General features: G+C 73.7%; 40 protein-coding genes (1 of these 40 running past the window's edge). 27 read left to right on the plus strand and 13 right to left on the minus strand.

Annotated elements, in window-relative coordinates; genetic code table 11:
• From ACIA6C_RS28920 to ACIA6C_RS28940, 5 genes are all read left to right on the plus strand, one after another.
• A partial coding sequence (locus ACIA6C_RS28920; RefSeq protein ID WP_399280244.1) for an SDR family NAD(P)-dependent oxidoreductase occupies positions 1-6,781 on the plus strand: 6,781 nt, incomplete at its 5' end.
• A 104-nt stretch (positions 6,782-6,885) separates the two neighbouring features.
• Positions 6,886-8,481 carry an AMP-binding protein gene (locus ACIA6C_RS28925; protein WP_399280246.1) on the plus strand — a complete coding sequence of 532 codons (1,596 nt, stop codon included), beginning with the start codon at positions 6,886-6,888 and terminating at the stop codon, positions 8,479-8,481.
• 140 nt (positions 8,482-8,621) lie between these two features.
• Complete coding sequence (locus tag ACIA6C_RS28930; RefSeq protein WP_399280248.1) at positions 8,622-10,229, plus strand: MFS transporter; 1,608 nt, start codon at positions 8,622-8,624, stop codon at positions 10,227-10,229.
• A 215-nt stretch (positions 10,230-10,444) separates the two neighbouring features.
• The gene (locus ACIA6C_RS28935; RefSeq protein ID WP_399280250.1) at positions 10,445-11,827 is read left to right on the plus strand and encodes a KamA family radical SAM protein; all 1,383 of its coding nucleotides are present in this window, start codon (positions 10,445-10,447) and stop codon (positions 11,825-11,827) included.
• On the plus strand, positions 11,824-13,077 hold the full coding sequence (locus ACIA6C_RS28940; protein ID WP_399280252.1) for a pyridoxal phosphate-dependent aminotransferase: 1,254 nt from the start codon (positions 11,824-11,826) through the stop codon (positions 13,075-13,077). The genes ACIA6C_RS28935 and ACIA6C_RS28940 overlap by 4 nt, the downstream gene beginning before the upstream one ends.
• A 129-nt stretch (positions 13,078-13,206) precedes the next feature.
• Here the strand turns inward: ACIA6C_RS28940 and ACIA6C_RS28945 are convergent, their stop codons facing one another.
• The gene (locus ACIA6C_RS28945; protein ID WP_361139394.1) at positions 13,207-13,476 is read right to left on the minus strand and encodes a phosphopantetheine-binding protein; all 270 of its coding nucleotides are present in this window, start codon (positions 13,474-13,476) and stop codon (positions 13,207-13,209) included.
• A 141-nt stretch (positions 13,477-13,617) separates the two neighbouring features.
• On the opposite strand from ACIA6C_RS28945, the gene ACIA6C_RS28950 reads away from it, so the two are divergent.
• Positions 13,618-15,222 (plus strand): AMP-binding protein, encoded by a 1,605-nt coding sequence (locus ACIA6C_RS28950; protein WP_399280254.1) that lies wholly within the window; start codon positions 13,618-13,620, stop codon positions 15,220-15,222.
• Positions 15,223-15,386: 164 nt separating this feature from the next.
• On the plus strand, positions 15,387-16,985 hold the full coding sequence (locus ACIA6C_RS28955) for a PQQ-binding-like beta-propeller repeat protein (protein WP_399280256.1): 1,599 nt from the start codon (positions 15,387-15,389) through the stop codon (positions 16,983-16,985).
• Positions 16,986-17,062: 77 nt separating this feature from the next.
• On the opposite strand, the gene ACIA6C_RS28960 is transcribed toward ACIA6C_RS28955, so the two are convergent.
• Entirely contained in the window at positions 17,063-18,049 is a 987-nt protein-coding gene (locus ACIA6C_RS28960; protein ID WP_399280258.1) for an ACP S-malonyltransferase, read from the minus strand.
• A 156-nt stretch (positions 18,050-18,205) separates the two neighbouring features.
• Here ACIA6C_RS28960 and ACIA6C_RS28965 point away from each other — a divergent pair, with 156 nt between their 5' ends.
• The 8 genes from ACIA6C_RS28965 (at position 18,206) to ACIA6C_RS29000 (ending at position 29,209) form a co-directional block, all read left to right on the plus strand.
• The gene (locus tag ACIA6C_RS28965; RefSeq protein WP_399280260.1) at positions 18,206-20,017 is read left to right on the plus strand and encodes a fatty acyl-AMP ligase; all 1,812 of its coding nucleotides are present in this window, start codon (positions 18,206-18,208) and stop codon (positions 20,015-20,017) included.
• Positions 20,014-21,777, plus strand: coding sequence for an acyl-CoA dehydrogenase (locus ACIA6C_RS28970; protein ID WP_399280262.1), 1,764 nt, complete (start codon positions 20,014-20,016; stop codon positions 21,775-21,777). The genes ACIA6C_RS28965 and ACIA6C_RS28970 overlap by 4 nt, the downstream gene beginning before the upstream one ends.
• Before the next feature lie 80 nt (positions 21,778-21,857).
• Entirely contained in the window at positions 21,858-22,202 is a 345-nt protein-coding gene (locus ACIA6C_RS28975; protein ID WP_399280264.1) for an acyl carrier protein, read from the plus strand.
• Positions 22,202-25,132, plus strand: a complete 2,931-nt coding sequence (locus ACIA6C_RS28980) for a type I polyketide synthase (protein WP_399280266.1) — start codon at positions 22,202-22,204, stop codon at positions 25,130-25,132. The genes ACIA6C_RS28975 and ACIA6C_RS28980 overlap by 1 nt, the downstream gene beginning before the upstream one ends.
• Entirely contained in the window at positions 25,129-26,163 is a 1,035-nt protein-coding gene (locus tag ACIA6C_RS28985) for a 3-oxoacyl-ACP synthase III family protein (protein ID WP_361139374.1), read from the plus strand. Before ACIA6C_RS28980 ends, ACIA6C_RS28985 begins: the two co-directional genes overlap by 4 nt.
• A 7-nt stretch (positions 26,164-26,170) precedes the next feature.
• On the plus strand, positions 26,171-28,132 hold the full coding sequence (locus ACIA6C_RS28990; RefSeq protein WP_399280268.1) for an HAD-IIIC family phosphatase: 1,962 nt from the start codon (positions 26,171-26,173) through the stop codon (positions 28,130-28,132).
• A complete protein-coding gene (locus tag ACIA6C_RS28995) occupies positions 28,119-28,358 on the plus strand; it encodes a phosphopantetheine-binding protein (protein WP_361139370.1) in 240 nt (79 codons plus the stop codon). Before ACIA6C_RS28990 ends, ACIA6C_RS28995 begins: the two co-directional genes overlap by 14 nt.
• A complete protein-coding gene (locus tag ACIA6C_RS29000) occupies positions 28,355-29,209 on the plus strand; it encodes a 4'-phosphopantetheinyl transferase superfamily protein (protein WP_366080216.1) in 855 nt (284 codons plus the stop codon). Before ACIA6C_RS28995 ends, ACIA6C_RS29000 begins: the two co-directional genes overlap by 4 nt.
• A 41-nt stretch (positions 29,210-29,250) precedes the next feature.
• Here the strand turns inward: ACIA6C_RS29000 and ACIA6C_RS29005 are convergent, their stop codons facing one another.
• Positions 29,251-30,288 carry a LuxR C-terminal-related transcriptional regulator gene (locus ACIA6C_RS29005; RefSeq protein ID WP_366080217.1) on the minus strand — a complete coding sequence of 346 codons (1,038 nt, stop codon included), beginning with the start codon at positions 30,286-30,288 and terminating at the stop codon, positions 29,251-29,253.
• Positions 30,289-30,490: 202 nt separating this feature from the next.
• On the opposite strand from ACIA6C_RS29005, the gene ACIA6C_RS29010 reads away from it, so the two are divergent.
• Positions 30,491-30,652: a hypothetical protein gene (locus ACIA6C_RS29010; RefSeq protein WP_399280271.1), complete on the plus strand. Its 162-nt coding sequence runs from the start codon at positions 30,491-30,493 to the stop codon at positions 30,650-30,652.
• Between the two features lie 25 nt (positions 30,653-30,677).
• Here the strand turns inward: ACIA6C_RS29010 and ACIA6C_RS29015 are convergent, their stop codons facing one another.
• Positions 30,678-31,448, minus strand: a complete 771-nt coding sequence (locus tag ACIA6C_RS29015) for a 4'-phosphopantetheinyl transferase (RefSeq protein ID WP_399280273.1) — start codon at positions 31,446-31,448, stop codon at positions 30,678-30,680.
• 303 nt (positions 31,449-31,751) lie between these two features.
• Here ACIA6C_RS29015 and ACIA6C_RS29020 point away from each other — a divergent pair, with 303 nt between their 5' ends.
• Positions 31,752-32,597, plus strand: a complete 846-nt coding sequence (locus tag ACIA6C_RS29020; protein ID WP_361139355.1) for a metallophosphoesterase — start codon at positions 31,752-31,754, stop codon at positions 32,595-32,597.
• 152 nt (positions 32,598-32,749) lie between these two features.
• Positions 32,750-35,446: an AAA family ATPase gene (locus ACIA6C_RS29025; protein WP_399280275.1), complete on the plus strand. Its 2,697-nt coding sequence runs from the start codon at positions 32,750-32,752 to the stop codon at positions 35,444-35,446.
• Positions 35,447-35,532: 86 nt separating this feature from the next.
• On the opposite strand, the gene ACIA6C_RS29030 is transcribed toward ACIA6C_RS29025, so the two are convergent.
• Positions 35,533-36,456 carry a hypothetical protein gene (locus ACIA6C_RS29030; RefSeq protein ID WP_399280277.1) on the minus strand — a complete coding sequence of 308 codons (924 nt, stop codon included), beginning with the start codon at positions 36,454-36,456 and terminating at the stop codon, positions 35,533-35,535.
• Positions 36,457-36,546: 90 nt separating this feature from the next.
• Positions 36,547-37,362, minus strand: coding sequence for a hypothetical protein (locus ACIA6C_RS29035; RefSeq protein ID WP_399280279.1), 816 nt, complete (start codon positions 37,360-37,362; stop codon positions 36,547-36,549).
• Between the two features lie 315 nt (positions 37,363-37,677).
• Here ACIA6C_RS29035 and ACIA6C_RS29040 point away from each other — a divergent pair, with 315 nt between their 5' ends.
• On the plus strand, positions 37,678-38,634 hold the full coding sequence (locus ACIA6C_RS29040) for a polyprenyl synthetase family protein (protein WP_399280281.1): 957 nt from the start codon (positions 37,678-37,680) through the stop codon (positions 38,632-38,634).
• A 4-nt stretch (positions 38,635-38,638) separates the two neighbouring features.
• Here the strand turns inward: ACIA6C_RS29040 and ACIA6C_RS29045 are convergent, their stop codons facing one another.
• From ACIA6C_RS29045 to ACIA6C_RS29060, 4 genes are all read right to left on the minus strand, one after another.
• The gene (locus ACIA6C_RS29045) at positions 38,639-40,363 is read right to left on the minus strand and encodes an AMP-binding protein (protein WP_399280283.1); all 1,725 of its coding nucleotides are present in this window, start codon (positions 40,361-40,363) and stop codon (positions 38,639-38,641) included.
• The gene (locus ACIA6C_RS29050; protein WP_399280285.1) at positions 40,360-42,603 is read right to left on the minus strand and encodes an ATP-binding protein; all 2,244 of its coding nucleotides are present in this window, start codon (positions 42,601-42,603) and stop codon (positions 40,360-40,362) included. The genes ACIA6C_RS29045 and ACIA6C_RS29050 overlap by 4 nt, the downstream gene beginning before the upstream one ends.
• A 68-nt stretch (positions 42,604-42,671) precedes the next feature.
• A complete protein-coding gene (locus ACIA6C_RS29055; protein ID WP_399280287.1) occupies positions 42,672-45,194 on the minus strand; it encodes a BTAD domain-containing putative transcriptional regulator in 2,523 nt (840 codons plus the stop codon).
• 5 nt (positions 45,195-45,199) lie between these two features.
• Positions 45,200-46,192, minus strand: a complete 993-nt coding sequence (locus tag ACIA6C_RS29060) for an AfsA-related hotdog domain-containing protein (protein ID WP_399280289.1) — start codon at positions 46,190-46,192, stop codon at positions 45,200-45,202.
• A 243-nt stretch (positions 46,193-46,435) separates the two neighbouring features.
• On the opposite strand from ACIA6C_RS29060, the gene ACIA6C_RS29065 reads away from it, so the two are divergent.
• From ACIA6C_RS29065 to ACIA6C_RS29080, 4 genes are all read left to right on the plus strand, one after another.
• Positions 46,436-47,980, plus strand: coding sequence for an MFS transporter (locus ACIA6C_RS29065; protein ID WP_399280291.1), 1,545 nt, complete (start codon positions 46,436-46,438; stop codon positions 47,978-47,980).
• A gap of 90 nt (positions 47,981-48,070) precedes the next feature.
• Positions 48,071-49,039: an AIR synthase-related protein gene (locus ACIA6C_RS29070; protein WP_399280293.1), complete on the plus strand. Its 969-nt coding sequence runs from the start codon at positions 48,071-48,073 to the stop codon at positions 49,037-49,039.
• Positions 49,040-49,217: 178 nt separating this feature from the next.
• The gene (locus tag ACIA6C_RS29075; protein ID WP_399280295.1) at positions 49,218-50,261 is read left to right on the plus strand and encodes an NAD(P)-dependent alcohol dehydrogenase; all 1,044 of its coding nucleotides are present in this window, start codon (positions 49,218-49,220) and stop codon (positions 50,259-50,261) included.
• Between the two features lie 78 nt (positions 50,262-50,339).
• Positions 50,340-50,747: a hypothetical protein gene (locus ACIA6C_RS29080; protein ID WP_361139325.1), complete on the plus strand. Its 408-nt coding sequence runs from the start codon at positions 50,340-50,342 to the stop codon at positions 50,745-50,747.
• Positions 50,748-50,801: 54 nt separating this feature from the next.
• On the opposite strand, the gene ACIA6C_RS29085 is transcribed toward ACIA6C_RS29080, so the two are convergent.
• Positions 50,802-51,482: a TetR family transcriptional regulator gene (locus ACIA6C_RS29085; RefSeq protein WP_399280297.1), complete on the minus strand. Its 681-nt coding sequence runs from the start codon at positions 51,480-51,482 to the stop codon at positions 50,802-50,804.
• Positions 51,483-51,578: 96 nt separating this feature from the next.
• On the opposite strand from ACIA6C_RS29085, the gene ACIA6C_RS29090 reads away from it, so the two are divergent.
• The 4 genes from ACIA6C_RS29090 (at position 51,579) to glpK (ending at position 54,796) form a co-directional block, all read left to right on the plus strand.
• Complete coding sequence (locus tag ACIA6C_RS29090; RefSeq protein ID WP_399280299.1) at positions 51,579-51,758, plus strand: hypothetical protein; 180 nt, start codon at positions 51,579-51,581, stop codon at positions 51,756-51,758.
• Positions 51,755-52,216, plus strand: coding sequence for a hypothetical protein (locus ACIA6C_RS29095; RefSeq protein ID WP_399280301.1), 462 nt, complete (start codon positions 51,755-51,757; stop codon positions 52,214-52,216). The genes ACIA6C_RS29090 and ACIA6C_RS29095 overlap by 4 nt, the downstream gene beginning before the upstream one ends.
• Before the next feature lie 157 nt (positions 52,217-52,373).
• A complete protein-coding gene (locus ACIA6C_RS29100) occupies positions 52,374-53,225 on the plus strand; it encodes an MIP/aquaporin family protein (RefSeq protein ID WP_399280303.1) in 852 nt (283 codons plus the stop codon).
• 53 nt (positions 53,226-53,278) lie between these two features.
• A complete protein-coding gene (gene glpK, locus ACIA6C_RS29105; protein WP_361139311.1) occupies positions 53,279-54,796 on the plus strand; it encodes a glycerol kinase GlpK in 1,518 nt (505 codons plus the stop codon).
• 141 nt (positions 54,797-54,937) lie between these two features.
• Here glpK and ACIA6C_RS29110 read toward each other — a convergent pair whose 3' ends face one another.
• Both ACIA6C_RS29110 and ACIA6C_RS29115 read right to left on the minus strand, forming a co-directional pair.
• Complete coding sequence (locus tag ACIA6C_RS29110) at positions 54,938-56,059, minus strand: agmatine/peptidylarginine deiminase (protein WP_399280305.1); 1,122 nt, start codon at positions 56,057-56,059, stop codon at positions 54,938-54,940.
• A 71-nt stretch (positions 56,060-56,130) separates the two neighbouring features.
• Positions 56,131-57,671: the 3' portion of an APC family permease gene (locus tag ACIA6C_RS29115; RefSeq protein ID WP_399280307.1), read on the minus strand. It continues 49 nt past the right edge of the window; the window shows 1,541 of its 1,590 coding nt (coding positions 50-1,590); the start codon falls outside the window, past its right edge; its stop codon occupies positions 56,131-56,133.

Below are 57,671 nucleotides of genomic sequence, written 5' to 3' on the forward strand. Positions count from 1 at the left end.
CAATTACGCGGCTGCGAACGTGTTCCTGGATGTGCTGGCTGCTCATCGGCATGCGCAGGGTCTGCCGGCCACCTCGATGGCCTTCGGCCTCTGGGGCGTCAACACCGGCATGACCACCATGCTGGACCTCGCCGAACAGCGCATGGCGGCCCAAGGTCTCCCCGCCCTCTCGCAGGACGAAGGGCTCGCACTGTTCACTCTCTCCCTGCGCTCCGGGTACCCCGCCGTTGTCCCCTTGCGCATCGACGCGAACGTCCTGCGCGGCCGGGCCGACGAGCTGCCCGCGCTCCTGCGCGGCCTCGTGCGCGTTCCCGTACGCCGGTCCGCCCGGTCCGCGGACGGCGCCGAGGGTTTCGCAGGCCGCCTCGCCGGGCTGGACGCCGCCGACCGCAGCGCCGCGCTGCTCGACCTCGTACGGACCCAGGTCGCCGGTGTACTCGGGCACGCCTCGGCCGACGCGATCGAGCCGGAGCGGGCGTTCAGCGAGCTGGGCTTCGACTCCCTGGCCGCCGTCGAGCTGCGCAACCGGCTCGGCTCGGCGACCGGGCTGCGGCTGCCCGCCACGCTGATCTTCGACTACCCCACGGCGCGGGCGGTCGCCGACCACATCGGGGCCGAAGTCGCCGGCTCTGCCCACTCCGCACCCGCTGCCGTGCGCACCCTGTCCTCCGTCGGCGGAGCGGACGCGGACGACCCGATCGTGATCGTCGGCATGGGCTGCCGCTACCCGGGCGGTGTCACGAGCCCCGAGGAGCTGTGGAAGCTCGTCGCGGACGGTGTCGACGCCATCGGCGCCTTCCCCGCCGACCGGGGCTGGGACCCGGAGGTCTACGACCCGGAGCCCGGCACGCCCGGCCGCACCTACGCGAAGGAGGGCGGGTTCCTCTACGACGCGGCCGAGTTCGACCCGGTCTTCTTCGGCATCAGCCCCAACGAGGCGCTGATGATGGATCCGCAGCAGCGGCTGCTGCTGGAGGTGTCCTGGGAGGCCATCGAGCGGGCCGGCATCGACCCCACCACCCTCAAGGGCGGGGCGACCGGGGTGTTCGCCGGCGTCATGTACCACGACTACGCCCTCGGGGTGGAGGCCGCGGCCAGCAGCGGCGGCAGCCTCGTCTCCGGCCGTACCTCGTACACCCTGGGCCTCGAAGGGCCCTCGGTGACCGTCGACACCGCCTGCTCGTCGTCCCTGGTGGCCCTGCACATGGCGGCCCAGGCGCTGCGCTCGGGGGAGTGCTCCCTCGCGCTCGCAGGCGGCGTGGCCGTCATGGGCACTCCCGGCATGTTCGTCGAGTTCAGCCGGCAGCGCGGGCTCGCCCCCGACGGCCGTTCGAAGTCCTTCGCCGCCTCGGCGGACGGAGTCGCCTGGGGTGAGGGCGCGGGCGTGCTGCTCCTGGAGCGGCTCTCCGACGCGCGCCGCAACGGACACCCCGTCGTCGCCGTCGTCCGTGGCTCCGCGCTCAACCAGGACGGCGCCAGCAACGGCCTGACCGCCCCCAACGGACCCTCGCAGCAGCGCGTCATCCGTCAGGCACTGGCGAACGCCGGGCTGACGGCGGCGGAGGTCGACGCGGTCGAGGCGCACGGCACGGGAACCACCCTCGGTGACCCCATCGAGGCGCAGGCACTGCTCGCGACCTACGGCCAGGACCGGCCGGCGGACAAGCCGCTGTGGCTGGGCTCCATCAAGTCCAACATGGGGCACACGCAGGCATCGGCGGGCGTCGCCGGAATCATCAAGATGGTCATGGCGATGCGGCACGGCCTCCTGCCCAAGACCCTGCACGTGGACGCCCCGTCCGACCAGGTGGACTGGGCGGCGGGCCGGGTGGAGCTGCTGACCGAGGCGCGCCCCTGGCAGGCCGGGGACCGGCCCCGCCGGGCCGCGGTCTCGTCGTTCGGCATCAGCGGGACCAACGCCCACGTGATCGTCGAGGAAGCCCCCGAGGCACCGGACGAGACCGCCCCCCGAACCGAATCGTCCGTCACGCCTTGGGTGTTGTCGGCGAAGACGCCGAAGGCGCTGGCCGCGCAGGCGGAGCGTCTGCTGGAGCGGGTCTCCGCCGGGCCGGACGCCGACGCGTCGGACATCGGGCTCTCCCTGGCCACCTCGCGCACCACCTTCGCCCACCGGGCCGTGGTCGTGGGCACGGAGCGCGCGGAACTGGTGCGGGGTCTGACCGCACTGGCCCAGGGCCGAAACGCGCCCGTGGTCGTACGGGACCAGGCCCGCCGGACCGGAAAGGCGGCGTTCCTGTTCACGGGGCAGGGGGCGCAGCGTCTCGGGATGGGGCGTGAGCTGTACGAGGCGTTCCCGGTGTTCGCAGAGGCCTTTGACGCGGTGTGTGGGGAGGTTGACCGGCACCTGGGGCGGTCGTTGCGTGAGGTGGTGTGGGGTGAGGATGCGGAGGCGTTGAACGCGACCGCGGTGACGCAGCCCGCGCTGTTCGCGCTGGAAGTCGCCCTGTTCCGGTTGGTGGAGGCGTGGGGTGTGAAGCCCGACGTCGTCGCCGGTCACTCCATCGGTGAGCTGGCCGCCGCGCACGTCGCGGGGGTGTTGTCGCTGGCTGATGCGGCCGAGTTGGTGGTGGCGCGTGGCCGGTTGATGCAGGCGCTGCCCACCGGTGGGGCGATGCTCGCCGTGCAGGCCACTGAGGAAGAGGTACTCCCGCTTCTCACCGAGGGTGTGGGGATCGCTGCGGTCAACGGACCGGACTCGGTCGTCGTGTCCGGGGTCGAGGCCGCCGTGCTGGCCGTGGGCGAGCACTTCACCGCCGAAGGCCGTAAGACCAGCCGGCTCGCTGTATCCCATGCCTTCCACTCGGCGTTGATGGATCCGATGCTGGACGAGTTTGGTGTAGTCGCTTCCCGGCTGACGTTCTCGGCGCCGCGCATCCCGGTCGTCTCCACCGTCTCGGGTGGACTGTCGCAGGACTGGCAGTCCCCGGAGTACTGGGTCGGCCAGGTCCGCGAGGCCGTCCGCTTCGCGGACGCCGTGCGGACCCTGGAGGAGCAGGGTGTCACCCGCTTCCTGGAGATCGGCCCCGGCGGGGTCCTCACCGGCCTCGCCCAACAATGCCTCACCACGGACCAGGCCCTCTCGGCCGCCGCTCTCCGCAAGGACCGCGGGGAGCCCGAGGCGCTGGTCACGGCCCTCGCGCAGCTGCACGTGGACGGCGTGCGCGTCGACTGGCAGGCGTTCTACGCCGGCACCGGCGCCCGGCGCGTCGACCTGCCGACCTATCCCTTCCAGCGCGACCGCTACTGGGTCGACGCCGCCAGGCCCGCCACCGACGCCGTCGCCGTCGGCCAGGGGGCGCTGGACCACCCGCTGCTGGCCGCCGTCCTGGCCGCACCCGATTCCGAAGCGGTGACCTTCACGGCCCGCATCTCACCGGACGCACAGCCCTGGGTGGCCGACCACGCCGTCCACGGCAGCGTCCTGCTCCCCGGAACCGGTTTCGTGGAGCTCGCGCTCCGGGCCGGTGACCACGTCGGATGCGCCCACCTGGAGGAACTCACCCTCCAGGCGCCGCTCGTACTCCCCGAACGCGGAGGCGTTGCCGTACAGGTCGTCGTCGGGGAACCCGACGACCGGGCCCGGCGGGCCGTGCAGGTCTACTCGCGCCCCGAGGGCCGGCCCGACGAGCCGTGGACCCGGCACGCCGACGGTGTCCTGGCGCCGGAAGTCCCCGGAAGCCCCGGAAGCGCCGCACCGGGCGACGGCGACGGCCTCACCGCGTGGCCGCCCGCCGGCGCGGAAGCGCTCGACACCGACCAGCTGTACGACCGGCTCGCGGAACGAGGCTTCGGCTACGGACCCGTGTTCCAGGGCCTGACGGCCGCCTGGCGGCTCGGCGAGGCCCTGTACGCCGAGATCGAGCTGCCCGAGCAGGCGCACGCCGACGCCGGACGGTTCGGGCTCCACCCGGCGCTGCTCGACGCGTCGATGCACGCGCTCGGCTTCGGCGGGCTCGGCGCCGAGGAGGACGGCGGGCAGGCGCTGCTCCCGTTCTCCTGGGCGGGCGTCACCCTGCACGCCGCGTCCGCGACCGCCGTACGGGTCCGGCTCGCCCCCGTCGAGGGGCAGCGCAACGCGGTGCGCCTCGACCTCGCCGACCCGGCGGGAGCGCCCGTGGCCTCCGTGGCCGCCCTGCTGCTGCGGCCGGTCGCCGCTCAGCAGTTGCCCGCCGCCGGAGGGTTCCGGGACGCGCTGCTCGCCCTCGACTGGGTGCCGGTGCGGGGCGGTTCCGGGCCGCGCGGGCCGTGGACGATCGCGGGCCCGGGTCTGGAGGTCGCCGGGGTCCCGGTGGTCGCGGGCCTGGACGCGTTCGGCGCGCCGGGCGTGGAGGTGCCGGACACCGTGCTGCTGCCGGTGCTCCCGGGCGGCCCCGCCGCCGGCGGGGAGGCGGAGGTCATCGCTGGGGTGCGTACCGCGGTGGACACCGCGCTCGCCGCCGTCCAGCGGTGGCTGGCGGAGCCGGCGTTCGCGCGCTCCAGGCTGGTCCTCGTCACGCGGGCCGCGTCGGCCGTCTCGGACGGCGACCCCGTCGACGTACGGCAGGCGCCGGTCTGGGGCCTGGTCCGCGCCGCGCAGGCGGAGAACCCGGGCCGGTTCGTCCTGCTGGACCTGGAGGAGGCCGAGGTGTCCCCGAAGGCGCTGGCCGCGGCCCTCGCCACCGACGAGCCGGAACTGGCCGTCCGCCGGAACACTGTGCTCGCCCCTCGCCTCGCCCGCTCCACCGCGGAGGGCGGCGAGAGCCCCTGGGACGCCGACGGCACGGTCCTGGTCACCGGTGGCACGGGAGGCCTCGGCGCCCTCGTCGCGCGGCACCTCGTCAGCGAGCACGGCGTGCGGCACCTGCTGCTCACCAGCAGGCGGGGCCCCGGAGCCCCCAACGCGGCCGGTCTGCGCGACGAACTCGCCGCGCTGGGAGCCGAGGTGGAGATCGTCGCCTGTGACGTCTCCGACCGCGAGGCGGTCGCCGGCCTGATCGGCTCCGTCGACCCCGAGCACCCCCTGCGCGGCGTCGTACACGCCGCCGGTGTCGCGCACAACGGCCTGATCGGCGCACTGACCCCCGAGCAGGTGGACCACGTACTGCGCGCCAAGGCGGACGCCGCCTGGCATCTGCACGAGCTGACGGACGATCACGACCTTTCGGTCTTCGCCCTGTTCTCCTCTGCCGGTGGCCTCGTCATGGCCGCCGGACAGGGCAACTACGCGGCGGCCAACGTGTTCCTCGACGCCCTCGCCCAGCACCGTCGCTCCCGCGGCCTGGCCGCCACCTCCATGGCGTTCGGCCTGTGGGACACCGAGACCGGCCTCAGCCAGTGGCTCGGCGAGGCCGACCTCCAGCGCATGCGCCGTACGGGAACCCCCGCGCTCTCCGAGGAGGAGGGGCTGTGGCTCTTCGACGCGGCGGTCGCGGCCGAGGCCCCGGCGCTGGTACCGCTCCGGGTCGATCTGGCGGCCCTGCGGGCCCGTACCGATGAGGTGCCGGCCCTGCTGCGGGGCCTGGCGCCCGCCGCCCGGCGCCGGGCCGGTGCGGCCGCCGCGGCCATCGACGCGGGGGCGCTGCGCGAGCGGCTGCGCGGTCTCGGCGACGGCGAACGCGAGCGGACCGTACTGGACGCCGTGCTCACCCACGCGGCCGAAGTGCTCGGACACGCCGACGCGAGCGCCGTCGACGCCGAAGCGGGCTTCCTGGAGGCCGGTTTCGACTCGCTGACCGCGGTCGAGCTGCGCAACCGGCTGAACGCGGCCTCCGGGCTGTCCCTGCCGGCGATGGTCGTCTTCGACAGCAAGAACCCCCTCGAACTGGCCCGGCTGCTCGCCGCCCGGCTGGCGGCGGCGCAAGGGGAACCGGGTCAGGGCGCCGTGTCGCAGGCGGCGCCGCAGAGCCCCCTCGACGACACGCTCTACGGGCTGTTCCTCGACGCGATCATGTCGGGCAACCTCCAGCCCGGTCTGGCGATGCTGCGGTCCGTGGCCGCGCTGCGGCCCTCTTTCGCCTCGGCGGCGGACCTCGCGGAGCTGCCCGCGGCGGTGACGTACGGCGCCCGCCACCAGCAGCCCGGCGAGGGACCGAAGGTGCCCCGGCTGATCTGCCTCAGCACACCGACCGTGGCGGGCGGCGTGCACCAGCACGCGCGGCTCGCGGCCCGGCTCTCGATGCCGGTGTCCGGCATCCCCACCCCCGGGTTCGGGCGTGGGGAGGCACTGCCGGAGTCCTTCGAGGCGGCGGTCGACGTCCTCGCCGAAGCCGTGCTGCGGGCCGCGGACGGTGAACCGTTCGCCCTGCTCGGCTTCTCCTCGGGCGGCTTGCTCGCCCACGCCACGGTGGCCCGCCTGGAGCGCGCCCACGGGGTGCGGCCGGCCGGACTCGTCCTGCTCGACACCTACTACATGGGCGAGACCAACGACGCGCTCTTCGACCAGATGGCGTTCGCCGTCCCCGACAAGGCGGCCACGCTCGGCTCGTTCAGCAGCGCCGAACTGTCCGCGATGGGCCGGTACGTGGAACTGCTGCCGCAGTTCCGCCAGGACCCGGTCGAGGCGCCGGTGCTGTTCGTCCGGGCCGGGGACCTGTTCGCGCAGGCCGAGGGCTCGGCGATCGCGCCCGACGCCCCCGAAGCCGACTGGCAGGCCGACTGGGAGGGCGCCGACACCGTGGCGACCGTCCCCGGCACCCACTTCACGATCGTCGAACAGCACGTCGACACGACGGCCCCCGTCATCGACCGGTGGCTGACGGAACTCAAGGAGCGGATCTCCTGATGCCCGCGACGAAGACCGAAGTCCCCCCGCTCGGGCCCGAGGCGGGACCCCCGACCGGAGCCCGGAGCGACCGCGATTCCACGACGAGCAGAGGTGACACGACGGTGACCCTGAGCACGGTGCGCCCGGCCGAGGTCCACGGACCGGCCGAGCGGATCCACGAGTTCATGCTGGCCGCGGCGAGCACCGCACCGGACAGCCCGGCCGTCTGGGAGGCCGGCGACGACGGCACCTCCCGGGTGCTGACCTACCGGCAGCTGGAGCGCCGCGCGCACGACTACGCCGTCGCCCTGGACGCGCTCGGCCTCGACATCGGGGACCGGGTCGTCCTGGAGTCGGACAACTCCGCCTCGGCCGTGGCGATGCTGCTGGCCTGCTCGATGCTCGGGCTCACCTTCATCCCCGTGAGCCCCGAAGTGCCCACCGCGCGGCTGCTGGCCATCACCTCCACCGCGGAGCCCGCGCTGCACCTCCAGACGACCGCCGGCTCCCGCGAGGGGGTCCCCGATTCCATCGGCACGGCCCGCTTCGGCCCGGACGGCGTGGTGGTGGAGCGCCCGCCCGCGCCGCGCGTGCGCCACCGGCGGGAGCCGGTCACCACCGACGCCGCCTACATGATCTTCACCTCGGGCACCACGGGACGCCCCAAGGGCGTCGTCATGAGCCACCGCGGGGTGCTGTCCTTCTACCGCGGGATGCTCCGGCACCACATCGTCACCGCCCAGGACCGGGTCGCGACCACCTCACCGCTCCAGTTCGACTTCGCCCTCCTGGACATCGGCCTCGCGCTCGGGACCGGCGCTCAGCTGATCCCCGTACCGCGCGAGCTGATGCACTGGCCGCGCCGGCTGCTGCGCTTCCTCACCGACACGGGTGCCACCCAGGTCGACGGCGTCCCCTCCGTGTGGCGGCCCGTCCTGCGCCACGAGGCCAAGGGCCTGGCCGCACTTGCGGACCAGATCCGCGGCGTCCTGTTCTCCGGCGAGGCGTTCCCCCTGCCGGAACTGCGCCAGCTGCAAGCGCTGCTGCCGCGGACCCGCGTCGTGAACTGCTTCGGACCCACCGAGGCGATGGCCTTCTCCCTGACGGACGTGCCGAACCCGCTGCCCGAGGGCGTCGACAAGCTCTCCATCGGCTTCGCCTACCCCGGCGCCGAGATGCTGCTGATCGACGAGGAGGGCCGGCCCGTGGAGGAGCCGGGCGCGGTCGGCGAGATCCACCTGCGCGGGCCCTCCCTCTTCACCGGCTACTGGGACGACCCCGAAGCCACCCGGGCCGCCCTGGTGCCCGACCCGCTCAACCCCCGGTCCGGCCAAGTGGTCTACAAATCAAACGACTTGGCATACCGGGGTGACAGTGGTGAGCTGTACTTCGTGGGCAGGTCCGACCTCCAGGTCAAGATCCGCGGCAACCGCGTGGAACTCGGCGAGATCGAACGCAGGATCCTGGAATTCCCCGGCGTCGAAGCGGCCGCGGCGGTCGTCCGGCCCCGTCCCGACGAAGACCCGGAACTGTACGCGTACGTCGTCCCCAGCCGCGGCTTCACCGCCGACCCCGTCGTGATCAGCGCGTTCTGCAAGCAGACCCTGCCCGAGTACATGGTGCCGCGGAAGGTCGCCCTGCTCCCCGGTCTGCCCCTGACCCCGAACGGGAAGACGGACCGCAGGGCCCTGGCGGCGCTCGCCACCGCGAACGGCTGAAAACCCACCACGACGACCCCTGTTCCGCGCCCGGTGTCACCCCTGTCTTCACCCCTGTTCCCGTCCCGGCCCGGGCGCGCCGGGCCCTCCGCTCCGTTCACTGGTACACGCCCCCGTCACGAAAGCATTGGACAGCCCCCATGACCAGCTCCCTGAGCGAGAACGACCACGCCGGACCGGAGGCCAAAGCGGGCCGCAAGGAATGGATCGCCCTCGGCGTCCTGCTCCTGCCCGTGCTGCTCGTTTCCATGGACCTGACGGTTCTCTACTTCGCCATCCCCTCGATCAGCGAGGACCTGCGCCCCTCCGGCAGCGAACAGCTGTGGATGATCGACATCTACGGTTTCGTCCTGTCGGGCGTCCTGCTCACCATGGGCGCGCTCGGCGACCGGATCGGCCGCCGCCGTCTCCTGCTCATCGGGGCCGTCGTGTTCGCGGCCGGCTCGCTGCTCGCGGCCTACGCCTCCAACCCCGAGATGGTGATCTCCGCGCGCGCCCTCCAGGGCATCGGCGGCGCCACCCTCATGCCCTCGACCCTCGCGCTGATCCGCAACCTGTTCCGCGACCAGACGCAGCGGCGCACCGCCGTCGCCGTGTGGTCCACCGGCATGGCCGCCGGCGCGGCCCTGGGCCCCGTGGTCAGCGGCGCCCTCCTCAACGGCTTCTGGTGGGGCTCCGTCTTCCTCATCAACGTCCCCGTGATGCTGCTCCTGCTGGTGTCGGCGCCGTTCCTGCTCCCCGAGTTCCGCGACGCCGCGGCCGGCAAGTTCGACCTGATCAGCGCCGCGCTGTCGCTGGCCGTCGTGCTTCCGGTCATCTACGGCTTCAAGCGGATCGCCGTCGACGGCTTCTCCGTCCCCTACATCGCCGCCATCGTGGTCGGCCTGGCCCTCGCACCGGTGTTCCTGCGCCGCCAGCGCACGAGCAGCGACCCGATGGTCGACATCGAGCTGTTCCGCAACCGCGCCTTCGGCGCCTCGGTGACCGTCAACATGCTGGCCTGCTTCACCCTCGTCGGGTACTCGCTGTTCAGCACCCAGTACATGCAGTCGGTCCTCGGCATGAGCGCCCTCAAGTCCGCGCTGTGGACCATCCCCGGCACGCTCGCGGTCGGCGCCGTCGTACCCGTCGCCACCGTCCTCGTCCGCACCGTCAAGCCCGCCTACATCATCGGCACCGGCTTCGCCCTCGCCACCGTCGCCCTGCTCATGCTCACCCAGGTCCCCGCCGAGGACGGCCTGGTCCTCATCCTGATCGGCATCATCGCGCTCGCCGTCGGTCTCACCCCGGTCCTCACCCTGGTCACCGAACTCGTCGTCGGCCAGGTACCGCCGGAGCGCGCCGGAACGGCCTCCGCGCTGCTCCAGACCGGCCAGGAACTCGGCGGCGCCCTCGGTGTCGCCGTCCTGGGCAGCATCGGCGCCGCCGTCTACCGCAACAGCTCCGCGCTGGACGCCCCCGCCGGGGTGCCCACCGACGCGCTCGGCCCGGCCCGCGAGACCATCGGCGGCGCCCTCGCGGCCGCCGGCAAGCTCTCGGGAGACGCCTCCGCCCACCTCGTCGACGCGGCCCGCGCCGCGTTCACCAGCGAGGTGCACGCCGCGTCCGTCGCCGGTGCCCTCGTGATGGCCGGCGCGGCGGTGTTCGCCGTCATCGGGCTGCGCGCCGTCCAGAACGACAACGCGCGCGCCGCCGAGCTCGCCTCCGCGACCGCCGAGGCCCACCAGGCGGGCACCGGCACGGCCTGACCCCGCGTCCCGCCCCGAGCAGCCGCCCAGGACCCCGCCCCCGCGGTCCTGGGCGGCTTTTTCCGTACCCCCGGGGCCCTGCCCCGCCCTTCGCGGGACGGGGCCGCTATTAGGGGTCCGGCTGGGGGTCCCGTGGCCGAATCGGCTTCCTAGCATCGAACCGCGTTCGAGCACACGCTCCGAACTGCCAGGCACCAGGCTGGAGGAATATCCGCATGTCCCTGCTGGCAACCGACTCTGTCGAGACGGCACGGTTCCGCGCGTACGGGCCGCGGCAGCTCGACGAGATCGCGGACCGTCACGGCCTGCCCGGCGACATCCGGGAGACCATCCGGCTCGTGTCGATGGTGCTGCCCTTCCGGGTCAACGAGTACGTCCTGACGCAGCTCATCGACTGGGACCGGATCCCGGACGACCCCATGTTCCAACTGGTCTTCCCGCAGAAGGGAATGCTCACCGAGCAGAACGAGCGCGATCTGGCGCTGCTCAGCGCGGACCCGGCCTCGAAGCCGGCCCTGCGGACCCTCGTCCAGCAGATCCGCGGCCGCCTCAACCCGCACCCCTCCGGGCAGAAGGAGCTGAACGTCCCCACCCGGGACGGCGCCGAGATCCCCGGCCTCCAACACAAGTACCGCGAGACGGTGCTCTACTTCCCGAGCCAGGGCCAGACCTGCCACTCGTACTGCACCTACTGCTTCCGCTGGGCCCAGTTCGTCGGCGACGCCGACCTCCGCTTCGCCGCACCCGACCCGAGCGGGCTGATCTCCTACCTCGGCACCCACCCCGACGCCGGCGACGTCCTGGTCACCGGCGGCGACCCCATGGTGATGTCCACCGAACGGCTGCGCTCGCACCTGGAGCCGCTGCTGGCGGTCGACACGGTACGGACCATCCGGATCGGCACCAAGTCGGTGGCCTACTGGCCGCAGCGCTTCGTCACCGACCCGGACGCCGACGACGTGCTGCGCCTGTTCGAACGGGTCGTCGCCTCCGGGCGGAACCTCGCCGTCATGGCGCATTTCAGCCACCCCCGCGAGCTCGCCACCGACCTCGCCCGGCGGGCCGTCGCCCGCATCAAGTCCACCGGCGCGCTCGTCTACTGCCAGGCACCGCTGATCGCCCGCGTCAACGACGACGCGGACGTCTGGAGCGAGATGTGGCGCGCCGAACTCGCCCTCGGCGCCGTCCCCTACTACATGTTCGTCGAGCGGGACACCGGCCCCTACGACTACTTCCGCGTCCCGCTCGCCCGGGCCGCCGAGATCTTCCGGGACGCCTACCGGACGCTGCCCGGCCTGGCCCGCACGGTCCGCGGCCCGGTGATGTCCGCGACGCCCGGCAAGGTGGCCGTGGACGGGGTGGTGGAGACCGCCGAAGGCCGCTTCCTCCAGCTGCACATGGTGCAGGCCCGCGAACCCGGTTTGGTCGGACGGCCGTTCCTCGCGCACTACGACCCCGAGGCCGCCTGGCTGGACGAGCTGCGCCTCGACCGCTCCGTCCCCGCCGACATCGCCCGAGCGATCGCCGGCCCCGCCTGGAAGGCAGAACCCGAACTCTTCGGGACGCGTACCGTCGCCCCGGTGGGGAGCCCCGCATGAACGACATGAGGATGTCGCCGAACCTGGCGCTGAACCAGCTCGTGGCCCAGCGCCGGGCGGCCGGTGAGTCACTGGTCCACCTCGGGTTCGGCGAGTCGCGGCTGCCGCCGTTCGCCCCGCTGATGGAACGCCTCGCGGCGGGCGCGACCCGCAACGCCTACGGCCCGGTGGCCGGTTCGCCCGAGGTCAGGGCCGCCGTCGCCGGCTACTTCGGCCGGCGGCGCATCCCCACCGGGCCCGACCAGATCGTGGTCGCGCCGGGCAGCAAGCCGCTGCTGATGGCCATCGGCCTCGTCGTCCCCGGGGACGTGATCCTGCCCCGCCCGGCCTGGAACACGTACGCCCCCCAGGCCCGGCTGGCCGGCAAGCACCCCATCGCCGTCGCGATCCCCGAGGAGTGCGGCGGGGTGCCCGATCCGGTCGCGCTGCGCGAGAGCATCACCGCGGCGCGCGTACTGGGTCGCGACCCCCGCATCCTCGTCCTGACCCTGCCGGACAACCCGACCGGAACCCTGGCCCCGCCCGCGCTGATCCGTGAACTGTGCGCGATCGCCGAGGAGGAGGGACTGCTGATCGTCTCGGACGAGATCTACCGGGACGTCGTGCACGACCCGGCCACCGAGTTCCTCAGCCCCGCGGAGGTGGCCCCTGCCAGCACGGTCGTCGTCACCGGGCTCAGCAAGAGCCTGGCCCTGGGCGGCTGGCGCATCGGCGCGGCCCGCTTCCCCCACGGGCCGTGGGGCGAATGGATCCGCGCCGGCGTGGTCTCGGTGGCGAGCGAGGTGTGGTCGACGCTGGCCGCGCCTATGCAGTCGGTGGCCGAGTACGCGTTCAGCGAGCCGGAGGACATCCGCGAGCGGCTGCGCGCCAGCGCCCGGCTGCACGGCGCCGTCGCGCGAGAGGTGCACCGCATCACCGTCGCGGCCGGGGCCCGCTGCCGTCCCCCCACCGGGGCGTTCTACGTCTACCCCGACTTCGAACCGGTCCGCGGGGAACTGGGCAAGTACGAGGTGACGGACTCGCCGACGCTGGCCCGCCGGATGCTGGACCTCGGCATCGTGGTGCTCGCCGGACACCTGCTCGGGGACGAGGGGGAGGCGCTGCGGTTCAAATGCGCCACCAGCATGCTGTACGGCGAGACCGTCGAAGAGCAGCAGCTCGCGCTGGACGCGCCCGATCCGCTGGCGCTGGCGCACATCGGATCACTCCTCGAAAGGATCGAGGAGGGTTTCATGCGGCTGGTCCCCTGAACCCGTCGCGTCCCGTCGCGTCCGGTGCAAAGAGACCCGCGCAAAGAGACCCGCGCACAGGGACCCGTGTAAAGAGAAGGGCCCGACTCGGAGGTGATCCGGGCCGGGCCTGGCGGGAAATCGAAAATGTCACGCGGCGGATTCTGTCTCGGTCATCAGGGTGCGCCACAGCACATCCGGGCTGGCGAAATTCTCCAGTTTCAGGGCGTCGTCCAGGAAGCGGACGTCATAAGCGCTTTCCAGTGCGGCGAGCAGTTCGACCGTGCCCATGGAGTCCAGGCCCAGGTCCCGGAGCCGGGCGTCACCGGTCAGCTTCTCGTTCGCCTGGAGATAGGGCAGGAACGGGCGGACGACGGCTTCGAAAGCGCCGTCCCAGGTGTGATTCGCGAGTTCTGGCATACGGGAAATAATGCGGCTGATACAGGTGCGTGTCAATGCGCCCGGGAAATGTGCCCGGCCAATGCGTACACAATGTCGCGGTGTATTCTCCGATTTTGTCCGACGAGAGCTTGCCGGTAATTCCGGCAAGGAGGAGCGGTAATGGAACCATTGGCGCGGACCGCGCTGCACGCTCGTTTCCTGCGCGGTCTGGAGAAATCGCCGCACGGCGTCGCGGTGCGGGTCGGGAAGGACAGCGTCGACTACACGACGGCCCACCGGCTGGCCCTGGCCTGGGCGGGCGCCCTGCTCGCCGCCCCGGGCGGCCCGCCGAAGGCCGTCGGCATCGTCGCCGGACGCAGCGTGACCTCGTACGTGGCCGTCGTGGCGAGCCTGTACGCGGGACTCCCCGCGGTGCCCCTCCTCGCCGACTTCCCGGCCGGGAAGATCGCCTCGATGCTCGCGGCCGCCGAGGTGTCCGCGCTGATCGTCGACGAGGAGGGCGCGGCCCTGCTCGGCGCGGCCTCCGGACGGCTGCCCGCCGAACTCGCGGGGCTGGCCGGACTCCCGGTCCTCGCGCCACACCTGGACCCGGCCGGCGCGGGGGACCTGTCGGCCCTCGGGCTGCGGCCGGTCGCCGCCGGCACGGACACGGCGCTGGCCGGCCCCAGGTCCGCCGCCGCGCACGACGTGGCCTACGTCCTGTTCACCTCGGGGTCCACCGGCCGTCCCAAGGGCGTCCGGCTGACCCACGGCAACATGGCGCACTACTTCGCGCTGATGGACACCTGGTACGACTTCACCGCCGACGACGTCTTCTCCCAGGCCGCCAACCTGAACTGGGACTCGGCCGTCTCCGACCTGTGGTGCGCCTGGGCGGTCGGCGCGCCGCTGGTCTCCGTGTCCCCGCACGCCTACCGCGACCTGCCCGGCTTCGTGGCCGAGCACGGCATCACCGTGTGGTTCTCCGCCCCCAGCGTGATCTCCCTGTCCCGGCGCACCGGACGCCTGGTGCCGGGCAGCATGCCCTCCCTGCGCTGGACGTTCTTCGGAGGCGAGGCGCTGCAGTTCCAGGACACGGACGCCTGGCAGCAGGCGGCGCCCCGTTCGGCGGTGGTCAACGTCTACGGACCCACCGAGATGACCATCACCACCCACCGCCACCGCTGGGACCCCGAGGAGTCCACCCGGCTCGGCGTCAACGGCGTGGTCCCGCTCGGCCTGCTCCACGACGGCCACGCGGAACTCCTGCTCGACGAGCACGGCGAGCCCGCCGCCGAAGAGGGCGAACTGTGGCTGTCCGGGCCGCAGTTGTCGGACGGGTACCTCGACCCGGAGGACGGCCGGGGCAAGTACCTCCAGCGCGACGGAGCCCGCTGGTACCGCACCGGAGACCGCGTACGCCGCCTGTCCGGCGGCGAACTGGTCTACCTGGGCCGTACGGACTCCCAGGTGCAGGTGCAGGGCTACCGCGTCGAACTGGCCGAGGTGGAGCACGCGCTGCGCGCCGGCACCCCGGTGACCGGCGCGGTGGTGGTCGGCGTACCCGTCGCCAACAGCACCGAACTCGTCACCTTCTACCTCGGCGAGGAGCGCTCCCCGCAGGAGTTCCACCGGGACCTGGCCGGGCTGCTGCCCTCCCAGCTGATCCCGCGCCACTACCACCGCCTCACCGAGTTCCCGCTCAACACCAACAAGAAGACCGACCGGCTGGAGCTCACCGCACGGGCCGCCGCACTGCACGGCAAGCCCGTACCGGTCGGCTGACCCCGGCCCCGGCCCCGACGGGGGCACGGTCGGCCGGGACACGGCCGGCCAGGACACCCGCCGGCCACCACCGGACCCGTCACCACCGGACCCGTCACCACTGGACCCGTCACCACCGAACCCGTCACCACTGGACCCGTCACCACCCGGAAGAAGAAGTCACCATGCGCACAAGACCCTGGTCACGGCAGGGAGCGGTCCGCAGGTTCGTCCTGCTCGCCATCGCGGCGCTGACCGCGACCCTCGTCACCACGCAGCCCACCAACGCCGCCTTCCTCGCGGAGACCTGGCCCACCGGCGGCCACGACATCCGCAACAGCCGGTCGAACCCGCAGGAAGACACCATCAACAAGTGGAACGTCGGCCGGCTCAAGGCCAAGTGGACGTTCACCACCCACGGCGACGTGTCCGCCACCCCCGCGGTGACCGGCGGCGCGGTCTACTTCCCCGACTGGGGCGGCTACCTGCACAAGGTGGACGCGAAGACCGGCAACGCCATCTGGTCGCGCAAGGTGTCCGACTACACGGGCAACCCGAACTCGGTCTCCCGCACCAGCCCCACCGTGGTCGGCGGCCGGGTGTACATCGCCGACTGGGACAAGGCCGTCCTGATGTCGGTCGACGCGGCCACCGGCAACCCGGTGTGGAGCAAGCAGATCGACTCGCAGTACAAGGCGGTCCTGACCCAGTCGCCCGTCGTCCACAACGGCGTGATCTACCAGGGCGTCTCCTCCCGCGAGTCCGAGGGCGCCCTCGACCCCGCCTACCCCTGCTGCACCTTCCGCGGCAGCGTCAACGCCCTCGACGCCGCCACCGGCAACCTGCTGTGGCGCCAGTACACGGTCCCCGACAACGGCGGCCAGACCGGCGGATACAGCGGCGTGGCCGTATGGGGCACCCCGGCCCTGGACCCGTCGACCAACACGGTGTACTTCACCACCGGCAACAACTACACGGTGCCCAAGACGGCCAGTGACTGCCAGAGCGCCGGCGGCACCCCCGCCCAGTGCCTTGCGCCCGACGACTACGTCGACTCGGTGCTCGCTCTGGACATGACCACCGGCCGGATCAAGTGGCACACCGGCTCCGGCCGCTTCGACGCCTGGAACACCGGCTGCATCCCCGGCTTCCCGCCCAACAACTGCCCGCCCAACCCGGGCAACGACTACGACTTCGGCGACGGCGCCCACCTGTTCACGATCAAGGCGGCCGACGGACGCGCCCGCAAGGTGATCGGCGCCGGGGAGAAGAGCGGCGAGTACTGGCTCCTCGACGCCACCACCGGAGACGTGGTCTGGAGCGCGGCGGCCGGCCCCGGCGGCCACATCGGCGGCATCGAGTGGGGCACCGCCAACGACGACCGCCGGATCTACATCGCCGAGGCCAACTTCTTCCGCATGCCGTACACCCTGGCCGGCGGCGCCTCGACCACCCGCAGCTCCTTCGCGGCACTCGACCCCCAGACCGGCCGCATCCTGTGGCAGGTCGCGGACAAGACCGACGGCTACGCCTGGGGCGCCCTGACCGCCGCGAACGGCGTCGTCTTCGGCGGCTCCACCAGCGGGGCGATGTACGCCCTGGACGCGGCGACCGGCAAGTACCTGTGGGAGTTCGACGCCCCGTACTCCTCCAACGCGGGTCCCGCCGTCGTCGACGGCACCGTCTACTGGGGCAACGGCTATGCCCGGTTCAGCCAGGGCGCCGGCACCACCGGCAACCTGACCACCGGCACCTTCTACGCCTTCACCGTGGACGGCAAGTAGCGGTCACGGCGCAGGGGAACGCCGAAGGGGCCGGTGTCGAAAGGCACCGGCCCCTTCGGGCATCCGCGCGTCGGTCGTCAGGCGGCCGCCGCCGCCACCGGCATCCGGCGCGGCGCCGGCCGCATCGCGGAACGGGGCGTCACGGGCACCACCTCGAAGGCGCGCGTGGTGCAGGCCACCCGGGTGAACAGCCCGTCCTGCCCGGACACGTACAGCCGGCCGACCCCCGCCCGCGACAGGGTGTCCACCACGTCGGGCCAGCGCACCGTCCGAACGAAACCGTCCAGGAGCATGCCGCGCACGCCCTCCCCGGTGGTCACCACCCGGCCGTCCTGGTCGGCGACCACCGGCAGCCGGGGCTCGGACCACGTCATGCCGTCGAAGACCTCGGCGTCCACCCGGTCCCGCAGCCCGCCGAAGAGGTACGAGTGCATGGGCGGCTTCATCGTGTACATCGGCATCCCGCCCAGCGACCGGATCCGCCGCTGGAGCCAGTCCAGTACGGACTCGTGGACGGTGAGCATCGTGAAGTCGTGGTCGACGACGCAGGAGACGTCGCTCCACTCGCCGCGCTCGTCGAGCTCCTGCCGCAGCAGCTCGACCTTCTCCTGCGGCACCCGCGCGATCGACTGGGTCACCAGGGCGGGGTGCTCTTGCCCGAAGTACTCGTCCATCACGGTCGCCAGGCGTGCCGTCATCCGTACCGCGTCGGGGAATTCGAGGACCCCGCAGTGCACGGCCGCGGCCCGCGCGCCGAAGCTGGGACCCGTGACGAAGGCAGGGGTGACGTCCAGCCGGTCCGCCGCCCAGCGCGCCAGCGCCAGGCAGTTCACGACGAACGAGATCTGCCCGTAGAGGGAGTAGTCGCCCTCCGTCTGCTGGTAGCGGTCGGCCAGCCGGTAGCCGAGCACCTCGTCCGCGATCGCGTACAGCTCGCGCGCGTACGGGTTGACCAGCATGAACTTCGCGACCTCGGAGAAGGCGGTCGGCTGCATCCCGGGGAAGACGAGCGCCGACGGCTGCGGGGCCCCGGTGTCGGCGACGGTGTCGGTGTTGGTGTCCATGCCACGAGCCTCCCGCCCGCCCCCCGGCTCGGCGCACCCCTGCCACCCCCTGAGTGCGACGCGCGCAAGCGCCCCTTAAGGACGTACGGGGACCATCGGCGCGAAGACGAGGTCCGCCACTCCACGGGGGCCCGCAGACGCGAGGGGATGCCGCGGATGTCAGAGTCACGCTTCGCCACCTTCACCGAACTGCTCCGCGTGCGGGCGGCGGAACTCGCCGACGAGGATGTGCACATCTTCCTCCGCGACACCGCCGGCGGAACGGTGGCCGAACACCTCACCTACGGAGAGCTGGACCGGGAGGCGAGACGGATCGCCGCCTGCCTCCAGGAGTACGGGGTGCGCGAGCAGCCCGTCCTGCTCGTCTACTCCTCGACCGTCGAGTTCCTCAAGGCCTTCGCCGGCTGCCTCTACGCGGGCGCCGTCGCCGTCCCCGTCCCACTGCCCGGCGAGGCCGGCCGTGACAAGCGGCTCAACCGCACCACCGCCGTCCTGCAGGACACCGGTGCGAAGGTCGTCCTCACCGAGACGGCCGCCGCCCCCGAGGTCGCCCTCTGGCTCGCCCGCAACTCCCGTCCGGACGCGGCCTGCGTGGTCAGCGACGTCCCCGGGATCGGCGACCCCGAGGCCTGGCGGCCCGTCACCGTACGCCAGGACGACTACGCCTTCCTCCAGTACACCTCCGGCTCGGTCTCCGAACCGCGCGGCGTGACCGTCACCCACCGCAACCTGCTCGCCAACCAGGCCGCCCTGCAGAAGCTGCTCCACACCACCCGCGAGGACCGCTTCGGCAGCTGGCTGCCGTACTTCCACGACATGGGCCTCGTCGCGCACCTCCTGCACCCCGTCTGGCTGGGCACGCACAGCGTGCAGGTGACCCCGCTGTCCTTCGTCAAGCGGCCGCTGCGCTGGCTCCAGGCGATCGACGAGTACGGCGTCACCGTCGGCGGCGGCCCCAACTTCTGCTACGACCTGTGCGTGCGCCGCGTCAAGGACGAGCAGATCGCCGCCCTCGACCTGTCCCGCTGGCGCCTCGCCCTCAACGGCGCCGAACCCGTCCGCCCCGAAAGCCTGGACGAGTTCGCCGCACGGTTCGCCCCCGCCGGCTTCCGGCCCGAGGCGCTGCGCCCCTGCTACGGACTGGCCGAGGCGACCCTCGTCGTCTCCGGAGGCACCCCCGGCACCCCGCACGTGCGCAAGGACTTCGACAAGAGCGCCCTGGAACGGGACCGGGCCGCCGGCGCGGGCGCCGAAGAGCGGGTGCAGACGCTGATCGGCTGCGGCAAGCCGGTCGACATCGAGGTGCGCATCGTGGACCCGTTGACCCACCACGAGCTGCCGCCCGGCGCCGTCGGCGAGATCTGGCTGCGCGGCTACAGCGTGGCCCGCGGCTACTGGAAGCGGCCCACCGAGACCATCCGGACCTTCCGCGCCAGCCTCAACGACGAGGAGAGCGGCTTCCTGCGCACCGGTGACCTCGGCATGTTCGACGACGGCGAGCTGTACGTCACCGGACGCCTCAAGGAAGTCATCATCATCAACGGCCGCAACGTCTACCCGCAGGACATCGAGTGGGCGGCCCGGACCGTCAGTCCCGCCCTGACCTTCGGCGTGGGCGCCGCGTTCTCCGTGGATGCCGGCCGCGAACACCTCGTCCTGATCCAGGAAGTGCGGGGCGCCGGCTCCGCCGAGCTGCGGACCGTCGCGCAGAAGATCCAGGCGCTGATCGGCAAGGAGTTCGAGATCCCGGCCGGAAACGTGCTGCTGGTCCGGCCCGGCGCCGTACGCCGCACCAGCAGCGGCAAGGTGCAGCGCACCCTGATGCGCACCCTCTTCCTCGACGGCGTGGTGCGCGGCGAGTACGAGGTCCTCACCCCGGACGTACGGGCCCTGGCCCGCGCCGACGACGTGCTGTTCGGCGAGGACCTGCTGCGGCCGGAAGGAGCCGACGGAGGCCGGCGTTGGTGACGTCGCTGCTCGGCGACCCGGCCGTGGCGCAGGGCCGCGAGGCCCACCGCCGGGAGAACGAGGTGCGCGAGCGCGTCTCCCGGCTGGAGACCCTGTTCGGCGACCCCTCCGACCCGGCCAACCCCGTCGGCTACACCGCGCTGCTGGAAGCGGACCGGGCCGCCGTGCCCTTCGCCGCCGGCGAGGCGCTGCTCGACGACTTCCGGATCACCGACGAGTACGTGCCGCGCGCCCTCGGCGGACGCCTCGACGGCATGGACACCCTGGTCAGGATCATGCGCCCGGTGCTCCGCCGGGACGTGGGCCTGGCCATGGGCCACGGCATGACCACCTTCATGGCCGCCTCCGACGTGTGGGCCGCCGGGAGCTCCCGCCAGCGCCACCGGCTCGCCGCACTGCTGCGCGGCGGCGGCAAGGCGGCCATCGCCCAGCACGAGACCGCCCACAGCAACGACTACGTCCGCAGCCAGGTCACCGCCCGCCGCGGTCCGCGCGGCTACCTGATCAGCGGCGGCAAGCCGCTGGTCAACAACCTGGAACGGGCCGGCGCGCTGGTCCTGTTCTGCCGTACCGACCCGGCCCCCGGCAGTCGCAGCCACTCGGTGCTGCTGCTGGACCCGGAGCAGTTGACCGACACCCGCACGGCCGTCGCCGCTCGCCGCACCAACGTGGGGCTGCGCGGCTGCCGCTGGGCGGGCGTCGAGTTCGACGACTGCCCGGTGCCCGAGTCCGCCCTGCTGGGGCCCGAGGGCAGCGGTATCGAGACCGCCCTGCGGTCCTTCCAGATCAGCCGCACGGTGATCTCCGCGACCGCCGTCGCGGCGCTCGACACCAGCCTGCGCACCGCCGTCCGCTTCGACCGGGAGAACTCCGGCGGCTGGCAGGGGCGCGGGATCGACGGCAGGACCGGCGCCGCGCTGACCAACGCCTTCGTCAACCTGCTGCTGTACGACAGCCTCGCCGTCGTCGCCACCCGGGCCCTGCACCTGCTGCCCGCCGAGACCAGCGTCTACTCGGCGGCGCTCAAGTACCTGCTGCCGCGGGTGCTCACCGAGACCATGTACGACCTGTCGATCGTCCTCGGCTCCGGGTTCTACACCCGCGAGGGCACCCTCGGGATCTTCCAGAAGCACGTACGGGACGTGCCCGTGCTCAGCCTCGGCCACGCCGGTACCGTCGCCTGCCAGGCCACCGTCATCCCGCAGATGCCGCGCCTGGCCCGCAGCTCGTGGTTCATCGAGGACGAGGCGCCGGTCGGGCTGTTCCGGCTGCGCGGCGACCTGCCGCCGCTGCGCACCGACCGGCTGAGCCTGGCCTGCGGCCGCGACTCCCTCACCGCGTCGATGCTGGTGGTCGCCGCGGGCGTCGAAGGCAGCGGTCCCGTCGAACGCGCCCTGCGCACCCTCGCCGGGCAGCTCGTGGAGGAACTGCGCGACGTGCGCCGGCGGGTCCTGCGGCTGGAGGAGGCCGGGTCCGCGTCTACGGCGCAGCCCGCGAGGTTCGCCCTCATGGACCGTTACGCGCTGCTCCTGGCGGCGGCCGCCGTGCTGGGGCTGTGGGACCAGGGCCGCTACGGGACCGACCCGTTCCTCGCCGATCCCTGCTGGGCCGCCGCGGCGCTGCACCGCATCGCCCGGCGGCTGGGGACCCGGGTCGCGGACCTGCCGCCGGAGTGCGAGACGCGCATCCGGCACGAGGTCCAGCTCCGTTTCAGCACCCAGATCAGCTACGACCTCTACTCCACCCCGATCCCCGGATGACGATCCCCGGTTGACCCCGGCCGCCGCCCCGGTCGACCCGGCGGCCGCCGCACGGCCCGTACGCACACAAGGAGACCACGATGACCGTTCCCAGCGCCCTGACCGGCATACAGCACACCACCGCGGACGGCGGCGTCCTGCCGCACGAGTGGCTGATGGACCGGCTCTCGCTCTACTTGCGCCGCGCACCCGAGAGCATCGACCCGGGCGTACCGCTCGCCGAGTACGGCATGGACTCCGTGGCGGCGCTCAGCCTCTGCGGCGACCTGGAGGACGAGTTCGGCCTGGAGGTCGAACCCACCCTGCTCTGGGACCACCCGACCGTGACCGCCCTGCTCCGGCACCTCCAACAGGTCCTCCCGGCCCCCGCCCCGGCCGCCGACGCCCTGTCCGCCGCCCTGGCGCCCGCGCGGGACCAGCGCTGATGGGGGACATCGCCATCGTCGGTATCGACTGCGCGTTCCCCGGGGCGGCGGGCGTGCAGGCGTACTGGGACCTGCTGATGCGCGGCGGGAGCGGCATCGGTCCGGTCCCCGCGCAGCGCTGGGAGGCCCGGGAGTTCCCCGCTGTCTGCGGCAGCGGCGGCTTCATCGACGACGCCGATGTCTTCGACAGCGACTTCTTCTCCGTCGCCCCGCGCGAAGCCGCCGCCATGGACCCCCACCACCGGCTGCTGCTGCCCTGCGCCTGGCGGGCGCTGGAGGACTCCGGCCGCGCCCCCGGCGAACTCTCCGGCACCGAGACCGGGGTGTTCGTCGGGGTGATGGGCGGCGAGTGGGGCCGGCTCACCATGAGCGACCTCGCGCGCGTGACCCCGCTGCTCGGCGCGGGCAGCAGCGCCGGGATGGCGGCCAACCGGATCTCGTACCACTTCAACTTCACCGGGCCGAGCCTCGCCGTCGACACCGCCTGCTCCTCCTCGCTCGTCGCCGTCCACCTCGCCGCCTCCTCCCTGCACACCGGGGAGTGCGACACCGCCCTCGCCGGCGGGGTGAACATCGTCCTGTCGCCCTCACTGGGCCTGGTGTACGAACAGCTGGGCCTCGCCGCCTCCGACGGACGCTGCAAGCCGTTCAGCGCGGACGCCGACGGCATCGGGCGCGGCGACGGCGTCGGCCTGGTGGTGCTGCGCAGGCTGGACGACGCGCTCGCCGACGGCCAGCGCGTCTACGCGGTGCTGCGCGGCAGCGCCGTCAACCAGGACGGCCGCAGCAACGGGGTCATCGCCCCCAACCGCTGGTCGCAGGAGCGGGTACTGCGCTCCGCGTACCGGCGGGCCGGCACCACCCCCGACCGCATCGCGTTCGTCGAGGCCCACGGCACCGGAACCGTACTGGGCGACGCCATCGAGTGCGCGGCGCTCGGCGCGGTGCACGGCACCGAGCGCGGGACGCCCTGCGCGATCGGCTCCGTCAAGGGCAACCTCGGCCACACCGAGGGCGCCGCCGGCATCGCCGGTCTGATCAAGACCGCGCTGGCCCTGCACCACCGCATCGTGCCCGCCGGCCTCCACGCCGGCCGGGAGAACCCGCGGCTGCGGCTCGGGGAACGCGGCCTGCGGCTGCTGGGGTCCCCGATGCGGCTGCCGCGCGGGGAGAGCCTCGCCGGAGTCAGCAGCTTCGGCATGGGCGGTACGAACGCCCACGCCGTCCTGGCCACCGCGCCCCGCGCCCCCCGCCCCGCCGCGCCCCGCACCTCCCGGCCCACCGGCGCCCTGGCGCCCCGGGGCGCCGTCGGGGTCTTCACCCTCAGCGCCGACACCCCCGAGGCGCTGCGCCGCAACCTCGCCGCGCAGGCCGAGGCGGTCGCCCGGCGCCCGCGCGGCGCGGCGGCGACCCTGTGCCGGAGCAGCAACAGGGTCAAGACCGGTCTGCCGTACCGCTTCGCCGCCACCGTGCGCGACACCGGCGAGCTGGTGGACGCGCTCCGCGAGGCGGCCGCGCGCCCCGACGCGGCCGGAGGCGCCGCCCGGCCCTGGGGCAGACCGGTGGTCGCCTTCCTCTTCACCGGGCAGGGCACCGAATACCCGGGGATGACCGCCGGGCTCCACCGCGAGTCCCCCGCCTACCGCCGCCACCTCGGGGAGGCCGACGAGGCCCTCGCGGGCCACCTGGGGACCTCGGTGCGCGAGCTGATCCTCAGCGGCGACACCCGCGTGCACCGCCCGGAGTTCGCCCAGCCCGCGCTGTTCGCCGTCGGCTACGCCCTCGCCCGTACCCTCACCTCGCTCGGCGTCACTCCCGCCGCCGTACTCGGGCACAGCCTGGGGGAGTACGCGGCGGCCGTGACCGCGGGCGCGCTCGAACTGGGCGAAGCCGCCCGACTGGTGGCCCGGCGCGGCGCGCTGATGAGCGAACTGCCCCGGGGCGGCGGCATGACCGCCGTCGCCGCCGGCCCCGGCGAACTGGCGGAAGTCCTCGCCCGGGAGCCCGAGGTGGTGGCCGCCGCGTTCAACGGCCCCGCGGACACGGTGCTCTCCGGCCCGGTCGACGCCCTGGGCCGCATCGCCAAGGAGCTGGACCTGCGCGGCACCAAGGCCAGACCGCTGCCCGTCGCCCACGCCTTCCACTCACCCCTGCTCGCCCCGGCCGCGGCGGACCTGCGGACGCTGCCGGTGCGCTGCGCGCCGCCCGCGCTGCCCCTGGCCTCCACCCGGTACGGCCGGATGCTGCGCCACGAACCCATGGACGCCGGCTACTGGGCGGACCAGATCGAGGAGCCCGTGCTCATGGACACCGCGCTGGGAGCGCTCGTCGCGGACATCGCCCCGACCCACCTGATCGAGATCGGGCCGCGCAGCGGGCTGCTGGAGATCGCCGCCCGGGGCGGACGCGCCGCCGGGGCGGAGTTCCTGCACCCCGCCCCCGGTGAAGCCGCGACCGGCCGCGAGCTCGCCGAGACCGTCGCCGCCCTCCACCGGTGCGGGCTGGACCCGCGGTGGGAGGAGCTGTACGAACCCGAGCACCGCGTCGTGGAAACCCTCGCCCCGTACGTGTTCTCCGCCGCCCACCGCTACTGGGACCGGCAGGCCCCGGCCCCGGCTCCTGCGCCGGTGCACGAGCCGGTGCCCGCGCCGGCCGCGGCCCGCGCCGGCGACGACGACCCGGTGCTCCTGGCCGTGGTCGAGGCCGTCAGCGAGGTGGGCGGCCACCCCAGGGAACGCGTCGTACGCGAAGCCCGCTTCCACGAGGACCTCGGCTTCGACTCGGTGATGATCATGCAGCTCAAGAACCGGGTCGAGGCCCGGCTGCCCCGCGCAGGCGAAGTGTCCGTACAGCAGATGCTGCCCGCGCTGCGCTCGGTCGGCTCGCTCGCCGCGTTCCTCGGCGACGTCATCATGGCGAGGTCGGCATGAGCGCGACGGCCGCCGAGCGCGGCACCGTCTACCTGGCCGCGACCGGCACCGCGCTGCCCGGCGCCCCCGTGGACAACGCCGCCCTGGCCGCCCTGCTGGGGCTCAGCGAGGAGTGGATCGACCTCTTCGTCGGCACCAGGACCCGCCACTTCGGCTGGGACCCGGCCACCGGCGAGGTTCGCGGCACCCTCGCCGACCTGTGCGCCGAAGCCGCCGCGCAGGCCGTCGACGGCAGCGGACTCGACCCCGCCGACATCGAGTTCCTGATCCTCGCGACCGCCACCCCCGACACCCTCCTGCCCACCACCGCCAGTGAGGTGGCCGACCGGCTGGGCCTTGGCCACCTGCCGGTCTTCCAGATCCAGGCGGGCTGCTCCGGTGCGATCCAGGCCGTCGACCTCGGCCGTACCCTCGTCCGCGGCGGACGCCGGGCCGGCCTGGTCGTCGGCGGGGACGTCACCCACCGGTTCCTGTCGGCCACCCCCGACGCCGCCCGGATGCCGCGCGAGGAGCTCGTCAACTACGTCCTGTTCGGGGACGGGGCGGGCGCCGCGGTCCTCACGGACGAACCCGAGGGCGAGCGCGTCGCCGTACGGGCGGTGCTCAACTCCTGGACGGGCCAGGGGCTCGCGCCGGGACAGCTGCTGGACTGGTACGGCACCACCGACCGCCGCTCCGGCCGGCGCATGCTCGCCGAGGACTACAAGGCGATCGAGGAACACGTGCCGAAGATCACCGCCGAGATCCTCTGGGAACTCCTCGGCGGCCTCGGCTGGGACCTCGATGACATCGGCTTCCTGCTGCCGCCCCAGCTGTCCGCGCGGATGACCGCGCGGATCGTGGAGCAGCTGCCGTCCTTCTCCGCACGGGAGGTCTCCTGCGTCTGCGAGACCGGCAACACGGGCAACGCCCTGCCGTTCCACCAACTGGACCGGCTCATGCCCGCGTTCACCCCGGGCTCGCGGGCGCTGGCGCTGTGCGTGGAATCCAGCCGGTGGTTCCGCGCCGGGCTCGCCCTGGAGAAGGTGTGAGGCACCGATGACCGACGCAATGGACCGCCTGCGCGCACTGCACGCGCGGGGACTGCTGGAGAAGGCCTACGACCAGGTGCCGGCGCTCCTCGCCGAGGACGCCGACCCGGGTGGCGCCGGCGGCCTCCACGGCGCCGGCGGCCTCCACGGCGCCGGCGGCCTCCACGGCGCCGGCGGCGCGGGCGACCTGGCGAAAGCCGGCCGCCTGCTCGCCCGGCTCGACCCCGACGCCGTACTGGCCCACCACCCGCACACCCCCGTCGTCACCGTCGCCGTCACCGGCCAGTCCACCGTCGGCCACGTCATCGACCCCCTCACGGGCGAGCTGGCCCGCCACGGACTGCTGCTGCGGCCCGTGCCCGGCGAGTACGGCACCTACCTGCGCGATCTCACCGACCCCGGCAGCCCCCTGCGCACCGCCGCCCCCGACCTCACCCTGTGCCTGCTCGACGCAGAGACCGTGTTCGCGCAGGTCCCGGCGGTGTGGCGGCCCGAGGACGTGGAGGCGGCCGGCGAGGAGGCCCTGTACCGGTGCGCCGCACTCGCCGAGGCGGTCCCCGGCACGCTCGTGCTCAACACGCTGCCGCTGCCCCTCTCCTACAGCCGGCAGCTGGTCGACCACCGCTCCCGGGCCCGGCTCGGGGCGATCTGGCGGGAGTTCAACGCCCGGCTCCTGCGACTGACGGAGTCCGCGGACCGGCTGGTGGTGATCGACCTCGAACCCCTCGTGGGCGAGGGCGGCCCCGTCACCGACCCCCGGCTGGAGCGCTACGGCAAGGTGCGGCTCGGGGCCGGACTCCTCGCCGCCTACGCCCGCGAAGTGGCCCACCTGGCGCGTGCCGTCCGAGGCCTCGTCCGCAAGTGCCTGGTGCTCGACCTCGACCACACCCTGTGGGACGGGGTGCTCGGCGAGGACGGACCCGACGGCATCGCCGCCGCCGGCACGCTGCGCGGCGAAGCCTTCGGGGCCTTCCAGAGGTGCGTGCGCCAACTGGCCTCCCAGGGCGTGCTGCTCGCCGTCAGCAGCAAGAACGACGAGGAACCGGTCCTGGAGACCCTGCGCACCCACCCGGACATGACGCTGCGCGAGCAGGACTTCGTGCGGATCAACGCCAACTGGAGTCCCAAGGACGGCAATCTGCTCGACATCGCACGCGCGCTGGACCTCGGCGCCGACGCGCTGGTCTTCGCCGACGACTCACCGGCCGAACGGGCCCGCGCACGCCACGGCGCGCCCGAGGTGGCCGTCGTGCCCCTCGACGACGAACCGGCGCTGCACGTGACGCGGCTGCTCGCCGACGGCTGGTTCGACACCCTGCACCTCACCGACGAGGACCGGGCCCGGACCGGCGAGTACCACCGCCGGCGCGAGCGCGGGGCGCTGCTGAACGCCGGCACCTCGCACGAGGAGTTCCTGCGGGCGCTGGAGGTCACCCTCGACCTCGGGCCGCCCCGCGCCCACGAGTTCGCGCGCCTGTCCCAGCTGAGCTTGCGCACCAACCAGTTCAACCTCACCGGCGGGGGCCACCAGGAGTCCGAGCTGGCGGCGCTGGCCGCAGACCCGGACAGGCTGCTGCTCGCCGCTCGCACCGCCGACCGGTTCGGCACGAACGGCCTGGTCGCGGCCGTACTCGGCACCTTCGAGGCGGGGGCGCTGCGCCTGGACGGCATGTGGCTCAGCTGCCGCGTGCTCGGCCGCGACATCGAACGGGCCGTCCTTGCGGTGCTGCTGGCCCACGCCCGCGATCTCGGGCTGTCCGCCGTGACCGCCCGCTACCTACCGACCGCGCGCAACCACCGCGTCCGTGGCTTCTACCCCTCCTGCGGGTTCACGGAGCGGGCTGCTCCAGCAGGAGGCGAGGACACGTGGGTGGAGTTCCACCATGATCTGACGCGGGCGCCGGACGTCCCCGGGCACGTGCGCGTCACCGCGACCCTGGGGAGAAGGACGGCGGATGAGTCTCGATAACGTCGACGTCTTCCTCCGGGCGGTCCGCGACGACCTCGGCCTGGACCTCCCCGGACCGGCGGGTGCCGACACCGCACTGGTGGACCTGCCCGGCTGGGATTCCCTCAACCTGCTCCGGCTGGTGGCGCTCCTCGAGGAGTCCGGCCACCGCGTCCCGGTGCACCGTCTGATGGAGGCGCGCAGCCTCCGCGACATCCACACCCTCGTGAAGGAGTACCGCCGATGACCGCCCCGGGCAGTCCCACGCTCGGCCCCCCGCTCGGCGAGCCCGTGGCGGTCGCTCCCGGGGGCACGTCATGGGACCGGGTCCGGGAGGACCTCGCCACCCACGGAACCGCGCTGGTCTACGCGTGGCTCAGGGACCTGGAGCCGGGCCTGCCGTCCGGCGACGGGCTCCGCGAACTGCTCGGCCGCGACTGGACGCGCTTCCTGGACCTGACCCACGCCGATGTCCGCAACCGCTACATCGCCTCCCGGATGCTGCTCAAGCACGCGGCGGGGGCGGTGCTCGCCAGTGATCCCGCCGACCTGGAACTGGCGTACGGGCCCACCGGCCGTCCGTACCTGCGGGGGTGCGACCAGATCGACATCAGCCTCAGCCACACCGAGGACCTGCTGCTCGTCGGCCTGACGACCTGTGGACTGATCGGCGTCGACGCGGAGCGGGCCGACCGGGAGATGTACGGCGGCGGCCTCGGCCGCCACATCTGCACGCCCTACGAGTCGGTGCTGCTGTCGGGCATGGCGGAAGCGGAACGCAACGGCGCGCTGGTGCGGCTGTGGACCCTCAAGGAGGCGTACAGCAAGGCCATCGGGCAGGGGATGCAGTTCCGGTTCACCGAGTTCGGCTTCGGCCCGGACGGCAGGCCGGTGCGCGTCCAGCGACCGGACGGCACGGCGGGCACCGGGGACGAGTGGATCTTCCGTACCTTCCCGCTCGACGGCGGCTACGTCGTCAGCGCCGCCGTGTACGACGCGGGCTTCGGCCGTCTCCAGGACGCCCACGTCACGACGATGCTCGACCAGGACTGCGTGGACGCCATCACGGAGGCGCTCGACGAGGACACGGGCTGGTGACCGGTCCGGCCGGGGCGCGATACGCCCCGGCGCACGCCGGATCAGCCGGGCGAGGGGGCCGAATCGCCGGAGAGCATCTCCTGCCGGGCCGCGTTGTAGCCGGCCTGGAAGCGGCTCGTCGCCTCCAGTTCCTCGGTGATGTCGGCGATGTGGCGCCGGCAGGTGCGGACCGACATGCCGAGCCGGCGGGCGACCATCTCGTCCTTGTACCCCTTCGCCATCAGCCGGATGATCGACCACCGCAGCTCGTCGGAGGAGGCGGTGGACCGCTGGGTCTCCACCACATAGGCGGACGCGCCGTCCCAGAGGTACTCGAAGACGGAGCACAGGAACGCCACGAGCGTCGGCTCGCGGACGATCGCCGCGCCCGGCGCGCAGTCCACGGAGGAACGTTCAGGCAGGAAGGCGACCTCACGGTCGTAGATGATCAGCCGGTCGATCACTTCGTCGGCGGTACGGATCTCGGCGCCGTGCCGGGTCACGTCGCGGACGTAGGAGCGCGTGGGCAGGTCGTTGCGGGCCGTGTGCTGGTAGATCGTGCGGATCTGCACTCCACGGGCGAGCGTGGAGAGGGCCGACTCACGGGCCTGGTCGAGGAGATCGGCCGGCCGCGCACCGCCGGGCTGCACGGTGAGCAGCTCGCTCTTGCAGTTCTGGCTCAGGTGGTCGAGCATCGCCTGGATCCGCGAGACGTCCGTGATGATGTCGAAGGCTTCGAGCCGGTTGCGCAGCCTGCGGCCCTCGAAATAGAGCGGGGTCAGGGACAGGAGCTTGGCGCGCACGTCGGTGACCGCCTGCTGGAGGTCGCGGATCTGGCGCTCGGCGGGCGCCACCAGGGAAGCGGCGGCCACGTCGGGGGTGACGGGGGTGAGTTCGGCGGGGTTGCCCGGCATCGACTGCAGCAGGCGCACGCCGCGGAGCACGCGCTCGACCCGGTCGATCTCCTCGGGTGTCAGGGACAGCTGCTCGGCGACCTGTTCGCGCACGAAGCGGCCGGTCTCGACGGCCAGCCCGTAGGCGGTGGCGCTGACGTCGTCCAGCTCTGCGAAGCCTGAATCCGGTCCCTCCCCTGTGAACATCTCAGCCCCCACTGATCGATGTAATTGCTGCCACGTAACTTTACGCCAGCGTGGGCCTCTTGGCGTGATTGATCGATGTCGAGCACTCTATTCGCATCACCCGGGGTCGCCAAAGCCGGAAAATTCGGACAGGTGCGGGTGCTCGGAACCTGATCTTCAACTGGGGGAAGGCGTGAGGGTAATTTCGGGCAAATTCTCTGCCATGTGCTTGACCGTACTCGCGGGTATAGTCCTGGCCGTCATGGGCGCGCAGTTCATGTCCGGGTCCGTCGTGGCGAACGCGTTAAACCTGTCGGTCACGATCGTGGGGAACAGCGGTATCACCGACGCCCCGCAGGTACCCGAGGACGACCGCTGGGGCTGACCCCGCGACACCGTCGGCGAACCGGTCAGCAAGCGCTCCCCGCAGGGCAGAGGCGGGGGGCGCTTCGCCGTTGCGGGGCACCCGCGGCGACGCGCGGGGCGTCCGCGCCGGCGGGCCGGGTGCCCGCGGCGACGGGCCGGGCGGCCGGGACGGCGATCGCGCTGAGCAGCACGCCGTCCGCCGCGGACCAGCGGCCGCTGAACGCGTGCGGCCCCGCCGTCGAGAGGGTCGCGGGGTCCGGCAGCAGCCGTGCCCGGAACGTCTCCTCGGCGGCGTCGATGCTCACCAGGGCGTCGGTGAAGTCCAGTTCCTGACCCGTCAGCGGGAACCACGTCTTGTAGACGGCCTCCTTGATGCTGAACAGCAGCCGGTCCCAGGAGACCTCCGGGACGGCCCGCGCCAGCTCCCGGGTCCAGCGCAGCTCCCGGGGCAGCGCGATCGACTCCAACACCCCGGCGGGCAGGGCCGTGTTCGTCTCCGCGTCGATGCCCACCGCCGCGAACTGGGCCGAACGGGCCAGGGCCACCCCGCGGAACCCCGCGCAGTGCGTCATGGACCCGACGACGGAGGGCGCCCACTGCGGGGCACCGCGCCGGCCCGGTACCACCGGAGCCGGCGGCAGCCCGAGGGAGTCCATCGCCCGGCGGGCGCACCAGCGGACGGTGCCGAATTCCAGCCGCCGCTTCGGTACGGCGTTGCGGATCAGGCTCTCCTCCTCCGGGTAGAGGAAGACCTCGGACGGGTCGGCGGTGGCCTCGGCGGTGGCGACGTCCGCCGGCAGGAGCTTCGTGAGCACGGCATTCCCTCGGGTCGCGGTATCGGTGCCGGCCGGGGTCGGCCTGACGACTCCACGCTCGCGCCACCGCGCCGCCGGGGCCAGGAACGTGAGCCGCGCCCGGACCGATCGGGCCCCGGAAGACCGCCCGGCCGCCAGTCCGCTGCCATCCGCGCACCCGTACGGGCGCCGCCTGCCCCGACGCTGGCACGCCCCGCACCGGCATTGCCATGCGCCTGCCATAGCCCTGACGGCGAAGCCGGGAGGCAATTCAGGGGCCCGGCAGGGGTGCCGGGCGCGCCGGAGCCCGTCCAAACTCACGGAATGCCGCACGGAAACCTCATGGGCATCAGCGACCTCCATGTCGCATTCCCGGAGAACCGCAGGATCGTCGAGGAGCTGTATCCCGAGAGCCCCGCCGATTGGCTCGTCATCGCAGGCGACGTCGGAGAGTCTCCCGAAGACCTGCGGTGGGTGCTCCAACTGCTCACCATGCGATACGCCACGGTGATCTGGGCGCCCGGGAATCACGATCTGTGGACGCTGCGCGACGATCCCGAGGGCCCCCGCGGCGAGGCGCGCTACCGGCTGCTCGTCGAAATCTGCCGCTCGTTCGGCGTGCACACGCCCGAGGACCCCTACCCCGTCTGGTCCGGCCCCGGCGGCCCCCTCGTCGTGGCGCCCCTGTTCCTGCTGTACGACTACTCCTTCCGCACCCCGTCGGCGGCCACCAAGGAGCAGGCCCTCGAAGAGGCCTACGCGGCAGGGGTGGTGTGCAGCGACGAGTTCCTGCTGCACCCGGACCCCTACCCGTCCCGCGAGGCCTGGTGCCGGGCCCGGGTCTCCCTCACCGAAGGGCGGCTCGCGGCGTGCGACCCCGAGCTGCGCACGGTCCTCGTCAACCACTTCCCCCTCGTCCGCAACCCCACCCGCGTGCTGCGCCACCCCGAGTTCGCCCAGTGGTGCGGCACGGAGCTGACCGCCGACTGGCACCGGCGCTTCCGGGCCGCCGCCGTGGTCTACGGCCACCTGCACATCCCGCGCACCACGTGGCACGACGGCGTGCGCTTCGAGGAGGTGTCCGTCGGATATCCGCGCGAGTGGCGAACCCCCGGCCACCCGCGGAACGTCCCCCGCCGCATCTTCCCCGCGGCCGGCCGCGGGGATTGATGCCTGGCAGCTTCCGGACACCGTGAGGAGTCTTCCCCCGGCCTACACTGAGGCCTGATTTATCGCTCAAGCATTGCTCGATCATTCCTGTATCCGCATTCGTTCATTTCACCGAACGCGCGGACCGGGGCCACTGGGGGACTCTTATGGTGTTGTTCCGCCGTGCCGAGGAACTATCCCTTGCCCATGCGCAGATCGAAGGCTGCGCGGAAGGGAACGCCGGATTACTTCTCATCGAAGCGGCCGTCGGCTGCGGTAAAAGCGAATTCCTCGAAGCCGTCGCCGCACACGCCCGTTCCCGCGGCTGCGTCGTACTGCGCGGTATGGGAACGGCCGCCGAAAAGGGCGATCCGCTCGGCGTACTGCGGCAGCTGACCGCCGACGCCCCGGCCGGAGCACTGGCCCACCCGCCGCAGGCGGCCGACGCGGGCCGCATCGAGGTCATGCAGGCCTTCGCCCTGTCCGTCCGCGAACTCAGCGCCACCGCGCCCGTGGTGATCTGTGTCGACGACCTCCACCACGTCGACGAACTCTCCACCCGCCATCTGCTGCACCTCGCGCGCGCCGGCCGGCAGGCCCGGATCCTCCTGGTGTTCACCGAGTCCCTCCACGAACGCGGCGCCGACCCGCTGCTGCGCACCGAACTGCTCCGGCTGCCCCACTTCGTACGGCTGCGGCTCGAACGCCTGCGCCCCGAGGCGGTGCGCGCGATGTTCCCCGACCGCACGGAGGCGGAGACCGGCCGGCTCCACCAGGCCAGCGGCGGCAACCCGCTGCTGCTGCGCGCCCTGCTCCAGGACCCGTTGATCCGGCTCGGCGACGCCTACGCCCAGGCGGTACTGGCGTGCCTCCACCGCTGCGGGGCCGTCACCACCGAACTGGCCGAGGCGATCGCGGCACTGGACGTGCTGGCGGGCCCCGCGCACGTCGCCCGGCTGAGCGGAACCACCGAGACCGCCGCCGCCCGGGCGGTCGCGGCACTCGACGCCGCCGGCCTGCTCGACGGCCCGGGGCTGCGTCACCCGGCCGCACGCGCCGCCGTACTGGACCGGATGGACCCCGCCGCGCGCAGCGACCTGCACCGCAGGTCGGCCCTGCTGGCCCGTGCCGCCGGCGCACCCGACACCGAAGTCGCCCGCCACCTCCTCGCCGCCCGGCACACCACCGAGGACTGGGCCCTGCCCGTACTGCGCTCCGCCGCCGACCAGTACCTCGCCGACGGTGCCCCCGACCGGGCCGCCGCCCTCCTGCGGCTCGCCCACGAAGCCTGCCCGGACGACGCCCGGCGCGCCGACATCGGCATCAGGCTCGCCGCCGTCGCCGCACGCACCGACCCGGCCGCCGCCGAACGCCACCTCCTGGAACCCCTGGCCGCCCTCGCAGAAGGCCGCCTCGAACAGCGCGCCTTCGGCCCCCTCGCCCGAATCCTGGCCGCCCAGGGCCGCATCGACGAGTCGGCCGCCGTACTGGAGCGGATGGCCTCGCCCGACGGGCGGCCCCCCGCCGCGGTCCGCCGGCCCGGCGAAGTCCCCGGCGACGATCCGCTGGACGGCCTCTCCGCGTTCCCCCGGTGGTCCGCGCCCGACCGCGCCACCGCCATCACCGACCGGGGCGCCCCCCTGGCGGGCCGCCCCGCCCGCACCGCCACGCACCCGGCGGCCCTGTGGGCCCTGCCCGCAGAGCCGGAAGAGGCCGCGGCCGCCCAAGCCGCCGAACTGTTCCTGCGCGGCGCGACCCTCGCCGAAGGCACCGTCGAACCCGTAGCACAGGCCCTGCGCACCCTCCTGCACCTGCACGGAGCCGCCCGCGCCCTGCCGTGGTGCGAGGGGTTCGTCCGCCAGGCCCGCCAGCGCGGCGCCACCGGCTGGCAGGCCGAGTTCGCCGGCCTGCTCGCCGAGGCACGGCTACGCCTGGGCGACCTCACCGGCGCCGCGGAAACCGCCGAAGGTGCGCTGCGCGCCGTTCCCGAGCGCGGCGGCAGCGCCCTGCTCAGCGGCGTCGCCGGCACCCTGGTGCGGGCGTACACGGCCATGGGCCGTCCCGAGGCGGCCGCGGCCGTCCTCAGCCGGCCCGTCCCCGACAAGCCGGCCGGCAGCGTCCACGGCCTGAACTACCTGCGCGCCCGCGGCCAGCACGCCCTGGCCACCAGCCGCTTCCACGCCGCGCTCGGCGACTTCCTCGACATCGGCCGCCACATGAAGCGCTGGGGCCTGGACCGGCCCCGGGTACTGCCGTGGCGGACGGACGCGGCGGAGGCCCTGATCCGGCTCGGCGAGGCCCACCAGGCCGAACGGTTCCTCGCGGACCAGCTCACCACCCGCGACGCCGACGACCCCTGGGTGCGCGGCATCTCCCTGCGGCTGCGGGCCTCGCTGCGCGAACCGAAGGAGCGGCAGGCGCTGCTGGCCAAGGCGGTCGACGAACTGCACCGTTCCGGCGACCAGTACGAACTGGCCCGCGCCATGACCGACTTCGGGCAGGTCCTGCGGGAGCTGGGCGAACCGGCGCGCGCCGCCATGGTCGACCGGCGGGCCTGGCACGTCGCCAGGGAGTGCGGAGCCGAAGCCCTGTGCGTGAAGATCCTGCCGGGCCACACCGGCGACAGCCCCGGCCCCGGAGAGGGCGCCGACGGCCCGGACGCCGACCTCGTGGCGAGCCTCAGCGACTCGGAGAAGCGGGTCGCCCTGCTCGCCGTACACGGCCACACCAACCGGGAGATCGCGCAGAAGCTGTACATCACCGTCAGCACGGTGGAACAGCACCTGACCCGCGTCTACCGCAAACTGGACATCCCCGGCCGCCAGGCCCTGCCCGTCGACTTCCACCTGGGGGTCGCGGAACTGGTCTGAGCCGCGGGCGGTTCGCGACGGCGGCCGAAGCAGCCCGGCCCGGGGCGGGGAAACCCTCGCCCCGGGCCGGGGACCGGACGTCCGGTCTACTGCTGGTTGTCGCCGGTCTTGAAGTCGATGAGGACCTCGCCGGTGGCCTTGTGGAGCACCAGGGTGGAGTCGTTGGCCCCGTAGGAGAGGTAGGCGCCGTTCTGGCCCCACGTCTTGGTGTCCCAGACGGCGCCGCCCTTGCCTTCGCCGCCGTCCTTCTTGTACGTGACGAGGTTGCCGTCGTTCTGCATCCGGGTGTAGGCGCCGGGGCTGTAGTTCCAGAAGCCCCGACCGTAGTCCTTGCCGCGGTAGAACACCGCGAAGTAGCCGCGGTTGTCCTGGGCCAGGATGGAGTTGGCGGCCGACATCCAGGTGCCGCGCTCCAGGTTCTGGCCGCCGGAGAGGGTGTTGTTCCCCACCTTCCACGTCTTGGTCGCCCAGCCGGCGGAGTTGTCCGCGCGGTAGACGACGAGGTTCGCGTCGTCCTGGAAGTCCAGGTGGCCGCCCGTGTTGCCCCAGGTGCCGGAGTTCCACAGCGCCCCGCCCTTGCCCGGGCCGCCGTCCTTCTTGTAGATCACGAAGTTGCCGTCGGTCTGGAAGACCGCGTAGGCGCCCGTGTTGCCGTACGTGCCCGAGGCCCACAGTTCGGCCCCGGCCTTGTGGTCGAGGACCAGGTTGCCGTCCGGCTGCATGAACAGGTAGCCGTTCTCGGTCTCGATGTACTCGTTCGAGGCGAGCACGTCGCCCGGGCGCAGGGAGACGGCGCCGGCCGTCGCGGTGAGGGCCGTCGCGCGCTGCCGGTTCTTGGCAGCGGCCTTGGCCGGGACGCCCTGGGGCTTCTTGGCCGGGACCTTGACGGTGGTCGTGTTGCCGGTCTTGCCGTCGGCGGCCTGGGCCATCGGGGCGACGAGCACGCCGGCCGAGACGGCGGCGGCGATGAGCGCGCCGGTCCAGGCGGCACGCTTGCGGTCGAGAGTCATTCCTACCCCCCATGAGGAAGACAAAGAGTTGAACGCGTTCGATTCAACGGAGATCAGTTTGTACGGGCCCCGCTCGAATGGCAAGCCGATTCAGGCCGGGTCGGCGGTGCCGCTCTGCCACAGGACGGCGTCGGGGTCCTTCGCCAGGAGCACGAGGTTCCCGTCGGCCTGGAACACCAGGTGGGCACCGGGGGCGTTCCAGGTGCCGGTGGACCACAGGGCGCCGCCCTGGCCCTCGCCGCCGTCCTTCCCGTAGACGACGAAGTTGCCGTCCGACTGCATCCGGGCGTAGGCGCCCGGCCCCCAGGTGTTGGTGGACCAGCGCTCGGCCAGGGTGTGGCGGTCGCGGATGCTGAGCTTGCCGGTCCGTTCCATGGCGAGGATCGCGTTGGGGCTCCAGGTCCAGTTCCCGGAGCCGATCTGCCAGGTCGCGTAGACCGCGGTGTCGACCATCCACGTCCCGGTGCTCCAGGCCCCGGAGCCGTCCTGCCGGTAGACGACGAGGTTGCCGTCGGACTGCAGGTCCAGACGGGCGCCCGGGTTGCCGTAGGAGCCGGCGGCCCACAGGGCCTTGCCGGCGGCGGAGTAGACGACCAGGTTGCCGTCCTGCTGGAACGCCACGGTCGCGCCCGGGTTGCCGTACGTGCCGGTGGCCCACAGGACCCCGCCGGACACGTGCGCCAGCACCAGGTTGCCGTCGGACTGGAGCGTCAGCACTGCGTTCTTGCTGCGTGCGACCTCGCCGGCGCCGTGCGAGGTGCCGGGCTCGAAGGCCTGCGCCGCCGCCGACGGCTTCGGAGCCGCCGGAGCCGCCTGGGCCGCGGCCGGGGCCGCGAGCACCCCTGCCGCCAGAGCGGCGGCGACGAGGCCCGAGCGCAGCACCGTGCGCTTGCGTATGACTGCCATGTTTCCCCCCACATCAGTGGTGTCCTGCTGATGGGCCGTTGGGCCCGGTGAACCACCGAGACTGCCATGGACCTCTGACAGCCCCACGCGGAGGGTCACCGGTGGTGCGAAGGTGACGGGGGGAGGACGCGGGGCGGGAGGGGCATGGCAAGCTCATGGCAAGGTCGGCTCCCGGGGCGCCGCCGGGTGGCAGACAACTGGCGGACCGGGCCCCCACATCCCCCCGGGCGGCCCTCTGTAGCGTTCCTCGATGGTCCCCTCGAGCGGTGTCGGGGAAAGTCGGTCATGAGGCCGTAGCCCACCAGGGAGGGCACCATGACGACACCGACCGACCACCAGCCGTGGCGCACGCAGACACCCGCACGGGTACGCGACGCCATGCTCGACCGGGTCGAGGAACGACTCGCCCGGCTGCTCGCCGAAGAGCACCGGGCCCGTCGCACCTGCGATCCGCGGAGCGCCGTACTGGTGGCGGGCGTCGCCGAACTGGTGCAGGCCGGCGCCGAGCGGGCGCACCCCGTCATCTGCCTCACCGGCTACCTCGCCGCGGGCGGTGACCCGGACGGTGAGGACGCCGTCGCCGCGGCCGCTGCGCTGGAACTCCTCGACACCTGCCTGATGATCCGTGAGGACGTACGGGACAACGCGCCGCTGCGGCGAGGCATCCCCACCCTGCACATCAGCCACGCCGCCGAGCACGAACGCAACGGCTGGCGCGGCGAATCCCGCCGGTTCGGGGAGGGCACCGCCGTACTCGCCGGGGACCTCGCCCTCGCCTACGGCGACCGGCTCGCGGTCCGGCTCCCGTACGAGGCCTGGCGGTGGTGGGACGAGCTGCGCACGGAACGGGCCATCGGCGCGCACGTGGAGGCCGCGGCGGCGACCGAGTACCTCGACGACGCCTGGCCCGGCCAGTGCGTCTCCGGCTGCGGCAGCGGCTGCGGCGCGGGCTGGTACGGCCTGCGCCACGCCCTGCTCATCGGCGCGGCGCTCGCGGGCCGCGAGGACCTGCGCGAGACCTACGAGGAGTACGCCCGCGCCCTGCACGGTGCCTGGCGCATCCGCGGCTTCCTGCGCGGCGGCCCCGGCTTCGGCGGCGACGCCCAGTTCCTGCGGGAGGTGTTCTTCGACGAGCGGGCCCGCGCCGGCGCCGAGGAGACCATCGCCGCACTCCTGGAGCGTGCCGACGCGGCGGTGGCCGCCGCCCCCCTCGCCCCGCACTGGCGCGGCGAACTGGCGGCGTTCGCCCGTCGCGTGGCCGGCTGCGAGTAGCGCTTCACGCCGTGTCCGGCGCCGGCCGGGGCTCGCCGGGGCGCAGGCGCGCCAGCCAGCCGCGGAGCGCGTCGCGCCGGACCTGGCCGTGGTCGTCGCGGGGCAGTGCCCCGACGATCTCCAGCCGGGTCGGGAGGAAGGCCTCCGCGACGCCCAGCCCGCCGAGGTGCTCGCGCAGCTCCGCCGGCCCCGGCGGCCGGTCCTGCGCGGCCGGGACCACCACCGCGCACGGCAGCTCCCCGTGCTCCGGATCGGTGTAGGCGACGACCGCGGCCTCCCGCACCCGGGGATGCGTCAGCAGCCGCTCCTCCACCTCGGCGACGGGCACCATGAAGATGGCCCCGGTCCGCTCGCCGGCCCGGGCCACGACCCGCACCCCGCCGTGCCGTCCGGCGGTGGCCCGGTCCCCGGTGTCGAGGCGGCCGTCGTCGTGCTCCCACGTGGGCCGCGGGGCCGCCGTGCCGTGCGGCCAGGTGGCCAGGCACACCGAGGGCCCCCGTACCGTCAGCGTCTGCGTGCCCGGGGTGGCCGAGAACTCAAGGCCCGTCAGCGCGCTGACGCCGTCCCGTCCGTGCGCGACGTCCCCGGACAGGGTCCCCATGCCCAGCTCGGGCGCTCCCCATACGGAGAGCACCGGCACCCCGAACACCTCCCGCAGCTCGGCGGCCAGCGGCTCCGGGGTACTGGTGCGCCCGCCGGACAGCACCAGCCGCAGCCGGTCCGTCCGCCGGGGCCGCCGGCGCTGCACGGTGAGCAGCTCCGACAGGTACGCGGGCTCGGCGTTGACCTGGTCGACCCCGGCCGCCGCCATCAGGTCCAGGCACCGGCCCGGCTCCCAGACGTCCTGGTAGACGCCGGTGCCGCCGACCGCCAGCGGCCAGTACACCGTGTAGATCAGCGAGGCCAGCGAGGTGAGCGGGAGCGTACTGAGGAAGACCTCGCCCGGCCTGCGTCCGGGCCCCTGCGGCTCGTTCTGCGTACTGATGTTGGCGTACAGGGTGTCGGGGGAGTGCACCACCGAGGTGTAGGCGTCCCTCAGCCCCATCACGCTGATCAGCAGCGCGGGCCGGTCGGCGCGGCCCGGGCGCGGTCCGGCCGTGCGGCCCGCTTCGGTGCGCTCGTGCGCGGTGCGCCGGAAGTACGCCTCGAAGTCGACCGCCCCGGTCGCCGCGGCGTCCCCCAGGACGATCCGGTGCCGCAGCCACGGCAGCCGCGGGGCCAGGTCCGCGAGCGCCTGCGCGTGCGGGAAGCCCTCCCACACGTCGGGCACCACGCACACCCGGGCCCGGGTGCTGTCCAGGATCCGCCGCAGCCCGTGCGCCCGTATGGTCGGCAGCACCGGCACCGCGACGGCCCCGGCCCGCAGGCAGGCCAGGGTCAGCGCCGCCGTCTCCCACCAGTTGGGCAACTGGTAGGCCACCGGGTCGCCCGGTGCGACCCCGAGCGAATGCAGCGCGGCGGCGAACCGGTCGACGTACGCGGCGAGCCGCCCGTAGCCGATCGTGACCCGGCGCCGGTCCGCGGGCCGGTGGGCGCGCTCCGAGACGATCGCCGGGCGCTGCGGCGCGACGGCCGCCGTGCGGTACAGGTCGTCCAGGAACGTCTGCGGCCGCCACCAGCCGGCCGCGCGGAACCGGGCGGTGACCTCGTCGGGCGGGCTGATGTCCATGGGGCGGGCCGGGGTGGGGCCCCGGCGGTCCACGGCGCCGTACACGGTGGGACCGGTCATGCCCATCGGCCCACCGCCCCGGCGACCTGCACCCGCGACGTGCAGCCCAGGCGCCGCATCACCTGACGGACGTGGTTGACGACGGTCCACTCCGAGATGTCCAGCCGGGCCGCGATGTGCCGGTTCGTCAGACCCTCCGCGACCAGCAGCGCCACCTGCACCTGGCGGGGGGTGAGGGACTGCGCCTCCGCGGCGGCCGACACCACCGGGCGCCGCGAGGGCCCGGGCGCCGAAAGCGCCTCCGCCACGGCCGTCGGCGCGGTCATCCGCACCCCCTCCGCCCAGGCCACGGCGAAGTCCGTCCAATCCAGCCGGGAGCTGAGCTCCGTACGGGCCCGCTCAGCCTCGGAGCGCCACTCGTCGGGCACCCGCGCCCCCGTCCGGGCGCGCAGGGTGTCCGCCGCCGCGAGCAGCCGTACGCACCGGGGCCGCTGCGCGGGCGCAGTGCGCAGCAACAGCAGTGCGAACTCCTCCAGCAGGCCCGGCAGTTCACTGTGCTCCCCGACATCCCCGTACAGGCGGAGGGCCTCCCGCAGGGCCCGGTCCGCGCGCTCCGGCTCCTCTCCCTCCAGGGCCAGCGCCGCCGAGATCCGCAGCACACCGGCCAGGCCCCGCCCGTCCCGGATCCGGCGGAACGCCTCCTCGGCCCGCTCCAGCAGTTCCAGCGCCTTGCGCCGGTCCCCGTCGGCCCGCAGCACGGCGGCGAGGGAGGCGGCGGCCGCGGCCGCGCCCCGGGTGACGCCCATCGATTCGAGCGCGCTCAGCGAGGCCACCAGCACCGCCCGTGCGCCCGGAACGTCACCCGCTCCCAGCAGGGCCGCCCCCAGGTGGGCGGAGGCCAGCGCGTTCTGCCGCCGGTCGCCGACCCCCTTGCCCAGGGCGAGGGCGCGCCGGTGGTGGCGCACCGCCTCCTGCGGATCGCCCAGCGCCAGGGCGAAGACGCCGGACAGGTCGGCCAACCGGGCCCGCAGGGCGTCCGCGAGCGCCGGCCCGGCCGGTTCGGCGGCCGCGTCGCACCACTCCAGGCCCTCCCGCAGCCGCCCCTGCGCCAGCCAGGGCAGCCGGCAGCCCAGCACCACCGCGGCGACGGCCTCGGCGTCACCCCGCTCCCGCAGCCGCCGCAGCGCGGCCGACACGTTCTCCGCCTCTGCGGCCAACTCACGCAGCCGGGACGCTTGTTCGGTTCCGGCGAGCGCGGCCTGCGCGGAGCCCACCAGCGACCGGTAGTGCTCCGCGTGCGCGTCCAGTGCGGCGGCCTCGCCGCCCGACTCCACCAGGGCGTCCCGGCAGTACGAACGCACCGGCTCGGGAACGGCCAGGCGCAGCTCCCCCCGCTCCTCGCCCACCACCGACACCACGCCGCGCTCCAGCAGCGCCTCGACGGCCTCCTCCGCCGCCACCGCGGCCGTCGGCATGCCGAACCCCGGCTCGTACACGCTCAGTCGTCGCAGCGCGCCGACGGCCGCCGGGTCCAGTCCGCGGCAGCTCCACTCCGCGAGGGCGGCGAGCGAACGGTGCCGCTCGGGCGCCTGTTGCGGTCCTCCGCCCAGCGCCGTCGTACGCCCGCGCAGGCGGGAGAGCAGCAGACGGGGCGGGAACAGCCGCAGCCGGCGCGCCGCGAGCTCCACCGCCAGCGGCAGCCCGCCGAGCAGGGCGCACAGCTCGGCGACGGCCCCCGCGTTCTCCAGGGTCAGCGCGAAGGACGGATCCGCGTCCCGGGCGCGCCGCACGAACAGCGCCACCCCGGGCGCCTCTTGCAGTTCCTCCGGGTCCGCCGCCCCGCCCGGACCGGGCGCCGCGACGGCCAGCGGGGCGAGCGGCAGCAGCTGTTCCCCGTACACGCCGAGCGGCTCCAGCGCGGTGGCCAGCACCACCACCCGCGGGTCGGCCAGGAGCGTGGCCGCAGCCCCGGCCGCAGCCGGGCGCGCCGCGTGGTCGCAGCCGTCCAGGACGACGAGCAGCCGCCCCGCTCCGTCCGGCAGCGGCCCGGCGGCTTCGACCAACGCCGCCTCGCCGTCCGGGACCGCCTCCACCACGGCCACCGCGTCCGACACGCCGACCACGGTGAACTCGGCGCCGACCTCTCGCACGGCCTCGGCCGCCAGCACGGTCTTGCCCACGCCGGCCCGCCCGGTGAGCGTCACCAGCCGCACCGCCGGATCCCGCAACCGCGCGCACAGCACGGCGCATTCGAGTTCCCGGCCGACCAGCTCCGTGACCGGGCCCAGCGATACCGACATGGTTCTCCGAACGTCAGGGGCGGGCGCCCCGGTTGGGCGCGTGACCGGTGGACGGGCAGGGCGGCCGCTCATGTGCCGACCGGGGACGGGTGCGGCCGCGGGTGCAGCCGCCACAGTCCCGGCCGGACCTCCACGGCGCCCCGGGAGCCCACCGCGGGACCGGTGCCGAGGGCCCGCAGCGAGCGCCGCGCGTACACCTCCAGCCGGTGGTCGCGCAGGGCGCCCGCCAGCTCCAGGCACTCCCCGAACCACACCCGGGCCGTCTCCGGCTCCTCCTGCGCCAGGGCCAGCAGCGCCCGTGTACGGCTGGCCTCGTACCGCCCCCGGGCCCGGCCGGGCCCCGTCAGGGCCGCCAGCGCGGGCTCCAGCAGGGCGGCGGCGTCCGTCGCCGACCCGGCGTCCAGCAGCAGTTCCGCGAGCCCCACCAGGGCGCGGCCGGCCTCCTCCCCGTCACCGGCCCCGCGGGCCAGGTCCAGGGCCCGGCCGTACAGTTCGCGGGCCCGCTCCAAGCGCCGGTGCTGCCAGGCGAGGTCCCCCAGCGAACGCAGCATCCGCGCCTGGGCCGCCCGGTCCGAGCACCGCACGGCGGCGTCCAGCGCAAGGCCGTAGGCGGCCTCCATGTCCTCCCGTACCCAGCCGCCCAGGGCGTCCGTCAGCCGTACGGTCAACTCCCACAGCCCCGCTTCGTGGGCGGTGCGCGCCAGGTGTACGAGCCCGCACGCCGCGGCGTCCGGCGCGCGGCCCCGCTCCGCCGCGGCGTCGGCGTACGCCCCGCACACGCGTTCCGCAGCCGCCCGCGCCACCTCGGGCGGCTCCTCCCGCGCCAGCAGCTCCGCCGCCAGCAGCCGCAGCAGCTCCGGCAGCCGGCAGCCGTCCCGCTCCAGCGCCACGAGCCGCTCGTCGGCCAGGACCTCCAGGGCCGCCGCCGCCTCCCGCTCGTCCACGTCCAGGGCGGCGGCCGCCTCCCGGGGGCCGAACCGGCCGGGCGGCAGCGCGCCCAGCAGCCGGAAGGCCCGCCGCGCGGGTTCGGGGCAGGCCGCGTACGCCGCGTACAGGCGGGCCCGTACGTCGACATCGCCGGTCCGCAGCGCGTCCAGCCGTCCGCGCTCTTCGCGCAGCCGGTCCGCCAGGGCGGCGACCGTCCAGTGCGGGCGGGCCGCCAGCTGCGCCGCCGAGGCCCGCACGGCGAGGGGCAGCCGCCCGCACAGCTCGGCCGTCTCCGCGACGGCGTCCGGATCGGCGCAGTCCGCCCCGCCGGGCCCGCCGCGGACGGCGAACAGCCCCGCCAGGCGCGGGACCTCGTCCCGGCTCCACGGCCCGAGCACCACCGACCGCAGGCCCGGCAGCCCGGCGGGTACCCGGCCCGCGGTCAGCAGGACCACCGCGTCGGGCGCGGCGGCCAGCAGCGGCCGCACCTGCGCCTCGGAGGCGACGTGGTCCAGCAGCAGCAACCTCCGCGGCCCGCCCGTCCGGCCGTCGCCCGCCGTCCTTCGCGGACCGGCGTCCGGCAGCCGGTCCACCGCCCGGGGCGGCTGTCCGTCGGCGCCGGCGCGCAGGTCCAGGTAGAGGAGGCCGTCGGGGAAGGCGTCCGCCGCGCGGTGCGCGGCCTCGACGGCGAGGGCCGACTTGCCCGTGCCGGGCAGCCCCGTCACGGCGACCCGGGCGCCGGCCGGCGCGGCGCGCAGCAGCCGCTCCAGCTCGGCCAGTTCCTCCGACCGGCCGGTGAAGTAGGGATCGCTCCCGGGCAGGTCCGTGCCGGGCGCGGCGGACCACGCGGCCGGGCCGGAGCCGGTGGCAGCCGCCGTCTCGCGCGTCCCCGGCCGTGACAGGGCAGGATCGCCCTCCAGGATCCGCCGCTGGAGCTCGCGGGAGGCCGGGCCGGGCTCGATGCCCAGTTCCTCCACCAGGGTCTGCCGCAGCAGCGTGAACACCCGCAGCGCCTCCGCCTGGCGGCCGCACCGGTACAGCGCCACCATCAGATACGCGTGGAACTCCTCGTGCAGCCGGTGCTCCGCCACCAACTCGTGCAACTCCGCCAGTACTTCGCGGTGGCGCCCCAGGTTGAGCTCGGCGCGGATCCGCTCGTCCAGCGCCGTCACGCGGGCCTCGTTCAGCCGGACGGCCGCGCCGTCCAGCACCGCCCCGTGCGGGGTGTCCGACAGCACGGGCCCCCGCCACAGCGCGAGGGCCTGCCGGTGGGACTCCGCGGCGGCCGCGAAGTCACCGGCTTGCAGGGCCCGGTGGCCGCACCGGCTCAGCTCCGCGAAGGCCATGGTGTCCAGCGCCCCCGCCCCCACCCGCAGCACGTAGCCCGGGCGACGGGTGACGAGCGCCGACCCGCCGTGGTCCGGGTCGGCGCCGCGAAGCACTTTGCGCAGGTGGGACACGTACACCTGGAGGGTCGTCGTCGCGGTGCGCGGCGGCGCGTCCGGCCAGAGCTCGTCGATGAGGGTGCCGACCGACACCACCTCGTTCGCCCGCACCAGCAGGGTCCCGAGCACCACCCGCAACTTCGCGGCCTGCGGGGAGTGCGACGTCCCTGGATCGGCGTCGGCGCAGACCTCCAGCGGTCCCAGTATCCGGAAGCGCATGCCGCTCAGTAGTCCTGCACCACGGAGGTGCGGGCCTCGGCCACCGCTCGGCGCCGCTGGGTGAGGGTCAGCGTGACGGGTACGGCCGGCCGGCCGTCGACGCCCTGCGCGAGCGGTCCGGCCACCGCCACGCAGCGCAGCGGCACGCCGTGCTCCGCCTGCCCGCGGAAGTGCACCTGCAGGCCGCCGAGTGTGCTGCGCCGTGCGTCCAGGCCGTGCGCGCGCCCCGCGGACAGCAGTGAGGCCTGGCGCAGCGCCTCCAGTACGTGGAGGCCGGACAGCCGGCCGTCCTCACCGCCGAAGACGGGGCTCACGCCCGCGCCGAGCAGCCAGGTGCTGATCCGCCCGCGCGAGGCGTCGGCCGGTTCGCTGACGACGACGTTCTCGCCGGCGTAGCGGCCCACCTCCCGGGCACCGGCCGGGCGCAGCGGTCCGTCCGGGGCGTCGTCGAGCTCGGGCACAGCCCGCAGGGCCTGCCGGGAGTGTTCGACGTGCCGCCGGTAGAGCCTCGGCATCAGGAACACGAGGCCGGCCGACCCGGTGGCGCAGGGACGGTCGTCGAGGGAGACCTCGATGTGGAAGTCGAGCCCGCGCGGCACTTCGGCGACCACGTTCGCGGGCCTCGCCCTGATCCGGGTCGCCATGGGCACCGGGCCCGCGCCGGAGCCCTCGGAGCGCCAGGCGGCGAGGTCCGTGAGGTTGAGGGTGAACCGGTAGAAGAGGCCCGGCCGGTCCTCGGGCACGCCGTAGTACCGCTGCCCGACGAACGCGCCGATCTCGCCCATCGTCTCCGTGGCGATCTGCATGTCGTGGAAGTGGGCCGGGCCGTCGTTGAAGAGCGGGTGGGCGACGGGAGTGGCGCCGACCAGGGTGAAGTTCTCCTCGCCCAGGCTGGGGACGTCGAGGCCGTAGTGGGCCCGCGAGGGCGGACGGTGGATCAGGTGCCGGGTGCCCGAGAGCACCCGCCCGTCAATGGTCGTCCCGTTGTCGACTGTCATGTCCCTCTCCATTCTCTGGAGCCATGCTGGAGCGCCGGTCGAAGGGGGAGCCAGGCGGTCACGGTGGCAGCAAGGTGCATGGCAGGAACTCATGCCCCCGGGTCGGCGCCGCCCGGGCCGTCCCGGCTTTAGCGGAGTCCATGACGGGAGCCGCACCCTGTTCCGAGCCCCGTCCCCGAGGACCCCCCAGCCCGGTGGGCGGGGCCGTCAGCCCCGCTCCACGTGTCGGAAGGAAACCCCCCGATGGCCACCACAGGGTCCGAGCGCACCCGGGTCGCCCCTTCCCCCGCTCCGGCCGCGTCCAGGGCACAGGCTGCGCCCGCCGCTCCGGCTGCGTCCAGGGCACCGGCTGCGCCCGCCGCGGCGGCCGTCGGCCTGTCCGCCCGGCTCCGGCTCGGGTACGCGTCGGGATCCCTGGTCACCGGGACGTTCACCACCCTCCCCGGGCTGCTCCTGCTCCCTTACCTCACGGACACGCTGGGCGTGGGGGCCGCGCTGGCCGGCACGGTCGTCTTCGTCCCCAAGGCCTGGGACGCCTTCCTCAACCCGCTCGTCGGCCGGGCCAGCGACCGCACCCGTACCCGCTGGGGCGCGCGACGCCCCTACGTGCTCGCCGGGGGCCTCGTGATGGCCCTGGCCTTCGCGCTCACCTTCGCCGGCCCGGCGGCGGGCACCGCCGGTGCCTGGTTCACCGCGGCGGGCTATCTGCTCACCGCGACCGCGTTCGCCTTCTTCCTGGTGCCGTACGTCGCCATGCCTGCCGAGCTCACCGCCGTGCACCGCGAGCGCATGCGGCTGGCCGGCGGCCGGGTCGCCGTCATCGGCGTGGCCGCCCTGGTCACCGGCGCCGCCGGGCCCGCCCTCGTCGACGCCGGCGGGGGCGGCCTCGCCGGCCACCGCTGGGTCGGGGTGTTCGGCGGCGCGGTCATCGCGCTCGGCACCCTGTGCGTCTTCATCGGCACGTCCGGCACGTCCGGCACTCGCGTCGCAGCCCCGGAGGCACCCCCGGTGGCAGTTCCGGCGGGAGTCGCCGAGGCACCCCCGGCGGCAGTTCCGGCGGGAGTCGCCGAGGCACCCCCGGCGGCAGGGCGGGACGCAGCCGGGTCGCTCCGCGAGAGCGAGCCGGGGCTGCGCCGCCGGTTCGCCGCGGCGCGCGGCAACCCCGCCTTCACGGCCCTGCTGCGGTGCGTGGTCGTCCAGTCCGTGGCCACCGGCGTACTGCTCGCGGGCGCCCCCTACTTCGCCGGGCACGTCCTGCACGACACCACCGGAGTCGGCGCCCTCGTCGCGGCGTTCGTCGCGCCCAACCTGCTGACCGTGCCGCTCTGGTCGCGGCTGCGCGGCCGCCGCGGGCACGCGCTCGCCTCCGCGCTCTTCGCCACCGGATGCCTGCTCTTCCTCGCGGCCCCCGCACTGCCCGAAGGGGCGGTGCTCCTCACCATGGCCCTGGCCGGCACCGGCCACGCGGGCCAGCTGCTCTTCCTCTACGCCATGCTCCCGGACTGCATCGCCCGGGACCCCGAAGGGCCGACGTCCCGCCAGGCGGGCGTGCTGTCAGGACTGTTCAGCACCGGAGAGGGCTTGGGCGTCGCCGTCGGCCCCCTCCTCTACGGCCTGGTCCTCCAGCTCTCCGGCTACGTCTCCTCCGGCACCGGCCGCGCCGCCCCCCAGACCACCACCGCCGAACTCGGCATGCTGGCCGGGTTCGCGGTCCTCCCGGCCCTGGCCACCGCACTGGCCGTCGTCCTGCTGCGCGGCTACGACAGCCGTTCCCCGCGCCCCTACTGACCCCTCATCAGCAGCGTCGCCCGGACACGGGTATGCCGCACGCCTCCCGCGCCGCATGATGGGCTCATCAGGGCTCGCGGGCATCGGGGGATGGCTTTCGTGACGTACACACACGACTGGGACGCGGCCCAGGCCGGGTTCGGCCCGCACGCGCCGACGCTGGTCGAAGAGGCCCTCGCGCCGCGCCCCGCGGACACCGGGCCCGCCCCGCGGACCGTCACCAGGACGTACGTGGTCGACCCGCCGTTCTTCGGCAACGGGGACATCGGCCGCGTCGCCGTGTGCGGCGCCGTCAACGAACTGGCCGCCACCGGAGCCGAACCCCGGCACATCGCCCTCGCCCTCGTGCTGGAGGCCGGCCTGCCCATGGACCTCGTCCGCCGCCTGACCGCATCCGTACGCGGCGCTGCTGCCGAGGCCGGGATCACCATCGCCGCCGTCGACACCCAAGTCGTCCGCGCCGGCGAAGTCGACCGGGTCTTCGTCACCGCCACCGCCTTCGGCGTCCCCGACGGGCCGCCCCTGGGCGCCGGTCTCGTCCGGCCCGGCGACCGCATCCTGGTGACCGGACCGCTCGGCAGCCATGCCGCGCACCTCGTCTCGCTGCGCGACGGCCTCGGCTACGAGCACCACGTGCCGAGTGACTGCGCGCCCCTGGCCGGCCTGCTGCGGTCGGCGCGGCCCGGCGTCCACCACGCCCGGACCGTAACGGCGGGCGGCCTGGCGGAGGTGCTGCGCCGGACCGCCGCCGGGCGCGGGCTGACGCTCCGGGTGGAAGAGGCCGCCCTGCCGGTGCGGTACGAGGCGCGCGTCGCCCTCGCCGCCCGGGGGCTGGCGCCGCTGGACGCGGCCTGCGCCGGGTGCCTGTGCCTGTTCGTCCCGCCGGAGCGCACCCGGGAGGTCCTCGCGGCTCTGCGCGCGCACCCGTACGGCAGGCAGGCCGCGGTGGTCGGCGAGGTCACCGCCGACCCGATGGGAGAGGTCGAGTACCTCACCCCCGAAGGCGCCGTACGCTCCCACACGGTCGCGCCCGGCTCCCTCCCGCCGCGGCTCCTGTGAGGCCCGGACGGCGGCGGCCGGCGCCGTGACCTGCGGGACTGCCGCAGGGCCAGCGTGCGCGGCAGCATGGAAGTACGGTGAAAACCGAGCCCCGGCCCGGACGGGCCCCAGCGGCGGGTCCCACCCCGCCGCTCCTCGGGCCGCGCTCCTCGGCCGCCCCAGTCACCGGAGGCACGACATGAGCACCGTCAACGCGTACGCCGCCACCGCCGCGGACGAACCGCTCGTCCCGGCCACCGTCGAACGGCGCGGGGTCGGTCCGCGCGACGTGCTGATCGAGATCAAGTACTGCGGAATCTGCCACTCCGACATCCACCACGTGCGCGGCGAGTGGGGCCCGGTGACCTACCCCGTCGCCCCCGGCCACGAGATCGCCGGGGTCGTGGCCGAGGTCGGCCCGGAGGTCACCCGACACGCCGTCGGGGACCGGGTGGGCGTCGGCTGCATGGTCGACTCCTGCCGTGAGTGCCCGCCGTGCCGCTCGGGCGAGGAACAGTACTGTCTGAACGGGACCGTGTTCACCTACGGCTCGATCGACCGGGACGGCACCAGTACCAACGGCGGCTACACCACCCACATCGTCGTCACCGAGGACTTCGTCCTCTCCATCCCGGAGGGGCTCGCCCTCGACGAGGCCGCCCCCCTCATGTGCGCCGGCATCACCACCTACTCGCCGCTCAAGCGCTGGGGCGCGGGCAGCGGCAAGAAGGTGGCCGTCGTCGGCCTCGGCGGGCTCGGACACATGGGCGTCAAGCTCGCCCACGCCATGGGCGCCGAGGTCACCGTCCTGTCCCAGTCCCTCAAGAAGCAGGCCGACGGGCTGCGCCTGGGCGCCGACGACTACTACGCCACCAGCGACCCCGGCACCTTCGAGCACCTCGCGGGCAGCTTCGACGTCATCCTGAACACGGTGAGCGCCAAGCTCGACCTTGACGCCTACCTCTCGCTCCTCGCCCTCGACGGGGCCATGGTCAACGTCGGCGCACCGCCGGAACCGCTGGCCGTCAACGCGTTCTCCGTCATGTCGCGGCGCCGCTCCTTCGCCGGCTCGATGATCGGCGGCATCCCCGAGACGCAGGAGATGCTCAACTTCTGCGCCGGTCACGGCGTCGGCGCGGAAATCGAACCGATCCCCGCCGGGAAGATCAACGAGGCGTACGAGCGCGTCCTCGGCTCCGACGTCCGCTACCGCTTCGTGATCGACATCGCGACGCTGGGCTGAACCGGGAACCCCGGGAGTGCCGGAATGCCGGAGTGCCGGAGTGCCGGAGTGCCGGAGTGTCGGAAGGAGGTGGCTGCGATGATCACTGAACTGGCCGTCGAACGCGTGGCGTTCGCCTGCGGCGGGTGCTGGAACGAGTGGAGCACCGACTACGACGTCCAGCACTGGCGCGACGCGGAAGGCCGCCACTGGGAGTACTTCTCCTGCGACGGCGTACCGGTGGCCTCGCCGTACACCCCGCGCGGAGCCACGCCCTGCCCGCGCTGCGGCCGGCGCTGGGTGGGCAGGGTCCTCGCCCGCAGGATCGTGCCGCCACCGCCGGGGGAGACGGACACGCCCCGCGAGGAGATCCTGAGCCAGGTGGGACACCGCCCCGAACGCCACGGCGCGCGCCCGCTCGGAGCCTCCGCGCACCCGCAGCCGGACCAGCCGGGGCCGCCCCTGCACGAGGTGCCCCGACCGCCCGCCCCGCGCCCCGCCCGGTGACGGCCCGCCCCGCGCCCCGCCCGGTGACGGCCGGCTCCGCATGGGCGCGTGGCCTCAGGCGCCTTCGTCCGGTACGCCGTCCGGTACGCCGTCACGCGCCGCGGCCGGCCCCGCCGGGGCCCAGTGCACCCGTCCCGCGTGGATGAGCCGTAGCTGACGCAGGGCGGTGCGGCTGACCGCGTCCCATTCGTTGTCCTCCAGGGCGGCCGCCAGGAAGGCGGAGGCCGTCATCACCATGTGGTCGACGTACAGCCGGGCCAGCATCAGCAGGTCGTCCCGGCTCCAGCCCGCCCCGAGCGGGTCGGACCCGAGACTTTCGGCCACTTCGACCGCGAACGCGTCGAGCTGCCCGGTCACCGCCTCGCGGACCCGGCGCACGCCCCCGTGTCGCTCGCGCACGATGAAGCGGATGTGCGCGGGGTAGGAGCGCACCAACGTGGCCATCAACTCCACCGCCGTGGCCATCCGTTGCTCGGCGTCGCCCGAGGTGGCGAGGGTGGACCGGACCGTGGCGTGCAGGTTCTCCAGCGCCTCGTCCACGAGCGCGATGCCGAGGTCCTCGATGTCGCGGAAGTGGCGGTAGAAGGCGGTCGGCGCCACGCCCGCCGCGCGGGTCACCTCGCGCAGGCCGAGGCTGCCGAGGCTCTGCTCCTCCAGGAGGGTCAGGGCGGCGTCGAGCAGGGCCCGGCGGGTCTTGAGGCGTTGGAGCTGACGGGCTCCGGCGGTCTGACTCATGACGGAAAGTTAACCCCCCGGTCACACGGAACCGCATGAGCCCATTTAGACTGGGTAGTCAGTGAACAATTGTCACCTATTTCTGGAGGGAGCACGATGCTCTTCCTCGTAGCGGCCCTGATGCTGATGGGGGTCCTCCTGGGCACCGTGGCCCACGTCGCGGCCCCCGTCTCCGTCGCCGCGACGGCCGCGATCGCGTGCTGGCTGCTGGTCTTCGCGCTCCGCGAACGGGCCGGCCGCCACCACCGCCACCACCGACAGGAAGGTTCGTCATGAGCACCCGAAGTACCGCCGACCACCCCGTACACAAGGACCCCGTACACAAGGACCCCGTACGCACGGACCCCGCCGAGCGGCCCGCCCACCCGGAGCGGCCCGTCCGCGCCGAGCGCACCGAGCACGCCGCCCGCTCTTCCGACGCGGCCCGTACCCCAGACGCCGCCGGCCCCGCCGGCCCCGCCGCCAGCACCGCCACCGCGACCGGTGCCCGCACCCGCAGCCGCACCCGTGACGCCGACGGGATGGCCGTCGCCTCCTTCCTGCTGGGCCTGATCGGCCTCCTCGCGATGAACCTCCTGCTCGGCCCGGCCTCGATGGTCCTGGCCGTACTGGCCCTGCGCCGCGGGACGACCCGCCCCGGCCGCGCCCGCCTCGGGTTCGCCCTCGGAGTCGCCGACCTCGTCGTCCTCGCCTGCCTGGTCGGCGCCGACCACACCTGGTCGTGGAGCGTCTGACCGCGTAGTGGCCGGCCCGGACCCGGCCGGCCGCCTTAGCGGCGCCCGCCCCCCGCGGGGACGCCGTGCGGTTCGCCGGTGATCGTCCTATCGTGAGAAGCGGGAGGGAACCGGGCAGTCGACGGCCGGTCCTGGGGCCGGCGGGAAGCGGGCTTCGATGGCTGAGCGGCTGAAGAAATCAGGCTTGATCGCCGAACTGTCGGCCGAGTTCCTGGGCACCATGGTCCTGATCCTTTTCGGGGTCGGCGTGGTGGCCCAGGTGGTGGCCGGCGGAGGTCTCACGGATCCGCCCGGAGGCCTCGGCAACCACGACAGCATCGCCTGGGCATGGGGTCTGGGCGTCACCCTCGGTGTCTACGTCGCGGCTCGGCTCAGCGGCGCGCACCTCAACCCCGCCGTCACGGTGGCCCTCGCCGCGTTCAAGGGCTTCCCGTGGAGCAAGGTCGCGCCGTACGCCCTCGCGCAGACGGCCGGAGCCTTCGTGGCAGCCCTGCTGGTGCGCTGGAACTACAGCGAGGCGCTGTCGACGATCGACCCCACGCACACCAAGACGCAGTTCGTCTTCTCCACGCTCCCCGCCAACGGCAACCCCAATCTGCCGGTGACCGAATGGGGAGCGCTGCGGGACCAGATCATCGGCACGGCGCTCCTGCTGCTGCTGATCCTGGCCATCACCGATCTGCTCAACACGCCCCCCGGTGCCAACCTGGCCCCGTTCATCATCGGCCTGGTCGTCGTGGCGATCGGCATGGCCTGGGGCACCGACGCGGGCTACGCGATCAACCCGGCCCGCGACCTCGGCCCCCGGTTCGCCAGCTTCATCACGGGCTACGGCGGAGCGTGGCGAGATCAGTACGGCAACTTCTACTTCTGGGTCCCGATCGTCGGACCGCTGATCGGCGGACTGCTCGGAGCGGGCATCTACAAGCTCTTCATCGGCCGGTTCCTGCCGACCGCCGAGCCGGAGCCGCCCGGACGCGTGCCGGCCCCGGAAGGACCGGAGGCTTGACCACGGCTGCCTGAGGCAGCGAGCGGGCCATCCCACAGGAGAGGCGGCACCCCATGGCGGACTTCGTCGGCGCGGTGGACCAGGGAACCACCAGCACCCGTTTCATGATCTTCGACCACGCCGGGAACGAAGTGGCGAAGCACCAACTGGAACACGCCCAGATCCTCCCGCGCTCGGGGTGGGTCGAACACGACCCCGTGGAGATCTGGGAACGCACCAACTCGGTGATCCAGAACGCCCTGCGGCACGGAAACCTCGCCCCGGCCGACCTCGCGGCGATCGGCATCACCAACCAGCGCGAGACCACCGTCGTCTGGGATCCCCGCAACGGGCGCCCCTACTACAACGCCATCGTCTGGCAGGACACCCGCACCGACTCCATCGCCGCGGCCCTGGACCGCTCCGGCCAGGGCGACACCATCCGCCGCAAGGCGGGGCTGCCGCCGGCCACGTACTTCTCGGGCGGCAAGATCCAGTGGATCCTCGAAAACGTCGACGGCGTGCGCGAGGCGGCCGAGCAGGGCAACGCCCTCTTCGGCAACACGGACTGCTGGGTCCTGTGGAACCTCACCGGAGGCCCCGACGGCGGGATCCACGCGACCGACGTCACCAACGCCAGCCGCACGATGCTGATGAACCTCGAAACCCTGGACTGGGACGAGGAGTTGCTCGGATTCTTCGGCGTCCCCCGGGCCATGCTGCCCAAGATCAACCCCTCCTCCCACCGCGAGGCCTACGGACAGACCCGCACGTCCCGCCCCCTGCGCGCCGCGATCCCCATCACCGGGGTACTCGGCGACCAGCAGGCGGCGACCGTCGGGCAGGTCTGCTACGCGCCCGGCGAGGCCAAGAACACCTACGGCACCGGCAACTTCCTGGTGCTCAACACGGGCACGGAGCTGGTCCGTTCGCAGCACGGCCTGCTGACCACGGTGGCCTACCAGTTCGGTGACAGTCCCGCGATCTACGCCCTGGAGGGTTCCATCGCGGTCACCGGTTCCGCCGTGCAGTGGCTGCGTGACCAGATGAAGATCATCAAGGACGCCGCCGAGAGCGAGCGGCTCGCCCGTACCGTCGAGGACAACGGCGGCATGTACTTCGTACCGGCCTTCTCGGGCCTGTTCGCACCGTACTGGCGCTCCGACGCCCGCGGCGCGATCGTCGGCCTGGCCCGGTACAACGACAACGGCCACCTGGCCCGGGCCACCCTCGAAGCCATCTGCTACCAGAGCCGCGACGTGGTCGAGGCCATGGAACAGGACTCCGGGGTCCACCTCGACGTGCTCAAGGTCGACGGCGGCGTCACGGCCAACGACCTGTGCATGCAGATCCAGGCCGACGTCCTCGGCGTCCCCGTCAGCCGCCCGGTCGTCGCCGAGACGACCGCCCTCGGCGCCGCCTACGCGGCCGGTCTGGCCACCGGCTTCTGGCGCGACACGGACGAACTGCGCACCCACTGGCAGGAGTCCAAGCGCTGGGAGCCGCAGTGGTCGGAGGACCAGCGCCAGGAAGGGTACGCGGGCTGGAAGAAGGCGGTGGAACGCACGCTGGACTGGGCGAAGGTGGAATAGCCCCGCCCGCGAACCAGCCCCGTAACTCTTAACCCCTGACCCGCACAGCGCACTGCGCCCGGCTCGTGGAGCCGGGCGCAGTCGTCCGCCGCGCGCCCCCGTGGCCAGGGGCGGGGCGGTCAGGGTCGGGGGTCAGGGGAGTCAGGACACCGCGGGGATGTGCTGGGTGATGCAGTGGATACCGCCACCGCCCCAGGCCAGGGTGCGGGCCGGGATGCCGATGACCTCCCGGCCCGGGAAGAGGTCGGCGTACCGGGACAGTGCCGCCGCGTCGTCCGGCTCCTGCGCCGTGGGGACGACGACGGCGGCGCCGGTCAGGTAGTAGTTCGTGTAGCTGAACGTCTCCACGAGCGCGCCGTTCACCCGGAAGTGCGGCTGCTGATGGAGTTCCTCGATCCGCAAGCGCCGTCCGCAGGCGTCGGTGGCGGCCTGGAGCACGGCCCGGTTGGCCTCCATCCGCGCGTGGTTCGGGCTGGAGGTGTCGGGCTGGGTGTGCAACAGGACCTTGGCCGGGCCGAGGTAGGAGGCGACGAGGTCGACGTGTCCGTTGGTGATGAGGTCGTTGTCGAGTCCGTACGGCAGCCAGATCACCTTGCTCGCCCCGTACGCGGCGAGCAGCGCCGCCTCGATCTGGGCGCGGGTCATTCCGGGGTTGCGGTTCGGGTTGAGCAGACACTCCTCGGTGGTGATGAGGGTGCCCTGGCCGTCGGTGATGACGGAGCCGCCCTCCAGTACGAGGTCCACCGGCCGGCGCGGCACGGAGAGGTAGGAGCAGACGCCGACGGGCAGCAGGTCGTCCTTGTCGTACGGGTACTTGCCGCCCCAGCCGTTGAACCGGAAGTCCAGACCGGTGAGCTGGGTGCGGCCCGCGTCCAGGGCGAAGATCGGTCCGGTGTCGCGGGTCCAGCAGTCGTTGACGGGGTACTCGACGACGGTCACCGACGGCCCGCACAGGCGGCGGGCGTCGGCGGTCGTACCCGGTTCGGCGAACATCAGGACGGTTTCGAAGCGGGCGATGGCCTTGGCGACGGCGGCCACCTCGGCCTGCACCTGGGGGAGCAGCCCGCCCCAGCCGTCCGTACGGTCCCAGGGCCAGGACATGACGCAGCCGGAGTGGCCCTCCCACTCGGCGGGGACCGTCCAGGTGCCGCTGGACGGCAGGGCCGCGGCCGGGCCGGCGCCGCGGGAGGTGAGGAAGGCGGTCGCGGCCGCGGTGAGCGCGGTCGCGCAGAACACGCGGCGGGTGGGGCGGGGCAGTTCCATGGCGGTGTCCCTTCGGAGGGTTGCGGCGGGTGGTGCGGGGCGGGGGCGGCCGCTCGGCCACCGCCCGCGTATCAGGGGCGCTCGGCGGCGGCTTCCAGCCCGTCGGGAAGCGGCGGCGCGGCGCTGTCGTGCGTACGTTCGCCCGCGCCCGCGCCCGCGTCTGCGGCTGCGCCTGTGCCTGCGCCTGCGGCTTCGCCTGTGCCTGCGCCGTCGCGGAGCCGGTCGTGCGGGCGGCGGACGGCCAGGTAGACCAGGCCCGTTCCCAGTACCACGCCAGTGCCGAGCAGGGCGGCCCACACCTGGTACCAGGGGGCGTTTGGGGGAGCGAGGACCGTGCGCGGCCAGCAGACGTTCACCACCTCGAAGGCGGTCCAGGCCACGGCGAGCACGTTCAGGAAGGTGCCCTTGGCGCCCAGCCGGATGTGGCCCGAGGGCACCCAGCTCCCGCGCAGCCGGGCGATGAGCGCGGCGAGGGAGACGAGGAAGAAGGGCAGGTACGTGGCGGCGGTCCCGAAGGAGATGAGGCTCCCGATGGCGGTGGCGTTGAGGCCGAGGGTGAGTGCGCTCCCGCTGATGAGGGTCGACGCGACGAGCCCGCCGATCGGGGCCTTGCGCCCGTTGACCTTGCGTACGTGCCGGGAGAAGGGGAAGACCCCGTCGCGGGCGAGCGAGAACAACCCGCGGGCCGCCCCGCCCTGGGAGGCCATCGCACAGGCCAGGAACCCGGTCAGGACCACCACCACGAACGGCTTGTCCGACCAGCCGCCGAAGGCGTGCACCACCGCCGTCGTCACGGGGTCGACGTCCTGACCGGCCACCACCGCCTCGGGGTGCGGGTGCGCGAGCGCGACGGCCATCGCGTTGAGGATGACGACGGCGCCCACGCTCAGCAGGGCCCACCACATGGCACGCGGTACCTGACGGCCGGCGTCCTTGGTCTCCTCCGCGGTCGACACGCAGGCGTCGAACCCGATGAACGCCCAGCCGGCGACGGCGACGGCCGCGAGGAACCCGGCGACCTTCGAGCCTCCGGACAGCGCCTCGGCACCGAGCGTCTCGGTGAACAGCGGGAAGCCGTGCTCACGGAAGAACAGCAGGAGGACCAGGCCCACCAGTACGGAGGCGACCGCCTCGGCGGCGATGCCGAGCGACACGAACCAGCGCAGGATGGTGATCCCGTAGGCGTTGACCACCATGCACACGAGCAGGATGGCGACGGCCACCGCGACCAGACCGCCGGGTGTCGGGACGGCCCCGAACAGCGCGTACACCCAGGGCGCCGCGAGGTACGCCACCGTGGTGTTGCCGAACATGACGGCGAACTGCCAGACCCAGCCGCCCAGCCAGCCGAACGCCGGGCCCAGCAGGCGCCGGCCCCACTGGTAGGGGCCGCCGGCCAGGGGCCACTGCGAGGTCAGTTCCGCGTAGACGTTGACGACCAGGCACTGGCCGGCGAGTACCAGCGGCAGCGCCCACACCCACATCGGGCCGGCCACCGTCGTCCCCACCATGGAGACGGCGTACAGGGCCACGACGGGGGACACCACCGCGAACCCCATCGAGATGTTTCCGAGGATGCCCAGGCTGCGTCGCAGCTCCTGGCGGTAGCCGA

Source organism: Streptomyces sp. NPDC051578, from assembly GCF_044454045.1.
Taxonomy (GTDB): domain Bacteria; phylum Actinomycetota; class Actinomycetes; order Streptomycetales; family Streptomycetaceae; genus Streptomyces.

Coding starts and splice junctions, on each gene's coding strand:
- ACIA6C_RS28940 (WP_399280252.1), top strand. CDS start 11,824: ATGAACGACATGAGGATGTCGCCGAACCTGGCGCTGAACCAGCTCGTG.
- ACIA6C_RS29035 (WP_399280279.1), bottom strand. CDS start 37,362: ATGGCAGTCATACGCAAGCGCACGGTGCTGCGCTCGGGCCTCGTCGCC.
- ACIA6C_RS29010 (WP_399280271.1), top strand. CDS start 30,491: ATGTGCTTGACCGTACTCGCGGGTATAGTCCTGGCCGTCATGGGCGCG.
- ACIA6C_RS28950 (WP_399280254.1), top strand. CDS start 13,618: ATGGAACCATTGGCGCGGACCGCGCTGCACGCTCGTTTCCTGCGCGGT.
- ACIA6C_RS29075 (WP_399280295.1), top strand. CDS start 49,218: ATGAGCACCGTCAACGCGTACGCCGCCACCGCCGCGGACGAACCGCTC.
- glpK (WP_361139311.1), top strand. CDS start 53,279: ATGGCGGACTTCGTCGGCGCGGTGGACCAGGGAACCACCAGCACCCGT.
- ACIA6C_RS29090 (WP_399280299.1), top strand. CDS start 51,579: ATGCTCTTCCTCGTAGCGGCCCTGATGCTGATGGGGGTCCTCCTGGGC.
- ACIA6C_RS28930 (WP_399280248.1), top strand. CDS start 8,622: ATGACCAGCTCCCTGAGCGAGAACGACCACGCCGGACCGGAGGCCAAA.
- ACIA6C_RS29005 (WP_366080217.1), bottom strand. CDS start 30,288: ATGTTCACAGGGGAGGGACCGGATTCAGGCTTCGCAGAGCTGGACGAC.
- ACIA6C_RS29100 (WP_399280303.1), top strand. CDS start 52,374: ATGGCTGAGCGGCTGAAGAAATCAGGCTTGATCGCCGAACTGTCGGCC.
- ACIA6C_RS28955 (WP_399280256.1), top strand. CDS start 15,387: ATGCGCACAAGACCCTGGTCACGGCAGGGAGCGGTCCGCAGGTTCGTC.
- ACIA6C_RS28935 (WP_399280250.1), top strand. CDS start 10,445: ATGTCCCTGCTGGCAACCGACTCTGTCGAGACGGCACGGTTCCGCGCG.
- ACIA6C_RS29110 (WP_399280305.1), bottom strand. CDS start 56,059: ATGGAACTGCCCCGCCCCACCCGCCGCGTGTTCTGCGCGACCGCGCTC.
- ACIA6C_RS29085 (WP_399280297.1), bottom strand. CDS start 51,482: ATGAGTCAGACCGCCGGAGCCCGTCAGCTCCAACGCCTCAAGACCCGC.
- ACIA6C_RS28980 (WP_399280266.1), top strand. CDS start 22,202: ATGGGGGACATCGCCATCGTCGGTATCGACTGCGCGTTCCCCGGGGCG.
- ACIA6C_RS29065 (WP_399280291.1), top strand. CDS start 46,436: ATGGCCACCACAGGGTCCGAGCGCACCCGGGTCGCCCCTTCCCCCGCT.
- ACIA6C_RS29050 (WP_399280285.1), bottom strand. CDS start 42,603: ATGTCGGTATCGCTGGGCCCGGTCACGGAGCTGGTCGGCCGGGAACTC.
- ACIA6C_RS28945 (WP_361139394.1), bottom strand. CDS start 13,476: ATGCCAGAACTCGCGAATCACACCTGGGACGGCGCTTTCGAAGCCGTC.
- ACIA6C_RS28985 (WP_361139374.1), top strand. CDS start 25,129: ATGAGCGCGACGGCCGCCGAGCGCGGCACCGTCTACCTGGCCGCGACC.
- ACIA6C_RS29060 (WP_399280289.1), bottom strand. CDS start 46,192: ATGACAGTCGACAACGGGACGACCATTGACGGGCGGGTGCTCTCGGGC.
- ACIA6C_RS29070 (WP_399280293.1), top strand. CDS start 48,071: ATGGCTTTCGTGACGTACACACACGACTGGGACGCGGCCCAGGCCGGG.
- ACIA6C_RS29095 (WP_399280301.1), top strand. CDS start 51,755: ATGAGCACCCGAAGTACCGCCGACCACCCCGTACACAAGGACCCCGTA.
- ACIA6C_RS29040 (WP_399280281.1), top strand. CDS start 37,678: ATGACGACACCGACCGACCACCAGCCGTGGCGCACGCAGACACCCGCA.
- ACIA6C_RS28990 (WP_399280268.1), top strand. CDS start 26,171: ATGACCGACGCAATGGACCGCCTGCGCGCACTGCACGCGCGGGGACTG.
- ACIA6C_RS28965 (WP_399280260.1), top strand. CDS start 18,206: ATGTCAGAGTCACGCTTCGCCACCTTCACCGAACTGCTCCGCGTGCGG.
- ACIA6C_RS28960 (WP_399280258.1), bottom strand. CDS start 18,049: ATGGACACCAACACCGACACCGTCGCCGACACCGGGGCCCCGCAGCCG.
- ACIA6C_RS29000 (WP_366080216.1), top strand. CDS start 28,355: ATGACCGCCCCGGGCAGTCCCACGCTCGGCCCCCCGCTCGGCGAGCCC.
- ACIA6C_RS29030 (WP_399280277.1), bottom strand. CDS start 36,456: ATGACTCTCGACCGCAAGCGTGCCGCCTGGACCGGCGCGCTCATCGCC.
- ACIA6C_RS29020 (WP_361139355.1), top strand. CDS start 31,752: ATGCCGCACGGAAACCTCATGGGCATCAGCGACCTCCATGTCGCATTC.
- ACIA6C_RS29055 (WP_399280287.1), bottom strand. CDS start 45,194: ATGCGCTTCCGGATACTGGGACCGCTGGAGGTCTGCGCCGACGCCGAT.
- ACIA6C_RS29080 (WP_361139325.1), top strand. CDS start 50,340: ATGATCACTGAACTGGCCGTCGAACGCGTGGCGTTCGCCTGCGGCGGG.
- ACIA6C_RS28995 (WP_361139370.1), top strand. CDS start 28,119: ATGAGTCTCGATAACGTCGACGTCTTCCTCCGGGCGGTCCGCGACGAC.
- ACIA6C_RS29045 (WP_399280283.1), bottom strand. CDS start 40,363: ATGACCGGTCCCACCGTGTACGGCGCCGTGGACCGCCGGGGCCCCACC.
- ACIA6C_RS28975 (WP_399280264.1), top strand. CDS start 21,858: ATGACCGTTCCCAGCGCCCTGACCGGCATACAGCACACCACCGCGGAC.